Here is a 57671-nt window from a genome sequence, read left to right as displayed (position 1 = left end):
GCTCGTTGTCGTCGCATTGGCACTCGAATGGCGTGCGGGTCAGCAGGGCGAACATCGCATCGGATCGTCGTATCCCTTGGGTGCGGCCGTCTCGTTTGCAGACGGAGTCGGCGAGGATGGCGACGGCTTTGGCCGAGATCCGCACGTTCTCCGCCGACATCACCGCGGTGAGTTCGGCGGTGCCGTCGGGCAGTTCGTGGGTCCACACCCCACGCTGATCCATCGCGTCTTTGCGGCGTTGCCGTACCGCATCCGGATCGTGGCGGAAGACCAGGCGGTCGACCATGTCCCGCAACCGCGCCCGATCCCACACACCTGTGCGGCGGCGCACAGTGTCGGCGATCTCGGCATCCAACGCGGGGGTGATCGGGTCATCGGTGGGGATCAGTTCGGTGCGGGAGATGACCAACCGGATCTGCCACTGCGACAAGACCCCGTCACGCAGCGTGTCAGCAACCTCGGGGAGCCGATCCCGTAGTGCGATGGCCTCGTCTATGAGGGTTTCGGCATGCCGGCGGGACACCCCGGCTTGGCGGGCGATGCGGGCGGCGCAGTCCGCGTGGCCGTCCATGACGAACCCGGACGCGCTGGTGGTGATCAGGCGGTCGGTCATCGCCGCGATCGTCTGATACTGGTGCCAGGCAAGGTAGGACTCGCCTCGTCGGGTGGCGTCGAGGCCGGCCATCAACAACACCATGTCGGTCTCGGCGGCGTGGGCAGGATCGACCCCGGCGACGAACTCGCCCGGTAGATCGGTCCACGCCTTCACCACGCCCCCCGACGCCTGTCCGACCCACCCCTTTTCCGGGGCGTGTTCTGATACCAACCAATCTAAACCCGACCACCGACAATTCCGGATGAGCCTCCACAGCGCGTCACCGTCGTAGACGAAATAGACTCTGAGCGTTGCGGTCTGAGGTCGGCGAGGTTCGCCGATAGCTGAGTTGTGCGGGTCGCCAGGTGGTTTCGACACGGCGACTCGCCTAACGGCTCGTTGCCGGCTCAACCAGCGGGGGTGGGCGACTCGCCCAGCGGCTCGGGCCGGCTCAACCAGCGGGCCGGGGCCGCACCGTCGACGGACTTCGAGCACCGTCAACAACTTACTGCGACAACCGGATTCGGCCACCGCACCGCGTCGCCCCGGTCCTACAGCGAGTCCACCTCACTCATCGGGTCGATGAGGACCTTGGCGTGGTGTTCGGCGCGGCCGAGGGCATCGAATGCCGCTCCCACGCCTTCGAGGCCGACCGTCGCGGTGATCAGCGGTGCGACGTCGACCTTGCCGTCGGCCATCATGTGCAGCGTGTCGTGGAACTCGGCGGGGTCGTAGGCGAACACGAACCGCAACTCGTGTTCCTTGTTGAGCGCCATCGCCGGGCGGAAGGTGTCGGGTTCCATGCACACCCCGACCACGACGATCCGCGACCGGAACGGCGCCTCGGTCACGACGTGCTCGATCATCCCGGGCGTCCCCACACATTCGAAGACGACGGGGCCCTTCGGTGTGGCACCCAGGCGGTCGGCCATGCGGAAGACCGAGGACCATGGCGCCAGCGGAATCCGCCGCAGGGTCCGCATGGCATCGAACGCCGCGCCCAGCAGATCCTGGGCGCGAGTGATGTACTTGCCGACCTCGGCACATCGCTCGAACGGCAACGACACCGTCGGGTCGACGACGATGTCGGCCCCCACGCGATGAGCCAGCACCCGGCGGCCGGGTGACGGGTCGCTCGCGATGACCGTGCGAACTCCGTCGGCCTTCAGCATCGTGATGACGGCCAGCCCGATCGGGCCGCAACCCACGACGACCGCGACATCCCGGCGTCCCACCTCCCCGCGTCGGACCGCGTGATGGGCGACGGCCATCGGCTCGGTCAGCGCAGCATGCTCGGCGGGCAGGTTCTCCGGGATCTCGAAGGTCATGTCCTCCGACACCAGGACGAACTGGGCGTACCCGCCCGGCGCGGACTCCGACAGTCCGGTCAGGTGGGCGTCGGCGCCGTGCCGGATCATCGGGACCGACACCACCGGGGTCCCGGGAGACCAGCGTTTACGGCAACCGGGCCCGTAGGAGACCACCTCGCCGGCGAACTCGTGTCCCATGACCACCGACTGCCCGGATCGCATGAATGCGTCGTAGCCGACCTCGGCGGACACCTGCGCCGTGGCATCGGCATGGACCCGGGCGTGCAGGTCCGAACCACAGATGCCCGCGCGGAGAACGCGGAGCAGTACCTGACCCTTGCCGGGCTCGGGGGTGGGGATCTCCTCGACCGTCAGCTCGCCCTGCCGGCACACGACTGCACGCATGCTCCATGAGTATCAGCTGACGGACCGGAACGGGCGTCGAACGCGCGCCACGCCCCCGCGCGACACCGAGCTCAGCCGAAGTAGACGCTTCCGCGTCGGCTCAGCATCCGAAAGAGGGTCTGCTGGATCTCCTCGCGCACGTGGTCGGTGAGGTCGAAGACCACCATCGGGTCGTCGGCGGACGCCTCGTCGTAGGAGCCGGTCTCGATGGGCCGGCCGAAGTGGATGTGCCACTTCGACGGCAACGGCACCATGCCCAGCGGCCCGAGCCACGGGAACAGCGGGGTCACCGGGAAATACGGCAGACCGAGGATCTTGGCGAGCGGCTTGAGGTCGGCGAGCATCGGGTAGATCTCCTCGGAGCCGACGATCGACACCGGGATGATCGGCGCGGCGTTGCGCAGCGCGGTCGTCACGAACCCGCCGCGGCCGAACCGCTGGAGCTTGTAGCGGTCCTTGTACAGCTTGCCGATGCCCTTGTACCCCTCGGGCCAGACCGCGGTCAGCTCACCCGCGCGCAGCAGACGGTCGGCGTCGGAGTTGCACGCCAGCGTCGCACCGATCCGCCGCGCGACCTCACTGACGCCTGGCGTGTCGAAGGCCATGTCGGCGGCCAGGACCCGCAGGTACCGGCCCTCCGGGTGGTTGTCGCGCACGGCCAGCGAGGTGATCACGGCGTCGACCGGGATCGTGCCCGCGTGGTTGGCGACCAGGAGCGCCCCACCCTCGCGCGGCAGGTTCTCCACACCGGTGACCTCGACGCGGAACCACTTCTCGTAGACCTGCCGGATCGCCGGGAACCACACCGATTCGGTGAAGTGGGGATCGAATCCGAACTCGTCGACCTCGTACTCCCCCGCCATCCGTTCCCGGATGAACCCGGCGGTCGAGGTGAGGGTGTCGGCGACCGCGCCGCGCAGACCGCCCAGGCTGAACAGCGGACTCGATTTCGACGGACCGCGATGTTCGACGCCCAGCGCCTCGTCGGGAAGGGTGATCTCGTCGCTGATCGGGGTCACCTGCGCGGGCGCGCGGCCGAACCCATCGGTGTTGGGGTGTCCGAGCGTCGACGATCCCCGTTGCGCCGCTGCGCTTTTCGATCGTTCACGACCGACCTGCTGACTCGGATGGCGTCGGCGACCCGATTCCCGGACACCCCGGGCATCGGGACCCGTCGGCGATGTGTAGAGCTGAATGACTTTCGCGGTACGTGCATCTGTCGCTCCGCCACCTGCCAAAGTGCTCACCCCTAGCTGAGTCCTGGGTTCGAAATCCGGGCCGGGTCTGGGCTCGGGTTGCTGCCGGCACTCGGACCGCCGGGGCGAACGAGTCGCGGCGTAGGAGCGCTGGGCGCGATGTGGGTCTGGCGTCCAAGTCTAGAGGTTGCACCCACGTTGCGCATGCTCACGGCGACTTCACCGCCATCATGACCCTGAATTTCACTGCAACTGGTGGGCGGCCGACACGACCCGTCGCTCGAACGATCTCCACGAATCGGACCCGATCACCGGCGTCACCCCGCTGCGTTCGATGAAGTCGTCCAACGTCTCCAGCGTCGTGTACCGCGGGACGAAGCCGAGTTCGGTCCGCATGCGGGTCGTGTCGAGCACCCGGCCGTAGGTGAGGAACTCCGTCTGCGACGACCGCAGCTTCGCCGACCGCAGGTCCTGGAACACCCCCGCGATCGGCGCCAGCAGACTGCTCGGAACAGGCAGTTCGATGTGCCCGACGCGTCGGATCGCCTGCGTGAGCGTCACCACGCCCTCGCCCGAGATGTTGTAGGTGCCGACCTTCCCGGCGAGGGTGACGTGCTCCATCGCCGCGAGCGCATCCTCCTCGTGCAGGAACTGCAGGCGCGGCTGGAATCCGATCACCGTCGGCACGACCGGCAGGGAGAGGTACGAACTCATCCGGGTGGTGATGCGCGGACCCAACATGGCCTGCGGGCGGACGATGGTGATGTCGATGTCCTGACGCCGCCGACCGAGGCCGCGGACGTAACCCTCGACGTCGAGTAGATCTCGACCGTATCCCCGCTTCGGCTCCCGGGGAGCGCGCGTCTCCTCGGCGAAGTGCGACGGATCGCGGCTGCCCGCGCCGTACACCATGGCGGTGGAACGCAGCACGAGACGCTTCACCGATGGTGTGCGCTGGCAGGCCGCGCACACCTGCATCGCCCCGACGAGGTTGAACTCCTTGATCGCAGCGGAGTGCGGGGCGGTGTCGGCGATCGACGTCGCGGCGTGGACGACCGTGTCCACGTCATAGGCGGCGAGCGCCTTCGCGATCGTGGGACGCCGGATGTCCACCCGGAGGAACTCCGCTCGCCCCATCCGGCGAAGGAGATCCTTGCGCGGCACCCGCGAGTCCACGGCGAGCACCTTCTCGATGTCCGGATTGGCCGCGAGACGGGCCACCAGGTAGCCGCCGAGGAAGGTCGACGCCCCGGTGACCAGGACCACCCTGGGGGGTGCGGAGGTGGATTCGGCCATGCCCCGAGGCTATCGCCAGTCGGGCGTTCCGGCGCACCGAGGAATCCCGGAACGACAAAAGGACCCGCCGTGGCGGGTCCTGATGCCGAAGAAAAGCCTATTTACCGAGTTTGCGACGCTGCACCCGGGTCCGACGCAGCAACTTGCGGTGCTTCTTCTTCGACATGCGCTTGCGGCGCTTCTTGATCACTGAACCCATCGGGGCGCTTCCTCACGATTGACACTGATGTACTTGTTCGGCCCTGGTCAGCACTTCAGCCGGGTACGGCGCCGGGAGCGAAGCGACGAGCGGCGGTGCGTCACGTAGGGCTCACCGGCGCATCCAGGTACGCGACCACCGAGCCTACCGGGCGGCACGCCGGATCGGGAAATCGCGATGGCCGACGAGCGGTGGCCGAGGACGCCCACACGCAAAAGGCCCCGTGACCGGCGTGGGCCGGTCACGGAGACCTTTCGAAGAAACTGCTGTTCAGGCGTGGTGCGAAAGCCGGATCAGCCGGCGTCGAAGTACGACGTCTCCAGGTAGTCGTGGACCGCTTTCGCGTGCACACGGAACGAGCGTCCGACCCGAACCGCGGGCAGTTCGCCGTTGTGGACGAGACGGTAGACGGTCATCTTCGAAACGCGCATCAACGATGCAACCTCGGCGACGGTGAGGAACTGCGACGCCGAAGCCGCGTTGCTCACTGCGCCTGTCCTGTCACCAGGAGTGTCTGCAGGTGCCATGGATCACTCATACCTCCGGTGCACGCGTCGCGGCCGCAGGCTTCCCCTCCTGCGGACATCAGACACGCACGTGCTTAAAGAAGCTTAGCGTGGCAGATGTGAAAAAAGCGACGTGAGAGACCGGTATTTCTGAGATTCCTGTGACTCGACCCCAACATGCTGGGGTTTGTCGGCCGTTCGACCACAATTCATGGGGTGTCCGTGACGGCGTGTCCCTGCGCCAAACCCTCGACTTCCACTCGACGTCCGCCGCGGGCGCTGGCCGCCGCGCAGGCACGAGTCGCCTGGTAGACCGCGTGCCGCAGACCGTTGGCCTCGAACTCCCGGATCGCCTCGGCGGTGGTTCCGCCGGGCGAGGTGACGGCCGCACGCAGGTCGACCGCGGACAGCCCCGAGTCGCTCAGCAGGATGCCCGCGCCGCGAATGGTCTGCACCGCCATCTCCGAGGCCTGGGCACGGGTGAGCCCCAGGCCGACGCCGGCGTCGATCATCGCCTCGGCGAGCAGGAAGACGTAGGCCGGACCGGAACCGGACACCGCGGTGACCGCGTCCATCTGCTTCTCCGGCACAACCGTCACCCGGCCGACCGTCTGCAGGATCTTGACCACCGCCTGCAGCTGTTCGTCGCCGACGTACCGGCCGGCCGAGACCGCCGACATCGCCTCGTTGACGAGCATCGGGGTGTTGGGCATGACCCGGATGACGGGCGACCCGGCCTGCAGCGCGCTCTCGTAGCGCGACAGGGGCAGGCCGGCCACCAGGGTCACGGTCACTCGCTCGGATTCCGCGTTGTCCTCCGCCGAGGCGAGGATGCGCAGGATCGAGTCGACGTCGTCGGGCTTGATCGCCAGGAACACATACTGCGCCGACTCGGCCGCGCTCTTGACGTCGGTGACCAGCACGCCGTACTCCTCGGCGATCTCGGCGGCGCGGCTCTCCACCCGCTCGGCGACGACGAGGTCCTTGGTGGGGGTGCCTGCACCGATCAGACCGGCGAGCAGTGCCTCACCGATCTTGCCTCCGCCGATGATGGCGATGCGTTCGGACACGGATGTCTACCTTCCTGCGGGGATGAGGGCGAGCTGACGGGACTGTGCGACGACGGTCCCGGTCGAGTCCACCACGAGGTGGTCCTCCTCGAACATTCCGGGGCCGACCTCGGAACTCGTCGCGGCGAAACGCAGCCAGCCGGGCGCGGGATGGCGCCGGACGTAGGTGGTCAGCTGCACCGTGGGCGCCCATCCGAACAGCGCCAGGTTCATGACGACCGGGGGCGAGATGTCACCGACCAGGACCGTGAAGTACTCGTCGGGTTCGACGCCCTTCGGCCGGATCCACCCGCGGACGAGCGGCTCGCCGGTCTCGCCGCGGACGACGGGGAACGTCTCCGAGTCGAGGACCAGGTCGATGGCGGCGCCGAGGTGGTTGACCTCGGCGATGGGCGAACCGTCGAGCGGGATGCCGGTCGACGACGGTTCCACGGGCACGGAGTCGAGGACCGTGGGGCCGGAGTGGTGCGGCCGGCCGCTGTCGGGACGGGCCATCGTCACCGACGAGGACACCACGGTCCGACCGAGTTGCACGGCGTCGACCGACAGGACCGTGACGGTGCGCCCGCGCTTGCGCACACTGATCACCAGGTCGACGTCCGCGGCATCGGGAGCGGTGAGGTAGTCGCTGGAGATCGCCACCGGGATCATCGCGGCCGCCGACTCGGCGAGCCGGTCGCCGTCCGGCGTGAGCGCGGTCAGCGCGGTCCGGGCCGCCTTCGCGACCACCATCTGCAGCGTGCCGCCGTGCACCTTGGGGCCGATCGTGAACGTCTCGTCGATGTGCGCCCGCAGGGTGATCGAGTCCGGACCGCCACGGTCGACCTCGGTCAGCTCCTGCACCTGGGTGATCTTGCTGGTCATCGTCCCGCCTTCGTCGAGGAGACCCGTCCCCCGACGAATCAGCTGCTCAACTGGCCGGTGGGCTCGGGGTGCAGCTCCCGTTTGAGATGCCGCCGCGCAAAATCTAGCGAACGGGCCAGCAGCGCGCTGCGCTCGGGTTTGGTGCGCGCGCTCCCCGTGGTGACCTCGAGCACAACCGCCCCGGCGAAGTCGCTCGCCGCGATGCGCCGGCACACCTCGGCGCAAGGCTGCGCCCCGTCACCGGGGATCAGGTGCTCGTCGGTGGCGGCACCGTTGCCGTCGGCGAGATGCAGGTGGTTGAGGCGCGAGCCCATCCGGTCGAGAAGAGCGAGGGCGTCGACGCCGGCGGTCGCGGTGTGCGAGAGATCGAGCGTGTAGTGCGCGTAGCCGTCATCGGTCGGATCGATCGACTTGCCGAACGCCGATGCCGCCAGACCGGGACCACCGCCGCGCTTGCTGAGTCGCCGGACCGAGGGCTCCCCTGCGCCGAACAGCCGGTCGGCGCGCATGGGGAACATGTTCTCCACGGCGACCGCGACCCCGCTGTCCGCCTCGAGTTCGTCGACGAGATCGTCGAAGGCGGCGACGTAGCCACGCTGCCACCGGAACGGCGGATGCACGACGACGGTCGACGCACCGAGATCCTCGGCCGCCTCCACCGCACGGGCCAGCTTCACGACCGGGTCGCGTCCCCACACCCGCTGGGTGATGAGCAGACACGGGGCGTGGATCGACAGCACCGGAACCTGGTAGTGGTCCGACAGGTACTCGACCCGCCGGATGTCCTGGCTCAGAGCGTCACCCCACACCATCAACTCGACGCCGTCGAAGCCCAGTTCGGCGGCGTAGGCGAAGGCCGCCTCGGTGTTCTGGGGATAGACCGACGCCGTCGACAGACCGATCGGGATCTCGGCGGACGGACGCGGGAGGTCGGGTCTCATCCGGTCCGCCCGCTTCGCTCCGCTCCCGACGGGTTCATCGGTTCACACCGGCTCACGCGGCCAACAACACCAGCGGCCCGATGGTGACCAGCAGACCCACGCCGAGCGCGAGCAGCGTCGTCGGCAGGTCCTTGGTGCGCCGGACCACATGCGACAGCGTCACGATGCCGAAGATCACCAGGACCGCGAGCACCAGCGCGAAGTACGGATTCCATCGCCACAGTTCGGTGAAACCCCAGAACAGGCCGACGCCGACCGCGAGGCCGACGATCGCCTGTCCGAACAACACCAGCCAGGCCTTCACCGGCGACTCCTCGGCGTCGTCGGTCGCCCGACCGTCCGGTGCCGGTGTGTCGACGGTGCCGGTCCGCTCGGCGGACTCCGCGTCCGCGGCCGAATGCACGACGTCCTGGCCGGCGTGCTCCGCCGTGGCGGCTGCCGAGTCGGGATCGGCGTCGTCATCGGAGGTCTCGTCGATGTCCGTGGTGTCGTTCAGGGCATCGAACTCCGCCGGGCCCTCGGGCTCGGCGGGACCCTCCGGCTCGCGCTCCTTCACCAGGTCGACCCGGTCCTCGTCGCCCTCGGAAGTGGACTCGATCGGTTCGATGGCCTCGGTCGGGTGGTCGTCGGTGGGGCGGCCTGCGGTCTGGAGACTCTCGGTCTCGTCCGAGCCGGTCCACCGACCGTCGGCGTCATGGGTCTCGGGGTGCGCCGCGGCGATCGCCGCCGTCGTCCCACCCGCGGTCGCGGCGGCGGCCGCGGTGGCTGCCCAGTCGTGCGTCGACTCGTCGCCGTCGGTGTGTGCGTCCGGGTGGTCGTCGGTGTGGCGATCGGGGTCGTTCCGGTCCCGGTTCTTGCCGCCGAAGAGCTTTCGCGCGAACCCGACGACACCCGACGGCCCCGTCTTCTTCGACGCCCCGATCTTGCGGGCCGGGCCCCCGGACCGGCCCTTGCCCCCCGGCCCGTCGTTCCCACTCTCCACGTCGGCGAAGTTGCGATAGGCGTCGAAGTCCATGACCTCGGAGAACCCGCCGTCGCCGCGCTCGCGGGGGCCGTCGGTTCCCGCATCGACCTCGGTCAGGTCGTAGGTGACCACGTCGTCGGAGTCGACGACCGAAAGATCCGACCCGTTCTCACCCACCACCGGGATGATGCCGGTGACGGCGTTCGCCGACTCCTGGTCGACGGGAGCGGAATCTCGCGGCGGCGTCTGCCCGAGGCGACGTGCCACCGCCTCGGAACTGAAGTCGCGCGTCGACATCGGCGGGACGGCGCCCTGGCCGTAACCGGGCATCCCGCTGGCGGTGCGGTTACCCGGCCGTGCCTGGTGTTGCTGGTCGGCGCGCGGCCGGTCGACGACGGGCTGATCGTCGGCCGGGCGGCGCGGGACCGGGTTCGTCGAACGCGGGAACGGCGCGGCGGCCGCGGCCGGACGGTTCCGCGGGGTCGTGTCCCGCTCCGGGGCACCGTTCTCCGCAGCAGTCTTCTCCGGAGCTGCCTTCTCCGGGTCCGCCGTCTCCGGGGCCGCCGTCTTTGCAGGCGCGGTGCTCGCTGGCGGGGCAGCCGGCTCGGGCCGGGTTGCGGGTTCGGGCCGGGTTGCCGGCTCGGGCCGGGCCGCGGGCGCCGCGGAACCCTCTCCCGCGTCGGCGACCTTGGGGATCTCGCCGGTCAGCTCGGACACCGAGAACGATCCGTCCCGGCCGGCGCGTCGGCGGCCGCGGCCGTCACGGGTACGTGCCGGCGAGTCCCCCTGGGACCCCTGCGAGCGGGCGAGAAGTTCCGACACCGAGATGGGTCGGGATTCGGGCTCCGAATCCTTCGGCATGTAGTGGCTCTCCGTCCTCGTTCTCGAACGTTTGGGTCCGGGTCTACCAGGGTGTCAGCCGACGCCCTCGCGAACGCCCTGCACCGGTGTCGGCTCCAGCGCGTCGGCCTGCTCCGCGTCGAGTCGGCGCAGGATCACACCTTCCCGGAGTGCCCACGGACAGATTTCCAGTGTATCGACTTGCAACGCGCGCATCGCCGCCTCGGCGACCAGCGCCCCGGCGACCAGCTGGCCCGCCCGATCCGAGCTGACGCCCTCGAGTTCGGCGCGATCGGCCTTGGTCATGCGGGAGATGAAGGAGATGAGCTGACGAAGCCCGCTCGTCGTCAGTTCGCGGCGCACCCGCGGTCCGGCACTCGACGGCGCCGCGCCGGTCAGCCGGGCCAGGCTCCGGAAGGTCTTCGACGTGCCGACGCACAGATCCGGCGCACCGGGTGCGAGCAGTTGGGCCGCCGGTGCGCGGAGTTCGGCGTCGAGCCAGTCGCGCAGCACGCCGACCCGCCGCCGGTCCGGCGGATCGTCGGGCAGCCACTCGCGGGTGAGTCGTCCGGCCCCCAGCGGCAGTGACAGTGCGACGTCGGGTTCCTCGTCGACGCCGTTCGACATCTCCAGGGAGCCGCCGCCGATGTCGAGAGCGAGGATGCGGCCGGCGCTCCAGCCACGCCAGCGGCGCACCGCCAACGACGTCAACCGGGCCTCGTCGCGCCCCGACAGGACGAGCACGCGCACCCCGGTCCGCTGCTCGATCTCGTCGAGCAGGTCGTCGGAGTTCGTCGCATCGCGCACGGCCGACGTCGCGAACGCCATCATCTGCTCGCAACCGGACGTCCGGGCGATGTGGGTGAACTCGTCGATCGACTCGATGAGCTTGGCGACGGCGCGATCGCTCATCCGGCCGTCGGCGTCTATCTGTTCGGCCAGGCGCAGGACCGCCTTGGTCGAACTCATCGGGGTGGGGTGACCGCCACGATGGGCGTCGACCACCAGGAGGTGGACTGTGTTGCTGCCCACGTCGAGGACTCCTAAGCGCACGGGTCAACGGTAGTGCAGCCGCATGCACCGCCCGATCCCGGCTACCGTGTAAAGGTGACCGCCATTTCGCCGTCCGCGCCTCGCATCGATCCCGCGCCGGAGGTCGAACTCGACTTTCCGCGCGAATGGTACGAATTCGCCGATCCCGCCGACCCCGAGCACGTCATCCGGGCCGATCTCACCTGGCTGCTCTCGCACTGGACATGCGTGTTCGGCACACCCGCATGTCAGGGCATCCTCCCGGGCCGGGAGACCGACGGCTGCTGCAGTCACGGCGCATACCTGTCCGACAAGGACGATCGCAAAACCCTCGCCCGCGGCGTCGCGATGCTGACGCCCGAGGACTGGCAGTTCTACAAAAAGGGCTCCGGCAAGGACCCGGTCGGCCCGAAGGGGTACCTCGAGGAGAGCGACCTCGACGACGAGCCCGCCTTGAAGACGCGACTCCACAAGGGCGCGTGCATCTTTCTGAACCGACCCGGTTTCTCCGGCGGCGTCGGATGCGCGCTGCACTCGATGGCGCTGCGCAAGGGACTCGAACCGCTCACGGTCAAACCCGACGTGTGCTGGCAGCTGCCCATCCGTCGTGAGCAGGACTGGATCGAACGCCCCGACGGCACCCAGGTGCTCCAGACGACGATCACCGAATTCGACCGGCGTGGCTGGGGCGAGGGTGGCCACGATCTGAAGTGGTACTGCTCGGGTTCCCCCGACGTCCACATCGGGGCCAAGCAGGTGTGGGAGTCGTACGCACCCGAGCTCACCGCGCTGCTCGGCGAGGCCGCCTATGCGGCGCTGGCAGCCGCCTGCCGGCGCCGGAACGGGCTGGGGCTCATCGCGATCCACCCGGCGACGCAGGCCGCGACCGAGCGCCGCGAGACCGACGTCAAATACGAGCTGCAGCCCCCGGAGTAACCCCCCGGGGCGCCGCGGCCCGGCCGGCTCACGCCTCGAGCTTGTACCCGAGGCCGCGGACGGTGATGAGGTGCTTCGGATTCGCCGGGTCGGGCTCGATCTTCGAGCGCAGGCGCTTGACGTGTACGTCGAGTGTCTTGGTGTCGCCGACGTAGTCGACGCCCCACACCCGGTCGATGAGCTGACCCCGGGTCAGGACGCGGCCGGAGTTGCGCAACAGATACTCGAGGAGGTCGAACTCCTTGAGCGGCAGGGTGATCGACGTTCCGTTGACCGACACGGTGTGTCGCTCGACGTCCATCCGGACCGGCCCGGCCTCCAGGATCCCGATCTCCAGACCGTCGTCGGGCACCTCCCCGCCGCGTCGCAGCACCGCGCGGATGCGGGCGATCAGCTCACGCGCCGAATACGGCTTGGTCACATAGTCATCCGCGCCGAGTTCGAGGCCGACGACCTTGTCGATCTCACTGTCGCGCGCGGTCACCATGATCACCGGGACATTCGACCGGGTGCGCAAGGCCTTGCAGATCTCGGTTCCGGACATCCCGGGCAGCATGAGATCGAGGAGCACGATGTCGGGACTGACCCGATCGAAGGTCGGCAACGCCTGCGCGCCATCGGTGATGACGCTGGCCTCGAAGCCCTCTTTGCGCAGCAGGAAGGCCAGCGGATCCGCCAGCGATTCCTCGTCCTCGACGATCAGAACGTGGGTCAACTCTTGTTTCCTTCGGTGGGTCGGACAGATGGGTCGTCACCCTCCGCGGAGGGAAGTGCGCGGGGCGGCGCATCGGGATCCGACAGCGCCTGCTGGGCGGCCGGCGGCCAGCCGGCGTCGGACAGGTCCTCCGGGATGCACAGCGTGAAGGTCGAGCCGGTGCCGGGTTTGCTCCACAGGTTGATGGTCCCGCCGTGATTGGCGGCCACGTGCTTGACGATGGCCAGTCCGAGTCCGGTGCCGCCGGTCATCCGGGACCGGGCCTTGTCGACCCGGAAGAACCGCTCGAAGACCCGCTGCTGATCCTCCGGCTCGATCCCGATCCCCCGGTCGGTCACCGCGATGGCGACCATCGGCCGCCCGTCGATCTTGATCACGCGGCGGCTGATCGAGACCACGGTGTCCGACGCCGAGTACGAGATGGCGTTCGAGATGAGGTTGTTCAGTGCGGTGAGCAGCAGCGGACGGTCGCCGCGGATGATGACGCCGATCGGACCGTCGGCGCGCAGTTCGATGGCCGCCGCCTCGGCGGCGAGCGTCGCCGCGGTCAGCGCGTCGTCGATGAGCGAGTCTACGTCGATGCAGGTGAACTCCGGTGTGACGCCGTCCTGGAGTCGGGACAACGCCAGCAACTCGCTCACCATGTTGCCCATGCGCTTGGTCTCGCCGACGACGCGGCGACCGAAGTGCTGCACCGAATCGGTGTCGTCGGCCGACTCGAGCAACGCCTCGGCGAGCAGCCCGATCGCGCCGACGGGGGTCTTGAGTTCGTGCGAGACGTTGGCGACGAAGTCGCGCCGGGTGGCCTCCACGCGTTTGTGTTCGGTGTCGTCGAGTCCGTACGCGACGACATAGCGTTCCTCGCCCTGCGCGACGATCCGCGCGTGACAGCGCACGTGCTCGACACTGGGCCGGGGCGTCCGGCCGGTAGAGACGAAACCGAGACTCGACATCGGCGGGCTGAACTCGAAGCGCCGTTCGACGCCGGTGTCGAGCACTTCCTTCACGGCCTCCCACACCGGGTCGGCCAGCAGCATCTCGCGTACGAGCCCGAGTTCGACGGCCCGCTGGTTGTACAGCACGACGTCGCGGAACTCGTCGACCACGGCGATGGCGGTCTCGGTGTTACGCACGACCATGCTCAACAGACCGGCCTTGGTCATGCGGCCGTCGTCGGTGGTCGCCTGCACGTCGGAGTCACGGACCTCGGCCGAGGCCGGCACCTCACGGGGACCGAGGGTCGCCTCGGGAACGAATTCGGCGGCGGTGGATGCGGAACGACGCGGGATGCGATCGAGGAACGCGAACCCTCGGGACCGGTCCCGGTCCCGGGTGCGTCGACCGATCACGACACCGAGGCAGAGCGCGAGTACGAACGCGATCGTCGCGGCGAAGATTGCGGCGGTCACAGGGGCAGCTTACGGCTCGACCAACACCGAACGCACATCTGACGAAGGTGTTCGACAGTTGTTCACGCGGAGTTGGCCGGAGTCCCTGCCGACGCGGCGGCGCGCTTCCCCGGTACCGTGGCGGCCGTGTCCGGACCGGTCATTGCGGAACCGGAACCGCCATGTCCGCGAACTCGGGGTGACGTTCGATGAAGCGCTGCACGTAGGAGCAGACCGGCACGACCTGCTTGCCGCCGCGCCGGATGTCCTCGAGGACCGCCTTGACCAGTTGGCCCGCGTACCCGTGACCGCTGAACTGCTCGCGGATCACGGTGTGCGTGATGACCACCTGGTAGGGCTCGGAGACGTAGTCGAGGTAGCCGACGATCTCGTCGTCGCCCTGGGAATCGGCGACGAGGATCGCCTCGTACCGCTCCTGGGCAGGTGAGTGCTCGATTCGCAGGGTGCCCATGTCCGCCATGCCGTCTAATGTAGCGCGCGCCACACCGTCGACGCCATGGCGAAACGTGTCACGTCTGGATGTCCGAACGGACCCCGTCGGCTACTTCTGCCCCTGGGCGGCCACCGCGGCGGCACCCGCGGCTGCCGCCTCGGGGTCCAGGTAGGTACCACCCGGGTTGAGCGGTTTCAGGTCGTCGTCGAGGTCGTAACGAAGCGGGTTGCCGGTGGGAATGTTGAGTCCGGCGATGTCGTCGTCGGAGATGCCGTCGAGGTGCTTGACGAGCGCGCGCAGCGAGTTGCCGTGTGCCGCGAGCAGCACGTTCTTCCCCGCCCGGACGTCGGCGACGATCGTCTCGAGGTAGTACGGGATGAACCGCTCGACGACGTCCTTGAGGCACTCGGTCAGCGGCACCTCGGGGAGATCGGCGTACCGCGCGTCGCCCACCTGGCTGTATTCGGCATCGGGTTCGATCGCCGGCGGCGGGGTGTCGTAACTGCGACGCCACAGCATGAACTGCTCGTCGCCGAACTTCTCCTTGGTCTCGGCCTTGTTCAGGCCCTGCAGCGCGCCGTAGTGGCGCTCGTTGAGGCGCCAGTCGCGGATCACCGGGATCCAGAGCCGGTCGGCCCGGTCGAGGGCGATGTGCGCGGTCGTGATCGCGCGGCGCAGCAGCGACGTGTAGACGACGTCGGGCAGCAGGTCGTGCTCGACGAGGAGCTCGCCCCCGCGTTCGGCCTCGGCCCTGCCCTTGTCGGTGAGCGCCACATCGACCCAGCCGGTGAACTGGTTGGACGCATTCCATTCGCTCTCGCCGTGCCGCATCAGGATCAGGGTGCCGTTGCTCATGGCCGATAGTTTTCCACAGTCGGTGCGCACCCTCTCCTCACCGGCGCCGGAACCCCCGGGCGGACCCCGGCGCGCACCGGCGAACGACGAAATGGTAATGAACCGGTCGATTCGCCGCGCGAACGGCCATGGGCGGGTCTAGCGTTAGCGCATGACAGCCAGTACAGACGCCGGCGCGACCGGCCAGAATGCGGAGAAGCAGCCCGAGCTCAAACGCGTGTTGGGCTGGAAGCTGTTGTTGCTGTTCATCATCGGCGACATCCTGGGCACCGGCGTCTACGCACTCACCGGCCAGGTCGCCGGCGAGGTCGGGGGCGCGGCGTGGCTGCCGTTCCTGATCGCGTTCGCGGTGGCGACGCTGACGGCGTTCTCCTACCTGGAGCTGGTCACCAAATATCCCCAGGCCGCCGGCGCTGCCCTGTACGTGCACAAGGCTTTCGGCGTCCACTTCATCACCTTCATCGTGCTGTTCACCGTGATGTGTTCGGGTATCACCTCGGCGACCACCGCGTCCCGCGCGTTCGCGGTGAACATGCTGACCGGGATCAACGGCGGCGAGTCGCCGGACGCGACGCACCCAGCGCTGGTGTTCATCTCGATCGGCTTCCTGCTGCTGGTGATGTTCATCAATTTCCGCGGCGTCGCCGAGGGCGTCGGCACCAACGTGGTGTTGACCCTGGTGGAGCTGACGGGCCTCCTGCTGGTCATCTTCATCGCCTTGTTCTTCGTCTTCGGCGGCAACGCAGATCACTGGGATGCGGTGGTGGTTTTCGAATCGCCGGAGGAGAGGAACATCCTCATCGCGGTGTCAGCGGCGACGGCGCTGGCGTTCTTCGCACTGGTCGGATTCGAGGATTCGGTCAACATGGCCGAGGAGTGCAAGGAACCGACCAGGATCTTCCCCAAGGTTATGCTCAGTGGTCTGGGGATCACCGCGGTGGTGTACGTGCTCATCGCGATCCTCGCGGTCGCGATCGTGCCCGTGGGGGTGCTCGCCGAAAGCGAGACCCCGCTCGTGGACGTCGTGCAGACCGCCGCCCCGGATTTCCCGATGACCGAGCTGTTGCCGTGGATCTCGATGTTCGCGGTGGCGAACACGGCCCTGATCAACATGATGATGGCCAGCCGTCTGCTGTATGGCATGTCCAAGCAGGGGGTACTGCCCAAGTTCCTGTCCTACGTCCATCCCGGACGCCGCACCCCGTTCGCCGCGATCGTGTTCACCACAGCCATCGCACTGTGCCTGCTGGTCTACGTCAGCGCCGACCCGAAGGGTTCCATCGTCGGACTGCTCGGCGGCACCACCGCGCTGCTGCTGCTCGCGGTGTTCACCGTCGTCAATGTCTCGGTCTTGGTGTTGCGCAAGGATCACGTGGGGCACAACCACTTCCGCACCTATACGCCGGTTGCGGTGCTCGGCGCCGTGACCTCCGGGGCACTCACCCTCCCGTTCGCCCGCGCCGACAACCAGCAGTACGTGATCGCGGCCTGGCTACTCCTGCTCGGCGTCGTGCTGTGGGCGTTCACCTACTGGCATCAGAAGCGAACCGGCGCCGAAGCGGCCTCCTACGACGACATCCCGCCCCACGAGATCCCGTGACGCACAAAAAGCCGTATGACGTTGTGCCCGGTTTCCGGGCACAACGTCATACGGATGCCGCAGAGACTACTTGCGGAGGTCCTTGCGCAGGATCTTGCCCGAGGCCGACTTGGGGATCGTCTCGATGAACTCGACGGCCCGGACCTTCTTGTGCGGGGCCACCTTCGACGCCACGAACTCGATGACCTCGTCGGCGGTGATCTCCGCATCGGGCTGGCGCACGACGAAGGCCTTGGGGATCTCCTCGCCCGACTCCGCCTCGATCACGCCGATGACCGCGGCGTCGGCGATCTTGTCGTTGGTGAGCAGCAGCGCCTCGAGCTCGGCGGGCGGCACCTGGTAGCCCTTGTACTTGATGAGCTCCTTGAGCCGGTCGACGATGTAGACGCAGCCGGTCGGATCGACCTGCGCCATGTCGCCGGTGTGCAGGTAGCCGTCGGCGTCGATGGTGTCGGCGGTCGCCTGATCGTTGTTGAGGTAGCCCAGCATCACGTTCGGCCCCTTGACCCACAGCTCGCCCGGCTCGGACAGTCCCTCGCTCGGCAGCTCGATCTCCGCCCCCGATGCGGGGTCGACGATCTTGTTCTCGGAGTTCGGCACCGCCCACCCGGTCGAGGACAGCGGGGGGTCCTGCTGACCCAGCAGGCCGGGTGTGTCGGCCGGGATGATGTGACTCACCGGCGACAGCTCACTCATGCCGTAGCCCTGCAGCATGTGCAGGTCGAGACGTTTGGCGACGGCCTGGCCCAGCTCGTCGTCCAGCGGCGCCGCGCCCGACATCATCGTGTGCAGCGAGGACAGGTCGTAGTTGTCGATGATCGGGTGCTTGGCGAGTGCCACGGCCACCGGCGGTGCGATGTAGGCCATGGTGACCTTGTGGTTCTGGATGTTCTCGAGGAACTCGACGAGGTCGAACCGCGGCATCACGACCAGCGACGCCCGGTTGTACAGCGCCGCGTTCAGCAGCACCGTCATCCCGTAGATGTGGAAGAACGGCAGCACCGCGATCACCACGTCGTCGGCGCCCATGCCCTGCAACGGTCGGATCTGCGCGACATTGGCGACCAGGTTGCGATGCGAGAGCGCGACGCCCTTCGGATTCCCGGTGGTACCGGAGGAATACGGCAGGACCGCGACGTGCGTGGCCGGATCGAACGACACCTCCGGTGCGGCCAGTCCGGCGCCCAGGAGGTCCGCCGCATTCGGGTGGCCGGAGGCGTCCTGGCCCTCGCCGTCGAGGACGATCAGGTCGGCATCCGCCAGCCCGACCTCGTCGGCGGCGGCCTTGGCCTGCTCCAGCATCGGCGAGATGGTCACCAGCATCTTGGCGCCGGAATCCCGCAGCTGCTTGGCGATCTCGGGCCCGGTGAAGAGTGCGTTGATCGTCGTCGCGGTGCCGCCGGCCCGCAGAATCCCGTGGAACACCGTCGCGAACGCCGGGATGTTGGGCGACAGGATGCCCACCACGTCGCCCACGCCGATCCCCCGCGACGCCAACGCGCCCGCCGCCGCCTCGATCTGCGAGATCAGCTGCGCATAGGTGGTCGTCGCCCCCGACTTCGGGTCCACCAGCGCGGTACGGGCGAGGTCCTCCTCGGCCACCGCGCCGAACAGGAACTCGAACACACTCACGTCCGGGATCTCGACGTCGGGGAACGGACTCGTGAAGCTCATGACACCTCCATTGGGGAATTTCTCGACCACATCGTATCAACGCACGTTGATACGATGTGACGTGGACCTCTCTCGAGAGAGTCTACGATTCGTCCGATTCGGCGGTCGACGGATCCTCGGTGACGCTCTGCGCACCGTCGACGACCGACTCACCCGGTACGTAGCGGCCTTCGAGCGGCTTCCCCGCCTCCGGCAGGGACTCCTTGTCGATGAGGTGCTCGAAGGCGAGCAGGTTGCGCAGCGATTCGCCGCGGGACACCCGCCACGCCCACTCCCGCTGGATCGAGGTCAGGAACCCGAGTTCGAGCAGGGTGTTGAAATCCCCGTCCGCGGCCTCGAGGACCTGCCCCAGGATCCGGTCGACCTCGCCGGAACTCAACCCGTCGGCGGAGATCCGGCCGACGAGGTAGATGTCACCGGTGTTGTCGATGGTGTAGGCGACGCCGTACAGCCGGCGGTTGCGCTTCAGCAGGTACTTGTACACGCCGGCGTGGTTCTCGTCGGGCCGGCGGCACACGAAGGCCTCCACCCGGACGCCGTGCTCGCTCGCCGTCAGCAGCACGGTGGTCTTCAGTTTGCGTTCGCCGGGCAGCTCGACGACCACGTGATCGACGTCGGCCCCGCCGCCGCTCTTGCGTGCGAAGGCGATCTCGTTCTCGCCCAGCGTCTTCTCCAGCAGGTCGACGACCTCGTTGCGACTCACGGCATCCTCTCGTCGGTGGTATCGGGAACCCTTGCGCAGCGGGCGATTTCGGCGCAGCGTCAGACGGTGACCCGGTTGCGCCGACGACGCCAGCGGCGTCGAAGGCGCGCCGAGGCCGCGGCCGTAGCGGACACCTCGGGCGACGCCGGACGCTGGTGCGCGGCGAACGACCGCATCGCCCGGCCGTAACTCTCGAGGAGCTGATCGACCGTGTGTTCCCAGGAGAACTGCTCGGCGTGGGCGCGGGCGTGCTGTCCGAGCTCGACGAGTCGATCGGGTTGCGCGAGAAGCTTTTCCAGCGCATTCGTCCAGTCCCCGACCCGATGCCCGTTGACCAGCACTCCGGTCCGGCCGTCGTCGACCGCCACCCCGAGGCCACCCACATTCGCGGCGATGACGGGCGTCCCGCAGGCCTGCGCCTCGATCGCGACCAGTCCGAAACTCTCCGAATGACTGGGCACGGCAACCACATCCGACGCCCGGTAGACCTGCACCAGACGGTTCGCCGGCTGGGGCGGCAGGAACGTGACCGAATCGGCGATCCCGAGTTCGGCGACCTGATCCATCAGCGCGGTGGGCCGTTGCAGCCCCGACCCCGACGGCCCGCCCACGATGAGCACCCGCAGCCTCCGCCCGGTCGCGGCGGACTCCCCGATGAGCGGCGCGACCGCGGCGACCAGGAGGTCCGGGGCCTTCAGCGGTTGGATGCGCCCGACGAACGTCACGATCATCTCGTCGGGGTCGAGGCCGAGCTCCGCGCGGGCGGCCGCGGCGGAACCCGGTGTGTAACAGTCGAGATCGGCACCAGGGGTCACCACGTCGATACGGTCGGCGGCGGCACCGTACATCGAGAGCAATTCGGTCGCCTCGGTCTGGGTGTTCGCGACCAGGCGATCGGCCTCCCCGACCACCTGCTGCTCCCCGATGACCCGCAGCTGCGGCTCGGCGGTGTCGCCCTCGGCCAGCGATGCGTTCTTGACCGCGGCCAGGGTGTGCGCGGTGTGCACCAGCGGTACGCCCCACCGGTCGCGGGCGAGCCACCCCACCTGGCCGGAGAGCCAGTAGTGCGAGTGGATGACGTCGTAGTGACCGGGCGCCTGCGCGGCCTCGGCCCGCAGGACCCCGGCCGTGAACGCACACAGCTGGGCGGGCAGGTCGCGCTTGTCGAGGCCCTCGAACGGGCCGGCGACGACGTTGCGCACCGTCACCCCCGGCGCTGCGGCGACCGACGCCGGGTCGGCCGACGACGTCGCGCGGGTGAAGATCTCGACCTCGACTCCCCGACGGGCCAGCCGCGTCGCGGTCTGCCAGACGTAGACGTTCATCCCGCCGGCGTCGCCGGTGCCCGGTTGCGCCAGCGGCGAGGTGTGCACGGAGATCAGCGCGACACGCCGCGGGGACGGGCTCGAGGTCATGGTCTCCACCATAGAGAAACGCCGTGTCGGGCGAGGAGTCCCCCGGCCTGCGGACACCCTGCACGCCCGTCGCCGCGATCACCTAGACTGCTTTCGGTAACGATTGTCATTTGCGTGAAGGTTGTCGATGAAGAAATCCCTGCTGGCCACGGCCGGTGTGCTGTCCGCCGCCGCCCTGGTGTTGTCCGCCTGCTCCAGCGACTCCGGCGGGACCGACGGCCCCCCGACCGTGGTCGCGTCCACGAACGTCTGGGGTTCGGTGGCGGCCGCGGTCGCCGGCGACAACGCCGAGGTGACCGCGCTGTACACCAACGCCGACGGTGATCCGCACGAGTTCGAGCCCTCGGCAGCGGACACCGCGACGATCGCCGATGCCGACATCCTCGTGTTCAACGGCGGCCACTACGACTCCTACATGGAGGAGGCGGCGGCCAACTCGGACGCGACGGCGGTCGACGCCTACGCCCTGCTCGGCAGCGACGAGCATGCCGACGAGGCCGGTGGCGAGCACACCGACCACGGCGACGAGCACGCGTCCGGCGATCACTCCGACGGTGCTCACGACCACGCGCACGGCGACCAGAACGAGCACGTCTTCTACGACCTCCCCGTCGTCGCCCAGGTGGCCGACAAGGTCGCCGACGCGCTGGCCGAGAAGGACCCGGGCAACGCGGAGTCCTACCGCGCCAACGCCGAGACCTTCACCACCGGCATCGACGGTCTGCGCGCGAAGCTCAGCACCATCCGGGAACAGCACGCCGACACCGAGGTCGCCCAGACCGAGCCGCTCGCGGGCTACATGCTGACCGAGGCCGGGCTCGTCGACATCGCGCCGGCCGGTTTCACCCAGGCCGTCGAGGAGGGCCAGTCACCCGCGGCCGCCGACCGTGCGGCACTGCAGGACATCCTGGCCGACCGTCGGACGAAGGTGCTGATCTACAACACCCAGGCCGTGGACCCGGTGACACAGGCCATGCTCGACGTCGCGCGCTCCGCGGGCGTCCCGGTCGTGGAGTTCACCGAGACCCTGCCCGACGGCGTCACCGACTACGTCGTGTGGCAGGGCGCCCAGATCGACGCCCTGACCGCGGCGCTGGGTTCCGGCTCCAATTGACCGGGGCAGGCGACTCGACCGGGGTAGGCAAGGGCAGGCCGGTCGTGGACTTCACCGGCGCCCGGCTAGCGTTCGGCGACCGGGTTCTCTGGGACGACCTCGACCTGACGATCGAACCGGGTGAGTTCGTCGCGGTCCTGGGGCCCAACGGCTCCGGCAAGACGTCGTTCCTGCGGGTTCTGTTGCACCAGTACGCGCTCGACCGCGGCACCGTGACCACCACCGACGCGGTGGGCTACATCCCCCAGCAGCACGCCGAGGACGACGCCGACCCGATGGCCATCCGCGGCCGGGACCTCGTCGGGTTCGGTGTCGACGGCGGCCGCTGGGGTGTCGGACTCCGGGGCCGGGCACGACGCCGCGCACTCGTCGACACCGCGCTCGGTTCGGTGGACGCCCTGCCGTACGCCGACGCCCCGCTGGGCGTCCTGTCCGGCGGCGAGCAGCAACGGCTACGCGTCGCCCAGGCGGTGGTGAGCGATCCCGCGCTGCTGCTCTGCGACGAGCCGCTCGCCAGTCTCGATCCGACCAACCAGCAGGTGGTCGTGGACCTCATCGATCGCCGGCGCCGGGACGCCGGGACGGCCGTCGTGTTCGTGACCCACGAGATCAACCCGATCCTGCCCTTTGTCGACCGCGTCCTGTACCTCGTCGACGGCCGGTTCCGCATCGGCGAGCCGCATGAGGTGATGACGACGGAGACGCTGAGCGAGCTGTACGGCAGCGACGTCGAGGTGCTGCGCGTCAACGGCCGTCTGGTCGTGATCGGTGGCGAGGACGCGCACCACTGCGCCGCCGACAGCGAACCGGGTGTCGCGAGGCGAGGCGGTCCGGCGTGAGCGTCACCCACCTCTCCGTCGACCGTTCGTTGAGCGACCTCTGGGATTTCTCCACCACCATCGACCTGCTGGGTTATGACTTCATGCAGCAGGCACTGCTCGCGATGGTGCTGCTCGGCCTCCTGGGCGGCCTGCTGGGCCCGCTCATCGTCGCCCGGCAGATGTCCTTCGCGGTGCACGGCGCCAGCGAACTGTCGGTGACCGGTGCCGCGGCGGCCCTGCTGATCGGGTTCAGCGTGAACCTCGGCGGCGTCATCGGCGCGGTCATCGCCGCGGCGGTGTTCGGCTTCCTCGGCAACAAGGCGCGGGAGCGCGACTCGGTGATCGGCGTCGTGATGGCGTTCGGCCTCGGCATCGGCGTCCTGTTCCTGGCCTTGTACGGCCGGATCGGGACCGGCTTCGCGTTGCTGACCGGTCAGGTCGTGAGCGTCGGCATCAACGGCCTGGTCGCGATCGCCATCACCACGGGCATCGTCGTCGTCGTGCTGGCCGTCATCTACCGGCCACTGCTGTTCGCCTCCACCGATCCCCGGGTCGCGCAGGCGCGGGGGGTACCCATCCGCACCCTGTCGGTGGTGTTCGCGATCATCATGGGCCTGGCGGCCGCGCAGGGCGTGCAGATCATCGGCGCGCTGCTGGTGATGTCGCTGATGATCACCCCGGGCGCCGCCGCCGCCCGCGTCACGTCGAATCCGACGCGCACGCTGGTGTTGTCGGTCGTGTTCGCCGAGGTCGCGGCGGTCGGCGGGCTGCTGATGTCGCTCGCTCCCAAGCTGCCCGTGTCGGTCTTCGTCACGATCATCTCGTTCGCGATCTACGTCGTGTGCCGGATCATCGGCAACCGCCGCGTGCATTCCACGCGCTGATCCGACAGAACACAACCACTTCCGGGCCGCCTCGCTCACACCGCAGTACGTTTCATTCCTCGGCGAAGCCGGGGTTGCAGCCGGCGCCGACCATGTCCTCCTCGGCGACGACCGGCCGGCCGGGTTCGAGGTTCCAGCTGGGCTTCTCGGGTTCGACGATGCGGGCGAACCGCCAGTGGCAATCGAACTGGGCCTGCATTCCGGGGGTGTCGGCGGTGGGGTCGAGAGCGACGACCTCCGCCCACGCGGCGGCCATCGCGCCGGGGTCGGTGGTGTAGCGCCCGGAATTCGTGGGGAACACCGAGAGGCTCGGACCGACGTCGGTGTCGGTCCACTCGGTCCGCTCGATGTACGGCGGGCGGTAGACGATCGTCGGCGCGCTCTCGGTGGGCGAGTACGGGCCCGATGAATACGGGGTGGGCGACGGGCTCGTCGTGCTCGAGCCGATCGTGGTCGGACCCGGTGCTGCGGGCTCGACCGTGTCTGTCCCGCACGCGGACAGGACCGCGGCGACGGCCAGCGCGCCGGCCGCGGCGCGCCACCGCCGCCGCCCTCCGTCGGCCACTCCCGCACCCGCCCTGCGCAACCCCGTCGACATACCGACACCCTAGGTGACGGGTAGCCTGCACCTTGTGGTCCGCCGGCGCACGCACAAGCGGGCGGTCGGGTTGTTCGTCACCGCGATCGCCGTCGTCGTGCTGTGCCTCGCGGGGTGTGCGCGCACCCCCGATCCGGGACCTCCCCAGATCACCCAGTCGCATCGGGCCTCGACCACTCCCACCGGCCTGGTACTCGACGGAAAACCCTGGTGGCCCGCGGGTTTCAATGCGTATCAGCTCAGCACCGACTGGTCGGTCAATCGCGGCTGCGGCGCCCAGGTCGACGCCGACGGGTACTTCGACAGACTCCCGCCCCGCGCGCTGACCCGCTTCAACCTGTACTCGGTGTTCGCCGTCGACAAGCGCAGCGGGCTCATCGATTTCGGGCCGATCGACCGGGTCTTCCAGGCCGCGGCGCGGCATCACCAGATGGTCCTGCCGGTCCTCACCGGAGGCTCGGGCGACTGTGAGGACGAGCGGTTCGAGGAGCGCGACTTCTACGTCGACGGTTGGCAGACCGAGGAGATCGTCGGCGGGCTGACGTATACGGAGTGGGTCGAGATCGCGGTGACCCGCTGGCACGACGAGCAGTCGATCGCCGGCTGGGAACTCGTCGGGGAGCCCGAGGCGAGCGAATGCGGTCCGGCCTCGTGCGACTGGGAGGCGCGAACGTGTCCCGACGACGCCACGGCCGTGTTGCGCTCGTTCTTCGACCGCGCCGGCGCCCATCTCCGGGCCTACGACGCCGACCGTCCGATCTTCTCGGGAGTGGTGGGCGGCGACCAGTGCGGCCTCGCGGGCGCGGGTTATGCCGAGGTCCTGGGCTCGGCCGGCGTGGACGTGCTCGACTTCCACGACTACCGCTCCGATGTCGATCCCGAATCGGGGCCCGCGGGCAGCAATCTGCGCGCACGACTGGCGCAGGCTCGCGAGCTCGGAAAACCGCTCGTGGTCAACGAGATCGGGATACACGCCGGCTCCTGTGGCTCGATCGCGAACCGGGCCGAACAGTTCGAGACCATCATCGCGCGCCACCGCGACGCCGGGGTCGCCGGCGCGCTGCTGTGGTCCTTCGTCCCGGATCCGCGCGGCGCGCAGTGCACGTACGACATCGGGTTGCATGACCCGGCCTGGAATGTGGTGCGCGAGTACGCCTCCTGATCGCGTGCGACGGGCCGCTCGGGCTCACACCAGCTGATACAGCCGCCAGTCCGGCAGATCCGCGCCCTGGTTGCGCGCCTCGAGGACGAGAACCCCGATCTGAGCGCCGTTCTCGTAGATGGTCGGATACCGCTGGTTGACCGCGTCGGAGAGTCCCCGACCTTCCGGTGGGACGGTGAGGAAGTAGCGCACACCGCCGCCGACCGGGTCGTTGAGCAGCTGCGCGAAGTCGCGATCCGACGGGATGACGAACTGGCGCGGCCGCTCGGACTGGACCACCACCGCGAAGCCGTACACGGTGTCGCACAACACCGCGCCGTCGGGCAGGTCCAGACCGTCGAGATACTGCGCCAGCGCCCGCTCGGTGGAGAACGACCGCACGATGCGCTGCTCGCCGAGGTACTTCTGGTCCACCGAGTCCGGGCGCGGATCGACCACCGATCCGAGCGCGAACTCCTGCGGCGCGTACTTGGGTGACGTCATCCCGGCGGCGGTGACCGGGATCGCGGTGGCGACCACGACGATCACGATCGTCGCGGCGATCTTGTTACTCCAACGCGAGGCATAGGGGCGGGGCGGCAGAATGTCCGAATGCCTGCCCTCGCGACGCATCGGAACCTGCTGCCGCAGGGGCACAGACAACAGGGCGATGACCGCGGCGAGCAGGACCACGGTCATGTAGAACCGAAGAAAGCCGAACGTCGAACCGCGTGAGTAACCGAAGACCTGAAACGCCAGCACGGCCACGATCAGCAGTGCGGGCAACATCGCCGCAAGCCGATGACGTCGGGCACGGACCCCGATGACTCCGAGAATGAGTATCGGAAGCAGTGGCGCGAGGATGAAGATCTCGGTGAGGGAGAACCCGATCGCATCCCCGGTCGTCGACGACCCGCTACCGCCGGACTGCGCGATGATCGCGGCGTTGCCGTACTCAGAGGTGAACTGCGCGAACGCGTCACCCGTGATGAGCCAGCCCGCCGCCGCCCAGGCGAGAAAGGCCAGGGCGCTGGGCGCCACCACCAGGGTGATGTCGAGGAGCGTGCGCGACACCCGTTTTCGGCGGTCGCGGCGTGTGTAGGTCACCCATCCGACCACGAAGGCCGCGGCCAATGCGGCGGCACCGCCGTCGTAGCGGGTGAGATAGGACAGGCCGAGCGCGATCCCGGCCACCACGAGCTCGTGGACGTCGTCTGAGGAGACCCACCGGATCAGACGACGGGTGGCCCAGGCCAAGAAGAAGAGGTACGGCGCCTCGCTCATCCCATTCGCGGCATAGAGGACGATCATCGGATTGATCGCGTAGAAGATCGTGAAAGTGCCTGCCACGAGCGGACGCAGGCCCTGGTCGCGCGCGATCCCCGACGCCTGCACCACCGATCCGGCCATGAACGCCGACGACATGATCACCGCCGAGAGCGCCTGCGTCGTCATCTCCGGGATCCACGGGGTGAGCGCGGTCAGCGGCAGCTGGACGATGGCGGTCAGCGGGGTGAAGATGAATCCGATCGCCGCGAGATGCGGTGTCCGACTGAACAGCACGCTCTGTGCCGACTGCACCCTCGACAGCGCGTCGCCGAAGAACAGCTGCACCTCGCTGACGAGGTAGACCCCGATGACGAGGTACGGGATCCACGTCGCGAGGAAGATCAGTACCGAGGCCGGGACACGGCGGGTCACGTCGTCTCCTGCCCGTCGGGATCGGTGTCCGGCGAACTGCTCGTCGACAGACCGTGAAAGGTCTTCTCCCAGTACGACGGATTGACCAGGATCTGCCACATGCCCTTGATGGCGGCGACACTCATCATCAGCCAGTACAGCGGGATGAGAAGGGCCGAACCGAGCAGTTCGCTGCGATCGTCCTCGCGGATCGCGACGAGGTTCATGTACAGCGCCGCCCCGTTGCCCAGCAGCAGCGAGATCAGCGACAGGTAGTAGATGGGTCCGGGGAACAGCTCGGCGACGACCGGTGGCTGTCCGCCGATCCACAGCGCCAGGATCAGCCAGAACACCATGTTCAGGCAGGCGATCACCGGGGTCCCGGCGATCAGCAGCGTGAAGCGCACGAACGCGACGGGCCCGAGGATGTGCCAGAGCTTGACCGGGTGCCGCATGTGGACGAGCCACGTCTGCATATAGCCCTTGTACCAACGGGAACGCTGGCGGACCCAGTTGATGGCATCGACATTGGCCTCTTCCATCGTGACCGAGTCGAGCACCAGGGTGCGGTATCCGTGGTCGGCGATGCGGACCCCGAGGTCGGCGTCCTCGGTCACGTTGTAGGGGTCCCAGGCGCCGATCGTGTCGAGGACATCGCGCCGGAAGTGATTCGACGTGCCGCCCAACGGGATCGGCGCGCGACTGACCATCATGCCCGGCAGCAGGAAGCCGAACCAGATGCCGTAGTCGGCCGTGAACCACTCGGTCAGCATGTTGTCGCGCACGTTGTGGAAGCTGAGCTTGCCCTGCACGCAGACCACCGAGTCGTCGCCGGAGTTGTTCAGCACGTACACCGCCCGACGCAACTGCAACGGGTCGGGTTTGTCCTCGGCGTCGAAGATGGTGACGATGTCGCCGGTGGCGAAGTGCATGCCGTAGTTGCAGGCCTTCGGTTTGGTCCGCGGCTGCGCCGGGGGTGTCAGGACAACCGTGACGATCCCGTTCTCCTCCACCCCGCGCGCCGCCTCGATCGTCGGCTCGTCGTCCTCTTCCAGCAGCAGCAGGACCTGGAGCTTGTCCCGTGGGTACTCGATCGTCTCCATCGCGGCCACCAGTTGACCCACCACCTCCGGCTCCCCGTAGGCCGGGACGAACACGGTGTAGGCGGGCAACTCGTCGTCGGGGATGGACCGGGCGTCCTCGTCGGAGACGCGGATGGCACCGTTGACCAGCCCCCGCCGGAAGATCACCAGGCGGTCGGCGAGGGTCACCACGTATCCGATCGTGGCGATCGAGACCAGGGTGGCGCAGGTCCCGACCGGTTCGATCACCATCGCGACGGCGATGATGCCGAGCAGCGCGAACCCGATGATCTTCTGAATCCGGCTGAAGGCCACCGAGGCCGACATGTCCTCGTCGGCGTTGCGAAGGCGGTTCACGGCGTCTTCGAGGGCCTGCGCCCGGTAGTCCGGGTCGGCGAGCAGTTCGGCCACCGGACGCGTCGGTCTCGTACTGCGCGCGACCCCCGGCTTGTCGGCGGCTGCGGCGTGCCCGGGGCCGGCCTCGTCGATGCTCATGCACCGGCCCCCCGAGCGGCCCCGAGCTGGGCCCGGATGAGCTCCCCGGCCAAGCCGATGAGCAGGGCCTCGTCCTTGAGTTGCGGGTCGGTGTCCAGCAGGACCGAGTTGCCCCGCAGCAGGATCGTCATCAGTGAGTTCATGTTCGCCAGGATCGTGATGCGCGGCTCCGGGAAGTAGGCCTCCGGCTCGTGGTTGTCGACCGCCCACAGCATGACCTGCTGGGTGCGGTTGCCGTTGTTCCACCGCCAGGACAGCACCGTGTAGGTCAGGTAGCGCTCGTCGTCGACGACACTCCACACCCGACCCCGGACCCCGTTCGACAGGTCCACCTCGATCGGAAGGCTCGTGCGTTCGCTGGACAGGTCGTAGCGGAAGATGTCCGGGTAGACGTCGAGGACGAGTGGCCGCCTGCTGTCGACGCTGTCGACGACCACCCGCCGGGGACGCGCGAACTTGTCGTAGGCCCGGTTGCCGCGGGTCTGCACCAGGACCTGGCGGATCAGCACGGACCCCGGCCCGTAGAGGCGTGACACCCACCCGTAGACACCCAGGGACTCCTGCCGCCAGCCGACCGGGACCACGAGCGGCTCACCGATACCGAGCTGCGGATAGCGATTGCTCTGGTAGTTGCTACCCACCGGCGGGGTGGGGCACAGCGCCAGCAGAACCGCCACGAGCAGCACCACCAGACCCGGCCGGCCCACAAACGGGACTTTCGGCGGACTGATCCGGCCGGCCTCGGGCGGCGACCACTGCCGGCCGCCGCGCCGCCGATAGTCGACCAGCATGTAGGCCGACGTCGCGAGGGCCGCGATCAGGCCCGGATAGGGCACGACGATGTTCCGGGGCGCGCCGAGCGCGTCGAGCACGAACAGCGCGACCAGGCCCACCGCACCGGCCAGCAGCGCCGCGACCAGCTTCCGCCGCCAGGTCCGACCCACCGCGATCGCGGTCGCGGCGACGGCCATCAGCACCACCACGAAACCGGCGGCGAGCGACGTCCCACCCATGATCAGCACGACGGCGCGGACCGGCGGCGGGAAGATGAGCACCAACAGCAGCCACACCCACCGGTAGCGGGCGACCGGACGCAGCCCGAAGAGCAGAACCGCGGCGCCGAAGACGAACAACCACAGGGCGAGCAGATCCATGTGGGTGGTGAGGTACGCGCGCGCATAGCGCGGGTTGACCAGATACTTCATCGCCAGCGCGAGGATCAGCACCACGATGCCGACGATGACGTCGGTCTGCCGGTCGTAGATCGGCAGTTCGTCGACGGTGCGCCACGACACCCCGATGACGGCGATCAGCGCGAGGACGACCAGCACCGGGACGTAGAGGATGAGCGTCTGCGCCATCAACTCGTCGACGATCGCGACGACCGTGTTCCAGAACCCCAGGGCCGTGCACCCGATCAGGAACAGCCACCGGGCCGCCACCAGCCACTCCGGGTCATCGACGAATGCGGGGTGCGGCGTCTCGGGCTTGCGGCGCGTGACGACGCCGACGAGCGTGGCGACCGCACTCGTCGTGCCGGCCGACCCCGAATCCGGGGTCGACGGTTCCGGGTTCTGCGCCGTGGTCGTCGCGGGAGCCTCGGGCACGCCGGTCAGCTCTCGGCGGTCCGTTGCCGTCGACGGCGCAGGATGAGGGTCGCCGCGACGGCCGCCACCACCACGATGCCGACCCCGACGACCGCGAACGCCACCCACGACGTGTCGCCGGTCGACGACTCCGGCTGCTGCGCATCGTCATCGACCACGAGCACCGGCTCCTGGCCGGACACCTGCAACAAGGCGTCGCCGTTCAGCGACGGCCAGCGATCGGGATCGGCGGCCAGCCAGTCGAGCAGGGCGTCGAGATCAGCGGCGTCGTTCGTCGAGGTCGCGACCAACACCGACCGGCCGGCATCACGGGCCACCTGCAGCGAACCGAAGCGCACGGTCGGCGACAGCAGCACCTCGGCACGCCGACCGTCCGGATTGAGCAGCGAGACCGTGCCGCCGTCGGCGGTCACCGGCAGCGACAGCTCGGGCAATCCCTGGCCGTCCGCGGCGATGACGACCGCGGGGGCCGAGGCCGACATGGCGTCGTCGAGCGGTACGACGTCGACTCCGAGACGCACCGCCGACAGTCGCTGCAGGCCCGACATCAGCGCCACCGCGCGGGCGACGTCGGCGACGTCACCGCGGGTCCAGGCCAACGAGTTCCGCGGCATCAACGCCTGCGGCAACGAGGCGAACCCGGATGGTGTCGGCGGGTCGGCGACCTCGGATCGCACCTCAAAGGACGAGTCCAGGCTCAGCGAACTCCGCACTCCCGCACCGCACTGTTCACCGACGTCGCCGTGGTTGTAGGTGACGGTGACCTCGGTGAAACGCGTCAGCAGATCGCCGGGGATGTCGACCCAGGAGTTGTAGCTGCCGGAGGAGTCGGCGGGCCAGGAGGCGATGACCCGGTCCCCGACGGACACCGCGATCTGGCCGCCCATCGGGGTGTAGGTGCCCTTCAGCTGCATTCGCACGTTCTGAGACGGCCGTCCCAGGCGCGTCTGGTCGACCCCGAACGAGATGGTCGGCCAGCCGGTCGCCGAGACGCGCTGATCCCCCACGCCCAGTTCGGCGAGCGTGGTGACCTCCGGCGCGAGTTGCGGTGCGGCGAAGGGCGGTCCGGCCACGGCCGCGGAGCTGACGGCGATCGACGAGAGATCAGAGGTGAGGAACTCGACCTGGGTCTCCAGGTCGTCCTCACTGCCGCCTATCCGCAACACCGGCCAGCCTGCACCCGGCCCCAGGCTGAGTCCGTCGGGCAGAGCCGAGTTGATGACGATCTGCCGTTCGAGCGGTTCGATCTCCTCGTCGGGTGCGGCATCGCCGCGCGGCAGCGAGTCCGTCTCGATCTCCACTGTCGCCGCACCGTAATTCGCGATCACGGCGGTCGCGAGCGACACGGCCGCAGCGCCCTCGGCGGGCCGCACGTCGTCGGGGACGAAGATGGTCAGCTTGCGCAGGACCGGCGGCAGGAACTCGGCGACGCTGTTCGGCGCGGCTTCCCGGCCACCGTATGTGACGGTCGCATTCTGGATGCGCAACCCCGAATCGGGGTCGAACAGACACGATCCGGCCGTGCGCAGATAGGTCCGCAGGACGATGTCGGCGGCGTTGCGTTCGACCCGCACGCCGCGTAGCGACAGCGAGATCGGCGAATTCACAGCCGGATTGATCGGCGTCCGCGAGATCAGCCGGCCTTCCTGCAGGACGTCGATGTTGCCGCCGGTGACGAAAGCGGGATACTGCGTGACGCCGCGCAATTCGGTGGGGGCGAGATCCGGCGGTACCGCGAGGGACAGACTCACCTCGCCCTGCTGTCCCGGGAACGCGATGGTCGGCGACGAACCGAGATCGCGAAGGTTCAGCGGCGCAGGCGGATCCCCCGGCGCCGCCTGCGCGGCCGGTGTCGACGGCGCCCCGATCGAGGCGATGCCGGCCAACAGCAGGCCCACCAGCAACAACGCCGGCCCACGGCTACGTCGACAACGCGACTCGCCGCGGGTTTTCCCGGACACGTGCATTCGCCACCCTTCGAGTGACCCCCGTCCCCACCCTCAAACGCCCCGAAGAGAACCTATCCCACGACACGGCTCGGCACATATTTTCACGCGATCGGACCGGTGGGCCGCCCGGTGCGAGTCATCCGTGCCATCTCGATTCGCCAACGATGCCCCGAACCGGCACCCGACTCTGCGACCATGTCCTGCAGGTCGACACGTCCGGCGAGATTCGAGGGAGCGCGATGCGACAGGTTCACGCCGGCGAACGCGTCGACGGCGGCGTCTACGTGGACATCGCCGACGCGACGATCTGGCACTTCACCGCCGGCGAGTCATACGGCCCGCCGATGGTCCTGCTCCACGGGCTGTTCGCGTCGGCGTCGACGTGGGGAACGCAGATCCCCGCCTTCCTCGACGCCGGTCAGCAGGTGTTCGTACCCGAACGGCCCGGTCACGGCCACAGTCCCGACCTCCCCGGCGAGTTCCACCTCGACCGGATCGTGGCACGCACGATCGTCTATCTCGAGACCGTCGTGCGCCGGCCGGCCAATCTGGTGGGATGGGCCGACGGCGGCACCGTCGCCCTGCTCGTCGCCCGGGACCGCCCGGACCTCGTCCATCGGCTGGTGTTCGTCGGCGGATACCTGAACCGTGCCGGCCGGATGGCCGACGAGTTCATCTCCCGGGTGTCCCGCCGCGACCCGGTGACGATGGACTACCTGCGCATCTACTACGACACCACGTCACCGGACGGGCCCGAGCATTTCGAGACGGTCTTCGACAAGGCGGTCCGGATGCTCGCCGCCGAACCGGAATGCGAGGTCGCCGAATTCACCCACGTCGAGGTACCGACGCTGGTGGTGGTCGGCGATCGCGGGCTCGTCCGCCTCGAGCACGCGCTCGAGCTGTCGCGGACGCTGCCGGCGGCCCGGCTGGCCGTGATCCCGGGCACCCACATCCTGCCGGTCGAATCGCCCGAGCTGTTCAACCCGCTCGTCCTGTCGTTCCTGGCCGCCGACCCCCCGTCGGTCTGGGAGTTCGGCTGACCCGCTCCCCGACCGAAAGCACGACCTGCCCCTGCTCCCTGATCCGAGAGAACGACATACCCATTGCCCCCTGAGGTGTGAGGAGCGTCAGCGATTGCCCCTTTGATCCTTGAGGTGTGAGGAGCGATAGCGACGAGCCTCGAAGGGCCTGGTGAGACGCGTCTCGGAGCCCTTCGTGGCTCGCTGCGCTCGCACCTCAGGGAGCATAGATGTGGACGCTCACTGTTCTTTCGTGGTCCACGACGGCCGCCAGGCCGCAGTTACTGAGGTGCGAGGAGCGTCAGCGACTGCCCCTTTGCTCCCTGAGGTGTGAGGAGCGTAAGCGACGAGCCACGAAGGGCCTGGTGAGACACGTTGCGAAGCCCTTCGTGGCTCGCTTCGCTCGCACCTCAGGGAGCAGAGATGTGGATGCTGAGGAGTGTTCTCTCGTTGTGCACGACGGCCGCCTAGGCCGGCGAATGCACCCGGTACCACGCCTGGCGCCGCAGGGTGTCCGGGTCGGCCTCGACGTGGTCGGGGTCGTCGAGGACGAGGACCTTGCGGTCGGCGGTGGTGTAGGCGGGCCAGCCGAAACCGGGGTCGCCGGTGCGGGCGAACCCGCCCCAGCGGGTCTGGACGTTCTTGGTGACCCGGCCGGTGGCGGGCCAGTCGGCAAGGGCGAGACCGGCACCCATCGGGGCCCGGTAGGCACCGAACACGCTGAACAGCTCGGTGGCGTGCGTGGCCCCGAAGCCCGTGGCCTCGAGCACCTTCGTCTGGTAGTCGTAGCGGTACACGTAGGTCGGGGCGACGGCGCTGTGCCCGTCGGCGAAGGCGCTCATCGGTGCCCAGAAGATCGAGTCGCCGGCCAGCCGGATGCGGTCGCGGTCCCCGTCCTCGTAGTGCGAGGCGATCTCGCGCCGGACCTCCTCGTCCTCGACGCGCATCAGGGTGCGTTCGGCGTCGGGCAGGACGTTCCAGAGTTTGGCGAACAGCTTGCCCTCGTCGCGGTTGCTGCCGATCACGAGCGGCACCGGCTGCGTGAGCCCACCCGCGGCGGCGGCGAGCGGCGACCGCGGCAGCAGATCGCCGTCGACGACGGGCGCGAACGGGATCGCACCACCGGCGGTCTTGGTGGCGAATCGCATCAGCCGGTTCCCCGCCGCCAGCAGCAACGCCGGGTTGGGCGAGGTGAGCAGACGCTGGGCGTGGACCGTGTCGACGGGCGGCTCGTCCCGTTCGAGGGAGGTCGCCCGACGTTGCGGGTCGCGCAACAGCCGGACGAACTCGTCCGCGTAGATCTTCGCCGCGTCCTGCTCGACGATCAGTTCCGGGGCGGGACTCTGCGCGATGGCCTGGTGATAGAGACCGGTCGTCGACGGGGCGGACAGCAGCGAGAGCACCGACGACCCGCCGGCGCTCTCGCCGAAGATCGTGACGTTCTCCGCGTCACCGCCGAACGCCTCGATGTTGTCCTGGACCCACTGCAGGGCCGCGATCTGGTCACGCAGGCCGACGTTGGAGTCGAACGGACGGTCCTCGGTGGCGAACTGACCGAGGTCGAGGAAGCCGAACGGACCGAACCGGTACTGGATGGTGACGACGACGACGTCCTGGGCACGCGCGAGGAAGGCGCCGTCGTAGAGCGGGGTGGCGGCCGTGCCGAGGATGAACGCACCGCCGTGGATGAACACCATCACCGGTCGCGGCGTCGAGGACACCACATCCGGCGAGTAGACGTTCAGCGTGAGGCAGTCCTCGGCCATCGGCGCGAACTTGCCCGGTGCGATGGCCGTGAACCGCTTCTCCTGGATGGCCGCCTTGGCCACCTTGGTGCAGTCGCGGACGCCGGGCCAGTCGTGGGCGGGCTCCGGTGCACGGAACCGGCGATGGGCCACCGGCGGTGCCGCGAACGGGATGCCTCGCCAGCTGATGGTCCCCTTGCGCAGCCGCTTCCCCCGGGCGCCCTCGACCACGCCGTTACGGGTGGTCACCTTACTGTCGAGTAATGCCATACCCACCACCGTAGACGAAACGACGAGTTCGTCTACCCGCCGCCGCACACTTTAATCGGGCGGTCCCCGCTGGTCGGCCACCACTACGATGCGCTCATGGGTTCCGGCGCGGCACGCATCGACCTCAACGCCGACCTCGGTGAGGGCATCGGCGACGACGCGGCGATGCTGGGGATCGTCACCAGCGCCAACGTGGCGTGCGGCTTTCACGCCGGCACCCCCGCGCAGTTGCTCGCCACCTGCCGGGCCGCGGTCGACGCCGGGGTCCGGATCGGCGCCCAGGTGTCCTACCCCGATCGCAGCGGCTTCGGGCGCCGGTTCATGGAGATGACGACTTCGGACCTCGTCGCCGACCTGGTGTACCAGATCGGCGCGCTCGACGCCCTTGCCCGATCGGTCGGCGGTGCCGTCACCTACGTGAAACCGCATGGCGCGCTGTACAACACCGTCGTCCATCACGAGCAGCAGGCCGAGGCCGTGGTCACCGCGGTCCACGATGTCGACGCCGGATTGGCGGTCATGGGGCTACCGGGGTCGGAGGTGCTGTCGCGCGCCCGACGCGCGGGACTCGACACCATCTCCGAGGCGTTCGCCGACCGCGCCTACACCCCGGAGGGCACCCTCGTGCCGCGCGGAACCGACGGCGCGGTGTTGTCGGACAGCGCCGAGATCGCGCGACGGGTGGTCGAACTCGTCACGACGGGCCGGATCGGCGCGATCGACGGAACCCTGATCGACGTCGACGCCGGATCGGTCTGCCTCCATGGCGACACCCCGGGCGCGGTCGGACACGCGCAGGCCGTGCGCGACGCACTCACCGCCGCCGGAATCGTCATCGGCGCGCCACCGGCCTGACCGGCCGGGAGGGATGCTGCCTAGCCGCGTCGCTGGCGGGCGAACTCGGCGAGGACCACACCCGCGGCGACCGAGGCGTTGAGGCTCTCGACGTCGCCGGCCATCGGGATGGACAGGATCGAGTCGCAGCTCTCGCGGACGAGGCGGGAGAGCCCCTTGCCCTCCGAACCGACCACGATCACGGTGGGGCCGCTGCCGTCGTAGTCGTCGAGGGTGACGTCACCGTCTGCATCGAGACCGACCAGTTGCGCCCCGGCGTCGGCCCAATCCTTCAATGTGCGAGTCAGATTGGTCGCGCGGGCGACCGGCAGGCGCGCCGCGGCACCGGCGCTGGTCCGCCAGGCGACGGCCGTCACGCTCGCGCTGCGTCGTGCGGGGATGACCACGCCGTGCCCGCCGAAGGCCGCGACCGAGCGGATCACCGCGCCCAGGTTGCGCGGATCGGTGATGTTGTCGAGGGCGACGAGCAGCGGCGGGGTGCCGCTGGCCTTGGCCTCCGCCATCAGGTCGTCCGGGTGGGTGTACTCGAACTCCGGCACCTGCAGCGCGATGCCCTGGTGCATTCCGTTGGTGGACAGGCGATCGAGTTCGGGTTTGCCGACCTCGAGGATGGAGATCGCCGAGTCGCCGGCGATCTTCACCGCCTCGGCGACCCGCTCGTCGGGCTCGGAGTTGGTGGCGATGTACAGCGCGGTGGCCGGCACGCCGGCGCGCAGGCATTCCACAACCGGATTGCGGCCGAGGACATACTCGGGGCCTTCGTCCCGGGCCCGCGCCCCGCCGCGGCCGGCCGCCGACTTCGACGCCGCCTTGGCTCGCTTGTGGGCCGGATGATACGGCCGGTCAACCGCTTTCGGTGTCGCGCCACGGGCCTCGAGGCCGCGGCGACGCTGACCACCCGACCCGACGGTCTGTCCTTTCTTGGTGCCGTCCTTGCGAATCGCGCCTCTGCGCTTGGAATTCCCTGCCATCACGCCTCACCCTTCAATGCCCATTGCGCACCGTCGGGGGTGTCGGTGACCTCGATACCGGCCTGCGCCAGCCGATCCCGCACCGCGTCCGCGGTCGCCCAGTCCTTGGCGACGCGCGCGTCGGCGCGTCGCTGCAATTCCGCCTGCACCAGCACGTCGAGTGCGGAGGTGGTGGCCGACTCGTCGGCGGCACCCGCCCACCGGTCGTCCAGCGGGTCGACGCCCAGAATCCCCATCATCGCGCGGACCGTGGATGCCGCCGCCAGCGCGGCGGCTCCGTCACCGGACTCCAACGCGGTGTTGCCCTGCCGAACCACGTTGTGCACGACCGCGAGTGCGGCCGGGACGCCGAGGTCGTCGTCGAGCGCGGCGGCGAACTCGGGGTCGACATCCCCGACGACCACCTCGCCCACGCGCGCGCCGACCCGGGCCACGAACGACTCGACGCGCCGATAGCCGGCGGCGGCCTCGGTGAGCGCGCCAGACGAGTACTCCAGCATCGATCGGTAGTGCGCGCTGCCGAGGTAGTAGCGGAGCTCGACCGCCCGGACCCGTTGCAGCATCGCGGGGATCGACACCACGTTGCCCAGCGACTTGCTCATCTTCTCGCCACCCATGGTGACCCAGCCGTTGTGTAACCAGTAGCGCGCGAACGCATCTCCCGCACCGTGTGCCTGCGCGATCTCGTTCTCGTGGTGCGGGAAGATGAGATCCATTCCGCCGCAGTGGATGTCGAACTCAGCGCCGAGCAGCGAGGTGGCCATCGCCGAGCACTCGAGGTGCCAGCCGGGACGGCCGGGGCCCCAGGGCGTCGGCCAGGACGGCTCGTCGGGCTTGGCCGCCTTCCACAGGGTGAAGTCGCGGGGATCGCGTTTGCCGGTCCCCGCGCTCTCGCCCTGATGCACGTCGTCGAGCCGGTGTCCGGACAGCGACCCGTACTCCGGCAGGCTCAGGACGTCGAAGTACACGTTGCCGTCGGCGACGTAGGCGTGTCCGCGGTCGATCAGTCGCTCCATGTATTCGATCATCTGGGTGACGAACCCCGTGGCCCGCGGCTCGGCCGACGGCGGCAGGACCCCCAGCGCGCGGTAGGCGTCGTCGAACGCACGCTCGTGGGTGGCCGCCCATTCCCACCACGGCCGTCCCGCGTCCGCGGCCTTCCGCAGGATCTTGTCGTCGATGTCGGTCACGTTGCGCACGAACAGCACGTCGAGGCCCTGGTGGGTCAGCCAGCGCCGCAGGATGTCGAAGGCGATACCGCTGCGGACGTGCCCGATGTGCGGAACTCCCTGGACCGTCGCCCCGCACAGGTACACCGACGCCTGGCCTGGGTGCAGCGGCACGAAGTCGCGCACCTCTCGGGAGTCGGTGTCATACAGGCGCAGGGTCACGACCGGCAATCCTACCGGACCCTGACCTGGCCACCGACGGCCCGAGCCGCAGGTGCGCGCACCTCACGCACCCTCACCGGGGACGCCGACCGGGCCGGCCGGCTCCGCGGCGACGGCGGCGGCGGTCGCCCTCATCTCCGCGATGGTCGCGGACAGGACTGCGACCGCCCGCTCGGTGGCGGGATGCCGCACGCGGACGTGGATCCCGTCCGCATCGCGCCAGAACCACCATTGCGCGGTGTCGGTCGGTTTGGCACTGGAGACCTGTTCGGCCCGTACCCCCCGATGCGGACCCGGCAGTCGCGTGTAGTCGACGTAGGACATCATGAAGACGTCCGACCGGCGCTGACGGAGCCGGTTGCCGAAGGCGAGGTAGACCGGGGTCAGCCCGATCTCGGCCAGCGGCAGGGCGGCGGCGAGCCGGACCGTGTTGATCTCCGCCGCCCCGAACAGATCGTCGCCGCCGGTGATCCGCAGGGGCGCGTTGCCCACCGACCAGCCCACACAGCCGGGGCCCGCGCCGGTGCCGGTGGGCACCACGGTGGCGAGCTCATCGGGCCCGCCGAGCGACTTGACGGCCATTGCCGCGCAGGTGAGCACCGCGGGGTACGTCCGCCCGCCGTGTCGGTGGACCGCCGAACTGAATGCCCGCGCCGTATCGCCCGGCAGGAGGGTCTCGACGATCGTGCGCATCTCCACGGATTCGCCCGCCGGGACACCGAGGTCGACGGGGAACTCCGGGACCTGCCAGTCGGTCGCGGCCAGGAATCGTCCCCACTCGCCCAGTCGCGGGTCGTCGGGGGTCACCGCCGCCTCGTCGCCCGCGACCCGACGCAGCGCGTCCAGCCCGGACTCCGCGGGAGCGAGGGCCGCTCCGGCGAGCAGATCGCAGATCTCGGAGGACAGCAGCGCCATCGAGCGCGCGTCGACGTAGCAGTGGTCGAACCCGCAGACGAGGGTCGTGCTCGACCGTCTGCGGACGGCGGCCAGGAAGTGCGGCACCGGCTCGAACGGGTTACACGTGGCGGTGATCCGTCCGGACAGGTCGGCCGCGAATCCCGCGGGCCCGAGCCCGGCGTCGGGTTCGGGCGAGTCCTCTTTGACGTCGACGCCGCCGTGCAGCACTCGCTGGTATCCGGTGTCGGTCGCCACGTAGTGGCTGCGCAGGACGTCGTGCCGCGCGATGACGGTGGACACCACCTCGCCCAGACGCGCGAGCTCGAGCCGCTCGGGGAAGTCGAGCGTGAGCGCGATCCAGCCGGGCTGCCCCTGCGCGATCGAGTCCAGGTGGAATCGCTCGTTCTCCGACACCGGCGCGCTCGACGACGCCGCGCAGCCGCCGGGTATCGGGAGCCATCGGATCAGCTCCCCCGGCTCGACCTCCCAGGTCTCTGAACTCGAGAGCTTCACCGCTGCGGCCTCCCGCTCGCGTAGTCGTCGAGGATGCCGCCGACACGTGCGAGGTGGTCGGCGACCGATGTGCGTGCCGCCTCGTTGTCGGGGAGATGACACCGGACGACGAGGCCCGCGGGGGTCCGCGTGAACCACAGGTTGGCGTTGCGCGTGGGGCCGACGCCACTCGAGGTCTGCATCGTCGTCAGAGCCGGGTCGTCGCCGATCGGTAGTCGCGCCAGATCGGTATAGGACACCATGTACGGGCTGCCGTCCAGGCCCCGGAAGACGCCTTCGGCGGCCAGCAACGCCAGGACCCCGTGTGCGGGCGCCGAACTCGCGCGGCGCGCGGCGCGCACGCTGCGCCCGGCCGCGCGCACCACGTCGTCGAAGGGCACCGGCTCGGCGGGGAGCTCCACGGCGATCGGGGCGAAGTTGCACAGCCAGCCCTGGGTCCACGCGGTCCCGGCGTCGCGGGTGGCGAGCACCGTGGAGACGAAGAACCGCGACTCACCGGTGATCTCGCGGTGACGCACCGCCAGGGCGGCGTACAGGAGACCGGCGAATCCCCCGCCGGTCCGGTCCAGTCGGGCGTCGCAGCGCGCGAGCGCATCCGGATCGAGCAACCACTGCTCCACCGCGACCGCCGGGGCCGGGGCGTCGTCGGTGAGGCCCAGGTCGAGCGGGCACCGCGGTGCGCGACCGTCGTTGGCCAGCAACACCTCTCGCCACATCGCCACCCGCTCGTCGTCGGGCGGGAGCGCGGCCGCCGCGGACCGTTCGGCGAGCACGGCTTTGCCGAACGCGCCCGGCGCCGGCGGTGTGGGTGTCCTCCCCGCGCAGTGTGCACGGTAGAGCGCGGTGATCTCGGTCAGTGCGAGCACCGACGAATATCCGTCGCCGTGTGCGTGATCCGTGGCCACGAAGAACGTGAAACCGCCGTCGCCGACGGTCGCCGCCCACCAGGACCCCGGAACCAGTTCCGCGCGAGCCTTTTCCGATGCCCGACGCCCGACCCAGGTGCCGAGATCGGCCCCGTCCACGACGACGGATTCGGAGTCGGCGACCTCGATCACGTACTCCTCGGGCGGCGCCACCCACCGCTGGGGACCGTCCGGTCCGGGGCGGTAGTGCGCGCGCAGTTCTTCGTGCCGACGCACGAAGTCGGTGAGCGCCGCGGCCATCGCGCCCTCGTCGAGGRCGGTGTCGAAACGCATGGCGGCGAGCAGGAATCCGGTGTGCACCTCGCCGCGACGCCGCTTGTCGCCCATCGTCGCCAGGTGGTCGGACTGCAGGAACGAGACCCCGCTCCCCCACTGCTGCGCGGCACGGCCCACTCGATCGGCTTCGCGCAGTTCCCATTCGACGGTCCGACCGCCGATCAGGTGGTCGCGCAGCGGGACCACCACCGAGCCCGGCGCACCGAACCGGGGCGTGGCGAAGACGGTCCGCACGGCGCCGGTCATCAGCTGCCGAGTGCGGCCGTCGACCCTCCGGTGTGCGCTCCGGCCGGCACGGATTCGACCGCACGGTAGGTGTACTCGCAGTCACCGTCGGCGACGATCGTCGTCAGGATCTCACGGAACGTGGAGAGGAAGACCTCGACGGCGGCGGCGTTCTCGTCGGCGGGGAATCGCGCGGACACGTTGAGCCCGGTCGGAATCCGGTTGATCCAGAAGTAGACCTCGTCGGCGTCGCGCGTCGCGCTGCGCAGCACCCGCGCCTGGCGAGGTGTCCAGTCGGCCGCACCCTCGGCATGACGGAGGTCGATGTAGGACACCGCGAAGCCGGGCGGGGTCACGTCGCCGCCGATGAGTTCGGCCACCGGCGCGAACGGGGCCGCACCCACGCTCTTGTACTGCGTGGAGGTCGCCGCCACGGCCGTCAGCGCGTCGGTGAACTTCGCCGGCCGGCCGGGCCGGACCGCGACGGGGATGATGCCGACGAACCAGCCGACGGCTTCGCCCCACTCGATGGCGTTACGGGTGTGCACCGGGCCGATGAATCGCAGATCCGCACTGCCCGACAGCGCGGCCGAGGTCATGGACAGCGCGGTGTAGATCCCCGCCGTCATCGACGATCCGGCACCCTTGCACACCGCGTCGAAGCGCTTGGTGTCCGCGGCGTCGAGCAGCCAGTGCGACAAGGTCGCCTGGAACCCGTTGTCCGGCAAGCGTTCCGACACGATGGTGCGCGGCGAACCGGCCGGCACCTCGAACCGCGGGAAACGTGGGACGGGTTCGGGCTGCACGGCGGTCGGGGTGTCGTCGAAGAAGTCCCGCCACTGACTGACCGCGACGTTGTTCGCGTCGATCTGCTCACCGAGTCGACGCTCGGCGTCGCTGAAGTCGAGGTAGCTGCCGAACTGGTTCAGCGCGTGGGGTTCACCGGTCACCTCGGCGGCGTAGAGCGCGGTGAGCTCGCGGATGGCGAACACCTGGGTGTAGGCGTCCATCACGGTGTGGTCGGCCGCGAACACGAGCAGGAATCCGGTGTCGTCACCGGTCGGCTCCACGGTCACGGCGATGCAGTGCGGCCAGCTCAACGGCGTGACCGTGCGATTGAAGTAGTCGGTGACCAGGCCGGAGACCTCATCGGCAGCCAGGTCCGACCCGAAGTCGCGCTGGCGGACGGTGATCGAATCGGCCGAGATGGTGATCCGGGTCAGGTCGCCCTGCGGATGCTCCGGTTCGTGGACGCGTACCGAGGTCCGAAAGGCCTCGTGCCGGCGATACCACGCGATGATGGTGCGGGAGAGAGCTTCCCGGTCGAGCGGATGCTCGATCCGGAAGGCGGTGCCGATCCACTGGCTGTACCACTCCGACCCCTCGCGGACCGCCCGGCGGGCGTGTTCGAGGTGCATGTAGGACAGCTGTCGGGAGTCCGTCTGCCACTCGGTGGCGTCGACCTGCGGCTCCCAGGCGGTGACGGTGCCGCCGGGCATCGAATAGTCGGTCAGCTCGGTGTATTCCACAACTTCCTCCGTGTTCGACACGCGTTCGAGCACCTCGGTGGACGTCCTCAACGACACCACCGCAGACCCCGACACCACAGCCGATCGCACCAACGTGGTTAGGACGCCCTTATCAACGGTCAAGACAGTAACCCGGATCCGCCTTGATTGATAGTTTGGCGAGCAAAATGAATGCGAGGCTATGCGGTGGCAAGCGTCGGCCGACAACCTGAACTCGAACGTCCGTAGGTCCGACTAACGTGCTCGTATGGCTCTGACCCTTAGTTTTGAGGTCGCCGGAGCGCTTTTCTGCCGTAGCAATGACCGCTGGGCGCGCGGGAGTCGCCCGTTGGTCCCTGACTCGGTGTGAAAGATCTCATCGTCAGAACCCCTACCGAACCGCGGTTTCCCTCTCGTGTCTCCCGGAGAGGCGTCCGGTAGTGTGCGCGTCCTGCGGTGAAGAGTGCGGAGTCCGTACCGGCAATCACCTGACCCGATCAACCAACGGCAAGGCAAGCATGAATTTTGCATCCCTGGTCCGCCCCGACCGCACGTCGGCACCGGAGTCCGTCGACCGCCTGACCGCCGATGACGACCTGTTCGTCCGGATGGACGTCGTCCTCGGCCTCCCCGTCGTGAACCAGACGCTCTGGCGGTTCCCGGGCACGGTCGACGTCGACACCATCACCGCACTCGGCCAGAAGTTGCGTTACGGGCGCCTGAGCAGGCTCGTCACCCGACACCGTGGACCCGGCCGCGCGTACTGGCGCTACACCCCGGAGGCGGGCGCGGTCTCGGTGCAGACCGAACCGGTACCGGCCGGCGACGAGGAGGCCTGGGGGCGGGCACAGGCGGACGCCCCACTCGACTTCGAGAACGGGCCGGCGTGGCGGCTCGTCGTCGCCCGCGCGGCCGCCGACGACTCGGTGCTGGTCTCGCTGGTCATCTCCCATGTCATCGCCGACGGCGGCACCGGAGCGGTCGCGGTCATCGAGGCCATCCACGGCCTCGACTACGTGCCCGGCGCCGAACCCGGCCTCGTCTCCGACGTCCGCGATGCGGCGGACCTGCTGTGGACCGCKGGCACGACCGCGGCGCGGATCTGGCGGGCGAGCCGGTCCACCCCGCCGCCCTCCCCCGTGCGGGTGACCGGCCGGCCCACACCCGACACCGACGTCTCGAGCGCCGAGACCGCGCCGAATGTCACGGTCCTGATCCCGCAGGCGGACTACACCGGGGCGGCGGAGTCCCGCGGGGGCACCGACAACAGTCTCTTCGCCGCCCTGATGGTCGGCATCCTCGAGCGCAGCGGCCGCGTGTCGGAAGGGGACGTCGTCCCGGTCTCGCTGCCGGTCTCCTCCCGCACGCTCGACGACCGGCGGGCCAACGCCAGCTCGGGCGCAACGGCTTTCGTGGAGGTCGTCCCCGGGCGCTACGACGACCTCACCGCGGTGCGCACCGCATGCAAGGACGCCTACGGCAGACTCGCCGCGAACTCGGGCGCCGTCGCGCAACGAGCCGTCGTGTTGCAGGCGCTGAGCCCGTCGATCACGCGGCGCCTGGCGTCCAAGGTGACCACACCGCTGTGCCTGGCGTCGAACGTCGGCCAGGCCCCCGACGAGTTCGCGACGCTCGGCACCGGAACCGCTGGTGCACTGTCGATCCGGGCCATCACCGCGACCGGCGACCCGGTGCGGTTGCGCGACCGCAAAGGCGGTGTCAGCGGCTGGCTCGCGATCAACGACGGCCACGTGATGTTCAGCGTCAGTTCCCTCGACCCGGTCCGCATCCCCGACGCCGCGTCCCTGCGGTCCCTCGTCGACGACGAGCTCGCCGCCTGGGGGATCTCGGGAAAGCCCTGGGGCGCATGAGGTTCGCATTCGCGGTCCACGGCAGCCGGGGTGACATCCAGCCGGCGATCGCGCTCGGCGCCGAGCTCACCCGGCGCGGACACGGGGTACGTCTGGCCGTACCGGAGGATCTGGTCGACATGACCGCCGCGACGGGTCTGCCGACCGAGGTGCTGGCACCGTCGACCGCCGAGCTCCTCGCGAGCCCTCTGGTGAAAGAACGCCTCAAATCGAAGAACCCGCGCGTACGTCTGCGTGCACTCGGCGAGGTCGCCGAACACGGGCGCGCGACCTCCGAGCGCGTGATGCGCGAGCTCGCCGACTCCTCGGATCTGCTCGTGACCGGTCCGCTCGCCCAGGACCGCGGCGAGGCGATCGCACAGAGTCGTGGAATCCCGTTCGTGCCGTTGCACTTCTGTCCGCTGCGGCCCAACGCGAGCCTCGACGTCCGCTACCGCCGCTACCCCCGGCCCGTCTCGCGAGCGATGTGGCTGCTCGCCGACCGCACCTATTGGCTGACGGTGCGCGGGGCGGACCGTCGACTCCGCCACGAACTCGACCTACCGGCCGCGAAAGGCCCACTCGGGAGCCGACTCCGGGCGCGGGGCGTGCCGGAGATCCAGGCCTACGACGCCGCGCTCTTCCCCGGTCTCGACGAGGAGTGGGGCGCGCAGCGTCCGCTGGTCGGATTCCTGTTGCCCGACAAAGCGTCCCGGAGTGCGATGGCGACCGGGAACGACGCGACGGCCGCCGCGCTGGACTGGATCGGCGGGGGCGAACCACCCGTCTATGTCGGTTTCGGCAGCATGAAGATCAGCAGCGAGCAGATCACCGCCATCGTGTCCACTCTGCTCGCCCGCGGCCTGCGCGTCATCGGGCACACCGAACACCCGCTGCCACACCACGACCGGCTGCTGCACATCGATGGGCCCGTCGACCACGAGCTCCTGTTGCCGCAGTGCGGCGGTGCCGTTCACCACGGTGGCGCCGGCACCACGGCGGCCGTGGCGCGCGCCGGGATCCCGTCGGTGGTCGCGTGGTTGAGCGCCGATCAGCCGATGTGGGCGGCCGCCCTGCGCAGAGCCGGCGCCGGAGCGGGCAACCGTCTCGCCCGGTTCGGCCCGGACGATCTGGCCCCCCTCACCGATCCCGCGGTGGCGGCGGGCGCGGCCGGTCTCGCCGCGCGTCTCACCCCGCCGGCCGAGGCCACCGGCCGGGCCTGCGACATCCTGCTGAGCTCGGGGAATTAGCCCGCGGCGTCCAGCAGCGCGGTGGCCACCGCGGCGATCCCCTCGCCGCGGCCGGTCATGCCCAGGCCGTCGGTCGTTGTCGCCGACACCGACACCGGGCCGCCCAGCACGTCGGACAGCACCTGCTGCGCCTCCGCACGGCGCGGTCCGATCTTGGGCCGATTGCCCACCACCTGTACGGCCGCGTTCACCACGCGGAGCCCGTCGGCCTCGATGAGAGTCCGTACGTGCGAGAGCATCTGGACTCCCGAGACACCCTCCCACTCCGGGCGACCGGTGCCGAACACGGAACCCACGTCACCCAGACCCGCCGCCGACAGCACCGCATCGCACAGCGCGTGGGCGCCGACGTCGCCGTCGGAGTGGCCTTCACACCCCGGTTCGTCGGGAAAATACAGACCGACCATCCAGCACTCGGCGGACGCGTCGACGCGATGGGCATCGGTACCGATGCCGACCCTCATCGACCACCGACCATGTCGCGCACGATACGCAGGTCCCAGGGCGTGGTGATCTTCATGGCAAGCGGGTCTCCGGGGACGAGGTGGACATCGATTCCGCATCTCTCGACGAGGCCGGCGTCGTCGGTCGCGATACCGGCGTCATCGGCGTGCGCGCGGAGGAGGGCGTCACGGGCGAAACCCTGGGGGGTCTGCACGGCGCGCAACTCCTCGCGGTCGACGGTCCGCGTCACGCGCTCGAGACCGGCCGGGCCGGGCTCGACCTGTTTGAGGGTGTCGACGACGGGAACGGCGGGGACGACCGCCTGATGCCCGGCGCGGATCGCGGCGACGACGTCGGTGAACACCCGCGCGGGGGTGAGTGGTCGCGCGGCGTCGTGCACGAGCAGGATGCCGGCGTGGCCGGCGGCGGCGATGCCGGCGCGCACCGAATCCGACCGGTGAGCGCCACCGGCGACGACGCGCACGCCGGTCAGCAACGCCGATGCCCGCTCGACGAGGTCGGCGGGCACCACGACGACCACGGTCGCCCCCAGCGAGGCGGGGATGTTGTCGACGCATCGCTCGAGGATCGTCCGTCCACCCACGTCCACGAAGGCCTTGGGCACCGGCTCACCGAGCCGGGTTCCCGACCCGGCGGCCGGGATGATGACACAGACTTCTGCGCCGGAAAGCTCCGGCGTAGGGGTCACGAAGAGTCCTGAACCWGGTACGACCGGCGGTCAGGAAGCGGCGGCGAGGACCTCGTCCAGCATGCTGGTGGCCTTCTCGTCGTCGGTGTTCTGGGCGAGTGACAACTCSTCGACCAGAACGCGACGGGCTCGGGTCAGCATCCGCTTCTCACCGGCCGACAACCCACGATCCTGTTCGCGACGCCAGAGGTCGCGGACGATCTCGGCGACCTTGATGATGTCGCCCGAGATCAGCTTCTCCTGGTTCGCCTTGAACCGGCGCGCCCAGTTGGTCGGCTCCTCGGTGTGCGGGGCCCGCAGAACCTGGAAGACCTGATCGAGACCTTCCTGCCCGACGACGTCGCGAACGCCCACGTACTCGAGCTTCGTCGAGGGAATCTGAACGGTCATGTCACCGTCGGCAACCTTGAGAACAAGGTATTCGATCTGCTCACCCTTGATGGTCCGGGTCACGATGTCTTCGACCCGGGCAGCACCGTGATGGGGGTAAACGACGGTGTCGCCAACTTTGAAATTCAATGTTCCTTGCCCCTTTCGAGTGAAGCCAGTCTAGCACGGGCGTTCCGAGGCACCCACCCAACGGTGCAGGTCAACGCGGTGAACAGGTTTCATGACAGGCTCTTGCGAGGTCGCGAGGGGTGCGCGGTGAGGGTGGGCTACCCCACCGGAGCTCCCCGTCGGCCTGGCGCGGGGTACGCCCCACCACGGTGTCGACCGGGCTCCCCGGCACCGCCCGCCGACCCCTGGGACGACGTGGGCTCGACCACCCGGCGACCGCTGCGGGGCCGTGGCGCCGGCGACGGCGACAGACCAATCGGGTACCCGGCCGGACTTTTCCGCACCGCGCCCACTACGCTGCGTAGTGCAGGGTTTCGCGCGCTGCATGTCGGCTTCGTTTGACCTGGGAGGATCGGGTGTCAGTGCTATCACTTTCCGCGCGGCGGTCGGCGGTTCGGCCATCTCGCATGGTGACCGCGGTTGCCGCGATCGGCATCGCCGTCGCCCTCGGCACCACCGGCTGCGGTGCGGGTCAGATCTCGCAGACCGCCAATCAGCTGCCCGCGATCAACGGCGCGAACGTCAACTACGACGAACTCGAGCTCCGCGACGTGCAGATCCTCTACCCCGAGAACGACGCATCGACGGTCTTCGGCGACGGCGGACCGTTCGAGCTGGCGTTCGTCATCGCCAATTCCGATCCGCTGGTCTACTACCGCCTCAAGGGGATCAACCCCGAGGAGGGGCAGGTCACCTTCATCGAGGGCGCCGAGGCCGATGACCGCGTCATTCCGCCCAACGGCGCGCTGCGCGGCGGCACCCCGGTCGGCGCCAACCCCGAGTTCGAGAAGCGCCTCAGCGTCGAGCTCGACAACACCGGTGACACGGTCGCGGCGGGTCTGACGACCGAGCTGACGTTCGTGTTCGAGAAGCGCGAGGCCGACGGCCGCTGGGTCGATGCCGGCCAGACCACCGTCGACGCCCCGGTCGACGGCGGCGCCGAGCTCGAGCGCCAGGACGTGGCACGTAACGCCGAGCCGACGTTCTACAACCAGCATCACGGCGACGAGGGCCACGGCGAAGAGGGCTCCGGGGCCGGCACCGGCGAACACGGCGCCGACGGCGAGGGTCACGGCGAAGGCGGCCACTGACCACCGGTCGAACCACTTCCACGAGCGAGGCCCGGCACACGCCGGGCCTCGCTCGTTCTGTCGGCCCCGCCCCCTAGGCTGACCGGGTGGCCAGAACCAAGACGTCCTTCCGCTGCACCGCGTGTGGCCATCAGGTGCCCAAGTGGGTGGGCCGCTGCCCCGAGTGCGGCGAATGGGGCACGATCGGCGAGGTGGCCGGGCCGGCACCGTCGGCGCGCTCGACCGCGGCGGTCGCACCGTCGAGCCCCGCTCTGCGCATCACCGAGGTCGACGCCGAATCGTCCGCCGCGATCCCCACGGGCATCGGCGAGCTCGACCGGGTGCTGGGCCGCGGCGTCGTCCCGGGCTCGGTCATCCTGCTGGCCGGTGAGCCCGGCGTCGGCAAGTCGACGCTGCTGCTCGAAGCCGTCAAACACTGGGCGGCACAGGACCGCACGGCGCTCTACATCACCGGCGAGGAATCTGCCGGGCAGGTCCGCATGCGGGCCGAGCGCACCGGCGCGGTGCACCCGAACGTCTACCTGGCCGCCGAGACCGACCTCGCGACGATCCTCGGCCACGTCGACTCCGTCGCGCCGTCACTCATGATCGTCGACTCGGTCCAGACCCTCGTCGCCTCCGGGGCCGACGGCGTCACCGGCGGCGTGACCCAGATCCGGGCGGTCACGACCGCACTGGTCTCGCTCGCCAAGAACCGCGGGGTCGCGGTCATCCTCGTCGGCCACGTCACCAAGGAGGGCGCGGTCGCCGGGCCGCGGTCGCTGGAGCACCTCGTCGACGTCGTACTCGCGTTCGAGGGTGACCGGCACTCGACGCTACGCATGGTCCGCGGTGTCAAGAACCGGTTCGGGGCGGCCGACGAGGTGGGGTGTTTCGAACAGCGCGACGACGGCATCCATCAGGTCCCGGATCCCTCCGGAATCTTTCTGCATCAACGTGATTCGGATGTGAGCGGCAGCGCGACCCTGGTGACCATGGACGGCAAACGCGCACTGGTGGGCGAGGTCCAGGCGCTGGCGAACGGCACCGAGATGAACATTCCGCGCCGGGCGGTCTCCGGCCTGGACATGAACCGCGTCTCGATGGTGCTCGCGGTACTGCAGGCACGCGGGGGTCTGAAACAGATCGCGAAGAGCGAGGTGTATCTCTCCACGGTGGGCGGCATGCGCGTGACCGAGCCGGCCGCCGATCTCGCGATCGCGCTCGCCGTGTACTCCACGGTGAAGAACCAGCCGATCCCGCAGTCGACGGTGGTCGTCGGCGAGGTCGGGCTCGGCGGTGAGGTCCGTCGTGTCTCGGCCGTCGCGCGCCGACTCGCAGAGGCGAAGCGACTCGGCTTCCGGGAGGCGATCATCCCCGCGGCCACCGACGAGGAACTGCCGACGGGCATCCGGATCCTGCGTGTGGCGAACCTCGGCGACGCCGTCGGTCTCCGCGACGCCGATCCGGTGGACGCGCCCTTCTGACCCGTCCCCCTGGCCGCTGCGCCTAGGGGTACATCCGGCGTTTGTACTCCTCCGCCCGGGCGCTCTTCTCGACATGGGCGGCGAAGTGCTTCCGCACATCGATCGTCACGAAGATCGCGTGTGCGCTGGCCACCGGCTCGTCCGGATTACCGATGTGGGCGACCGCCTCGGTGAAGATCTTGCGGCGCTGTCGGCCCAGCAAGGTGCCGGTGAACTGCAGCGTCGAGCCCACCGGGATGGGCCGGATGTAATCAACCTCGAGATGCACCGTCACCCCGGAGGGCCCGATCAGGAGCGGGATCGTGCCCATCACCTCGTCGAACGCGGTGCTCAGGATGCCGCCGTGGATGACGCCGGGGCCGCCCTCCATCCGGGTCTCGACCTCCATCGACGCGTCGACGGTGAACCCCTCACCCGCATGCACCACCAGATGCAGGCCCTGCGGGGAGTCCGGTCCACAGCCATAGCAGGTCGGGTTGTGCATGCGGACGGGTTCGCCCGGCTTGGCCGCCTTCGGGTGGCGTTCCACCTCGTCCAGGTCGTCGGGCACCACGAAACTGCTGCTCTTCACACCCCGGTACCCTAGTCACCATCAGAACGGCCGATGTCGCTGGCATCCGGCCTTGCGCGGGTGGGCGCCGTCCCCGCGGGGACGGACGGGTCACTGGAGGGAAGTCATGGTTGCCGAGGTGGTCAGATCCGAGCTGACGCGCGACACGGTGGCGCGCGTCGCGCCCGGCACGCCGCTTCGTGACGGCCTCGAACGCATCCTGCGCGGCGGCACCGGCGCCCTCATCGTGCTGGGGCACGACTCCGACGTCGAGAAGATCTGCGACGGCGGTTTCCACCTCGACGTGGAGTTCGCGCCGACGCGACTGCGCGAACTCGCCAAGATGGACGGCGCAGTCGTGCTCTCCACCGACGGCAAGCGCATCGTGCGGGCCAACGTCCAGCTGGTCCCCGATCCCTCCATCCCGACCGAGGAGTCGGGCACCCGTCACCGCGCGGCGGAGCGGACCGCCATCCAGACCGGGCATCCGGTGATCTCGGTGAGCGCGTCGATGTCGATCGTGAGCGTCTACGTCGACGGCGCCCGCCGGGTCGTCGAGAGCCCGGACCCGATCCTGTCCCGCGCCAACGTCGCGCTGGCCACCCTCGAGCGGTACAAGGCCCGGCTCGACGAGGTGATCTCGGCGCTGTCGCGCGCGGAGATCGAGGACTACGTGCTGCTGCGCGACGCGATGTCGACCGCCCAGCGCATGGAGATGGTCCGTCGTGTGTCGGCCGAGATCGAGGAGTACGTCCTCGAACTCGGTGTGAACGGCCGGCAGGTCAGCCTGCAGCTCGAGGAGCTGATCAGCGACAACGACACCATGCGCGAACTGCTCGTCCGCGACTACTACGCCAGCCCCGAACCGGCGACCGCCGAGGATGTCCGCCAGGCGCTCGAGGTCGTCGAGAACCTCAGCGACGCAGACCTTCTCGACCTCACCCTGCTCGCCGGGGCCTTCGGGTACCCGACGACGATCGAGGCCCAGGACACGGCGATGAGTCCCCGCGGTTACCGTCTGCTCGCCCGGATCTCGCGGCTGCAGTTCGCCCACGTGGACCGGCTCGTGCGCAGCTTCGGGACCCTACAGGCGCTGCTCGCGAGCTCGTCGGCCGATCTGCAGGCGGTCGAGGGTATCGGCAGCATCTGGGCCCGCCACATCCGTGAGGGACTGTCCCGCCTGGCCGAGACCAGCATCGAGCGCTACGACTGATCGCGCGTATTCGGGCGACTGGTACCTCGATCACGGCAACGGCCGCGAGGCCGCTAGTTGGACAGCAGTGCTCGTTCGATCATCTGCGCGTCATCGTTCGCGTCCGCCGACCACGCATACCAGTTGTGTCCGCCGTTCCGATAGTTGAACGAGATCGGCAGTCCGAGACGTGCCGATACGGCCTGGAGGGCCACCGTCGAGAACATAGCGCCAGACTCCAGCGCAACTCCCAGAGCTAGCGCGGTTGCCGCCTGCTGCACGAGCTTCGGACCCGATCCGGGATCAGCAGCCAATCGTTCCTGAAGGACCTGGTTGGCTTCGCGGAGTTCATTGCTGGTCGGAATTCCGTTCCCGGAGGAAACAATCACGGTCTGGCGAGTTCGCGCGACTTCGCCGATACGGGACAGGACGTCGTTCTGTGCCCAGCGGTTACCCGGCGCCTCAGGGTCTCCCCACATCGCGGTGCGTCCGTTCTCGATGTCGGCACGCTCACGCTGGATGGCAGGTATTCCCAACCACCCGAGCGGGTTGTCAGTCGGATAGTAGCCGGAGTAGGAACGGGCCACTTTGAACACCGTTGGATGGTCCAGCGCAAGGACGATCGCCGGACCCGCGGACATCGATACCCCGACGATGCCGTTGCCCGATCTCGGCACATCGAAGTTCCGCTGCAGATACTTCGGCAGTTCGACCCCGATGAACGAGCTCCATTGCGGCGGAATCGACTGACCGGTGGGCGCTTTCTCCCAGTCTGTCATCCACTCACCTGCACCACCGGCCGGAAAGACGAGAGTGTTGACGGAATCGTAGGCAGCGACGGTTTCAGGCTCCGCTGTCCACGTACTGAACTCCGGATTCGACCCCAATCCGTCCAGGAAGTAGATTCCGCGCCCTGCCTGGCGCTCTCGTGTGTCTGCGGCTCGGATCTGGACCGTGGCCTCTCGCCCGAGCGCAGTCGAGTCGAAGGTACATGTCTGTAGGTTCTGAGCGCGCTCGGCCGGCGTTCTCCAGACGCAACCCGCGTCAGCCCTGAGCATCTCCGGGTCGGATGCCACTGCGGGCCCGCTGCCCCACACCAGCGTTGATGATGCGCACGTCACCGCAACGCCCGCGGCAACCACACAGCGACGCATGAACGCCTTGAATCCGACTCGGATGAGAGACCTCCCCGCCAGACGAGACCGAGGTAGGAGATCTCATCATTGATACTCAACGAGTCGGTACTTTACCTAGCGAACGAATAGTTCGCGGTACCCGCCTGGCCGAGACCAGCATCGAGCGCTACGACTAGTCGCCTGGCCCGGCGAACGTGACCGTCGCTCAGGGCTGTTGGGCCGGGGCGACCATGTTGAACGTGATCGGGAACGATTCGCGTTCGCCGATCTTGCCGATGGCGGAGTAGGAGCCGGCGGGCACCTGGGTCCGCGGGCGCTCGCAACCGGGGCTGCTGGTGGTGCCCGACCAGGTGATCGTGTCCTTGACCTGCTGCGCAGGCTTGAGCACCACGTTGTTGACGGTGTTCAGCGGCGAGCAGTCGCGCGCCGACCACAGCGTCCGGGTGCCGTCCAGGGTGCGGACGATGACGTTCTGCACGGCCTTCCCGACGTCGCGGGTGCACTCGGACAGTCCGGCGTTGGTGGTCACGATGGTGAACACCGGGTTCTGCCCGATCGTGTAGGTGGGCTTGTCGGTGTAGAGGACCACCGAGATCGCCTGATCCGGGCACAGGGCCGGCCCGCCTGCCGCTCCGGGAACGCCTGCTGGACTTGCCGATTCGACCGGGGTCGCGGACCCCGCGGGCGGCCCCGCCGGAGCACCCGCCCCGCCGCCGGCGCCGCCCCCCGCATCCGGTTCACCCGAGGCGCCACCCGCCTGCGGTTCCGACGCGGCTGGCGCGGATGCCGTCGACGACGCCGACGAGCTCGACGGCACGCTCGCGGAGGCTGCGGTGTTCTGCGGATCCCCGCTTCCCGACGTCATCCACACGATCAGTGCGACGACCAGACCGACCACGACCAGCGCACCACCCGCGGCGACGACGCGGCGTCGCCAGTAGATCTCGGGTGGCAGCGGGCCCTGGGGTTCGATCACGACCACAACGCTAACGGCCGGGTCTTGACTTCTGGTTCATCAGGTGCGGCGTGTCGCAGCGGGAAAGCGGTCCCGAGCAGGCAAAGTCTAGAGTTCGCCTTCAGGTCCACCGCATGCGGAGACGAATACGACGTCAGGCAGACTCGGCCGCCACCGCGGTGGGCGCCGGGCGTTCACCGATGTCCCCGTACACGCCCTGGACGTTCACCTGACCCTCGCTGAGCTGGTAGGTCAGGCCGACGATCGCCAGGCGGCCGGTACTGATCCGGTCGGCGATGATCCGGCTGCGCTGCATGAGCAGCTGCCCGGTCTCCACCACATGGCGGGCCTCGAACTCGTCGACTCGTGTCAGGCCCTCGCTACGGCCGGCGAGGATGCTGGGGGTGACCCGTTCCACGACGTCGCGGATGTAACCGCCGGGGATCTGGTTGTCGTCGAGCGCGTCGAGGGTGGCCTTCACCGCCCCGCAGCTGTCGTGTCCGAGGATCACGATGAGCGGCACCTGCAACACCTCGACGGCGTACTCGAGCGAACCGAGGACCGCCGAGTCGATGACCTGACCGGCCGTGCGGACGACGAACATGTCGCCGAGACCCTGGTCGAAGATGATCTCGGCCGCCAGCCGCGAGTCGGCGCAACCGAAGAGCGCGACGTGCGGATGCTGGCCCCCGGCGAGTCGCGCCCGGTCCTCGATACCCTGGCTGGGATGCCGAGATTCACCTGTCACAAATCGGTTGTTGCCGTCGCGCAGGATGCGCCAGGCCTGCCGTGGTGTCGTTGCGGTCATGCCCAATAGTGTGCCATCGGGCCATCTGCTCGGTTGGTTCGATATGCATGAACGGGATCTTCCGTGGCGTGACCCGTCGTGTAGCGGCTGGCAGATCCTCATCAGCGAGATCATGTTGCAGCAGACGCCGGTGTCCCGGGTGGTCGAACCCTGGCGGGAGTGGGTCCGGCGGTGGCCGGTCCCCTCGGCGATGGCGGTCGAACCGGCCGGGGAGGTCCTGCGGGCGTGGGGCAAGCTCGGCTACCCCCGACGCGCGCTCCGCCTTCACGAGTGCGCCAAGGTGCTGGCCGCCGACCACGGCGATCGGGTTCCCGAGGATGTCGAGACCATGCTGGGACTGCCCGGTATCGGGGACTACACCGCACGGGCGGTCGCCTGCTTCGCCTATGGACAGGCCGTGCCGGTGGTCGACACCAACGTCCGGCGGGTCATCGTCCGCGCGGTTCACGGGCGCGAACAACCGGCGAATCCGTCGCGGCGGGATCTCGCCGACGCGCAGGCGCTGCTCCCCCGGTCCGTCGACGGCACCTACGCCGCGTCGGCACCACGCTTCTCGGCGGCGCTGATGGAACTCGGCGCGCTCGTCTGCACGGCTCGAAACCCCAAGTGCGACAAGTGCCCTCTCGTCGACGGTTGCACCTGGGTCGGCCGCGGCCGGCCGGCGCACGCCGGACCGCCGCGCCGGGTGCAGAAGTTCGCCGGCACCGATCGTCAGGTGCGCGGGCTGCTCCTCGATGTCCTGCGCAACACGAGCGGCGCCGTCGACCGCGCCGCACTCGACGTCGTGTGGACCTCCGACACCGCCCAGCGTGACCGGGCCCTGGATTCGCTGCTCGTCGACGGACTCGTGGAGATCACCGCGAGCGGACGCTACTGCCTCGCCGGCGAGGCATAGTCCGCCGGGACTCCGCCGAACGGCACCGAGACGGCTGTACCGGAACTCCGCTCGAGCCGGCGATGACAGACCTCATAATCCGTGCCGGGTTCATTGACCAGTCGTTTGATCGTTCGGAGATAGTCTCCCACCACGCCCGGATCGTTGCTAATGTCCCGATCCATGAGTCAGCCGCCGTATCCCCCTGTCCCGCCGCCGGACCCGCAGCAACCGGGCGGCTTCCCCGGGCAGCAGCCGCCCCAATACGGGCAGCAGCCGCCGCAGTACGGGCAGCAGCCTCCTCAGCAACCGCCGTACGGCCAGCAGCCGCCGCCGCAGCCGCAGTACGGCCAGGCCCCGCCTCCGCCGCCTCCGGGCGGGCCGCAGTACGGTGACGCCGGGGCCTATCCCGGAGCCCCGGATCCCTACGGCGCGCCGGGAGATTCGGGCAAGATCGACGTGGGCACCGCGTTCTCGTGGGCCTTCGGCAAGTTCAAGAACAACGTCGGCGCGATGATCCTGCCGGGCCTCGCGGTGTTCCTGTTGGGCGCAGCACTCATCGCGGTGGGGTTCTCCGCGGTGTCGATCTTCGGCACCACCGAGACCGTCGACTACGGCAATGGCTTCTACTACGAGGAGACGTCGCTCGGCCTCGGCGGCGGCATCCTCCTCGGCCTGGTGTACCTCGTTTTCATCCTGGGCCTCCTCTACATCCAGGCGAGCATCATCTCGGGCGCGGTCCGGGTGGCCAACGGCGAACCGGTGACGGCGAAGTCGTTCCTGACCCCGATCCGCTTCGGGCCGGTCATCGGAACCGCGATCCTCGTCGGCCTCATCACGGGTATCGGCTACGCGCTGTGCATCATCCCGGGCATCATCGCGATGTTCTTCCTGATGTTCTCGGTGGTCGCGACCATCGACAAGAGTCTGTCGCCGATCAACGCGATGAAGGCGTCCTTCGAGTTGACCAAGTCGAAGGTCGGCGACTCGATCCTGACCCTGCTGGTCACCTACGCCATCAACCTCGTCGGTGTGCTCCTCTGCTACGTGGGACTCATCGTCGCGGCTCCGGTGGCCCAGTTGTTCCTAGTGCACTGCTGGCGCCGGCTCAACGGCGCGCCCATCGCGCCGGCCGACCCGGCCTGACGCCACCCGTTCCTTCTCGGGGCGTACACGATTCGTCGTGTACGCCCCGAATTACGTTGCGCAGCAGCCTCAGCGGTCGAGGCCGGACAGAAATGCCTCCACCGCACCGCGATAGACATGCGGCGCGTCGTCGTGGATCAGATGTCCGGCACCCGGCACGCGGAGGTATCGGGCGTGGTCGTTGACCGCGCACATCGTCCGCATCTGCCCCGGCGGGGTGACCCCGTGCTCGGCCTCGATCAGCAGCGCCGGCACGTCGACCGAACGCCATTGCGTCCAGAAGTCGCGTCGGCCCCATTCCTCGGCGATCGCGGTCCACAACGGAATCCGGCCGTGTAACCGGCCGTCGTCGAAGGCCTCGAAGAAGTAGCGGCCGGCCACCGGCCCGAACATCTCGACGGCTTCGGCCTCGGAGGCGAATCGGTCCGGCCAGGACTCGAACCACGGGGTCCAGCTCGTGGTGGTCCGGCCGCGGAAGTCGGGGGCCATGTCCTCGACGACCAGTGCCGCGACGAGTTCGGGGTACTCCGCCGCCGCGCACCAGGCGTGCAGGGCTCCCATCGAATGCCCGATGAGGACCGCAGGCCCGCGGTCGATCCAGGTGAGGACCTCGGCGAGGTCGGCGACGAACCGCTCCGTCGCGAGTTCGCCGCCGTCGCAGGGTTCTTCGGCGTCGGCGCCGGTGTGGAACGCGGCGTCGTAGGTGAACACCCG

At 69.1% G+C, this 57671-nt stretch carries 52 protein-coding genes (2 of these 52 only partly in view); 15 read left to right on the top strand and 37 right to left on the bottom strand.

The annotated features are described in order from the left end of the window. The 11 genes from A9310_RS02285 to A9310_RS02240 form a co-directional block, all read right to left on the bottom strand. Positions 1–772 carry the beginning of an HNH endonuclease signature motif containing protein gene (locus A9310_RS02285; protein WP_065629201.1) on the bottom strand. 923 nt of this gene lie to the left of the window's left edge, so 772 of the gene's 1695 nt are visible here — the first part of the coding sequence; it begins with the start codon at positions 770–772; its stop codon lies off the left edge, out of view. A 374-nt stretch (positions 773–1146) separates the two neighbouring features. After that, positions 1147–2310, bottom strand: coding sequence for a zinc-binding dehydrogenase (locus A9310_RS02280; RefSeq protein ID WP_065629200.1), 1164 nt, complete (start codon positions 2308–2310; stop codon positions 1147–1149). A 71-nt stretch (positions 2311–2381) separates the two neighbouring features. After that, positions 2382–3557 (bottom strand): lysophospholipid acyltransferase family protein, encoded by a 1176-nt coding sequence (locus A9310_RS02275; protein ID WP_171011610.1) that lies wholly within the window; start codon positions 3555–3557, stop codon positions 2382–2384. A gap of 192 nt (positions 3558–3749) precedes the next feature. Continuing rightward, positions 3750–4802: an NAD-dependent epimerase/dehydratase family protein gene (locus tag A9310_RS02270; RefSeq protein WP_065629199.1), complete on the bottom strand. Its 1053-nt coding sequence runs from the start codon at positions 4800–4802 to the stop codon at positions 3750–3752. 97 nt (positions 4803–4899) lie between these two features. Beyond that, positions 4900–5001 (bottom strand): AURKAIP1/COX24 domain-containing protein, encoded by a 102-nt coding sequence (locus A9310_RS24945; RefSeq protein WP_003402602.1) that lies wholly within the window; start codon positions 4999–5001, stop codon positions 4900–4902. A 293-nt stretch (positions 5002–5294) separates the two neighbouring features. Further along, complete coding sequence (locus A9310_RS02265) at positions 5295–5528, bottom strand: helix-turn-helix domain-containing protein (protein ID WP_004019963.1); 234 nt, start codon at positions 5526–5528, stop codon at positions 5295–5297. Between the two features lie 188 nt (positions 5529–5716). After that, positions 5717–6577, bottom strand: a complete 861-nt coding sequence (gene proC / locus A9310_RS02260) for a pyrroline-5-carboxylate reductase (protein WP_065629198.1) — start codon at positions 6575–6577, stop codon at positions 5717–5719. A 6-nt stretch (positions 6578–6583) separates the two neighbouring features. Beyond that, on the bottom strand, positions 6584–7441 hold the full coding sequence (locus A9310_RS02255; RefSeq protein ID WP_058252638.1) for a thioesterase family protein: 858 nt from the start codon (positions 7439–7441) through the stop codon (positions 6584–6586). A gap of 38 nt (positions 7442–7479) precedes the next feature. Continuing rightward, the gene (locus tag A9310_RS02250) at positions 7480–8382 is read right to left on the bottom strand and encodes a sugar phosphate isomerase/epimerase (protein ID WP_058252637.1); all 903 of its coding nucleotides are present in this window, start codon (positions 8380–8382) and stop codon (positions 7480–7482) included. Between the two features lie 52 nt (positions 8383–8434). Continuing rightward, positions 8435–10207, bottom strand: a complete 1773-nt coding sequence (locus A9310_RS02245) for a hypothetical protein (RefSeq protein WP_065629197.1) — start codon at positions 10205–10207, stop codon at positions 8435–8437. A gap of 54 nt (positions 10208–10261) precedes the next feature. Further along, on the bottom strand, positions 10262–11239 hold the full coding sequence (locus A9310_RS02240; protein WP_171011611.1) for a Ppx/GppA phosphatase family protein: 978 nt from the start codon (positions 11237–11239) through the stop codon (positions 10262–10264). A gap of 54 nt (positions 11240–11293) precedes the next feature. On the opposite strand from A9310_RS02240, the gene A9310_RS02235 reads away from it, so the two are divergent. Continuing rightward, positions 11294–12154 carry a hypothetical protein gene (locus A9310_RS02235; protein ID WP_058252634.1) on the top strand — a complete coding sequence of 287 codons (861 nt, stop codon included), beginning with the start codon at positions 11294–11296 and terminating at the stop codon, positions 12152–12154. A gap of 28 nt (positions 12155–12182) precedes the next feature. On the opposite strand, the gene A9310_RS02230 is transcribed toward A9310_RS02235, so the two are convergent. The 4 genes from A9310_RS02230 to A9310_RS02215 form a co-directional block, all read right to left on the bottom strand. Further along, on the bottom strand, positions 12183–12869 hold the full coding sequence (locus tag A9310_RS02230; RefSeq protein ID WP_058252633.1) for a response regulator transcription factor: 687 nt from the start codon (positions 12867–12869) through the stop codon (positions 12183–12185). Further along, the gene (locus tag A9310_RS02225) at positions 12866–14278 is read right to left on the bottom strand and encodes a cell wall metabolism sensor histidine kinase WalK (protein ID WP_065629195.1); all 1413 of its coding nucleotides are present in this window, start codon (positions 14276–14278) and stop codon (positions 12866–12868) included. The genes A9310_RS02230 and A9310_RS02225 overlap by 4 nt, the downstream gene beginning before the upstream one ends. A 139-nt stretch (positions 14279–14417) precedes the next feature. After that, the gene (locus tag A9310_RS02220) at positions 14418–14738 is read right to left on the bottom strand and encodes a GNAT family N-acetyltransferase (RefSeq protein WP_065629194.1); all 321 of its coding nucleotides are present in this window, start codon (positions 14736–14738) and stop codon (positions 14418–14420) included. A gap of 81 nt (positions 14739–14819) precedes the next feature. Beyond that, complete coding sequence (locus tag A9310_RS02215; protein WP_058252630.1) at positions 14820–15566, bottom strand: phosphoglyceromutase; 747 nt, start codon at positions 15564–15566, stop codon at positions 14820–14822. 151 nt (positions 15567–15717) lie between these two features. Between A9310_RS02215 and A9310_RS02210 the strand changes: the two genes are divergently transcribed. Then, positions 15718–17166: an APC family permease gene (locus tag A9310_RS02210; protein ID WP_065629193.1), complete on the top strand. Its 1449-nt coding sequence runs from the start codon at positions 15718–15720 to the stop codon at positions 17164–17166. Positions 17167–17232: 66 nt separating this feature from the next. On the opposite strand, the gene A9310_RS02205 is transcribed toward A9310_RS02210, so the two are convergent. From A9310_RS02205 to mshA, 3 genes are all read right to left on the bottom strand, one after another. After that, positions 17233–18840, bottom strand: coding sequence for a 4-coumarate--CoA ligase family protein (locus A9310_RS02205; RefSeq protein WP_065629304.1), 1608 nt, complete (start codon positions 18838–18840; stop codon positions 17233–17235). Positions 18841–18922: 82 nt separating this feature from the next. Then, complete coding sequence (locus tag A9310_RS02200) at positions 18923–19543, bottom strand: YbjN domain-containing protein (RefSeq protein WP_065629192.1); 621 nt, start codon at positions 19541–19543, stop codon at positions 18923–18925. A gap of 59 nt (positions 19544–19602) precedes the next feature. Continuing rightward, the gene (mshA, locus tag A9310_RS02195) at positions 19603–20958 is read right to left on the bottom strand and encodes a D-inositol-3-phosphate glycosyltransferase (protein WP_058252682.1); all 1356 of its coding nucleotides are present in this window, start codon (positions 20956–20958) and stop codon (positions 19603–19605) included. 127 nt (positions 20959–21085) lie between these two features. Between mshA and A9310_RS02190 the strand changes: the two genes are divergently transcribed. Genes A9310_RS02190 through A9310_RS02180 form a run of 3 tightly spaced genes read left to right on the top strand, consistent with a single transcriptional unit; the run spans position 21086 to position 23777 of the window. Further along, positions 21086–22072, top strand: coding sequence for a metal ABC transporter solute-binding protein, Zn/Mn family (locus A9310_RS02190; protein ID WP_065629191.1), 987 nt, complete (start codon positions 21086–21088; stop codon positions 22070–22072). Beyond that, positions 22069–22911: a metal ABC transporter ATP-binding protein gene (locus tag A9310_RS02185; protein ID WP_065629190.1), complete on the top strand. Its 843-nt coding sequence runs from the start codon at positions 22069–22071 to the stop codon at positions 22909–22911. Before A9310_RS02190 ends, A9310_RS02185 begins: the two co-directional genes overlap by 4 nt. Beyond that, entirely contained in the window at positions 22908–23777 is an 870-nt protein-coding gene (locus A9310_RS02180) for a metal ABC transporter permease (protein ID WP_065629189.1), read from the top strand. The genes A9310_RS02185 and A9310_RS02180 overlap by 4 nt, the downstream gene beginning before the upstream one ends. A 52-nt stretch (positions 23778–23829) precedes the next feature. Here the strand turns inward: A9310_RS02180 and A9310_RS02175 are convergent, their stop codons facing one another. Next, positions 23830–24375, bottom strand: a complete 546-nt coding sequence (locus A9310_RS02175) for a DUF2599 domain-containing protein (protein WP_065629188.1) — start codon at positions 24373–24375, stop codon at positions 23830–23832. 13 nt (positions 24376–24388) lie between these two features. On the opposite strand from A9310_RS02175, the gene A9310_RS02170 reads away from it, so the two are divergent. Beyond that, entirely contained in the window at positions 24389–25537 is a 1149-nt protein-coding gene (locus tag A9310_RS02170; RefSeq protein ID WP_083207226.1) for a beta-mannosidase, read from the top strand. Between the two features lie 24 nt (positions 25538–25561). Here A9310_RS02170 and A9310_RS02165 read toward each other — a convergent pair whose 3' ends face one another. From A9310_RS02165 to A9310_RS02150, 4 genes are read right to left on the bottom strand one after another with little or no spacing between them, the layout of a single operon-like run. Continuing rightward, positions 25562–27217: a glycosyltransferase family 39 protein gene (locus A9310_RS02165; protein ID WP_065629187.1), complete on the bottom strand. Its 1656-nt coding sequence runs from the start codon at positions 27215–27217 to the stop codon at positions 25562–25564. After that, a complete protein-coding gene (locus A9310_RS02160; RefSeq protein ID WP_065629186.1) occupies positions 27214–28773 on the bottom strand; it encodes a glycosyltransferase in 1560 nt (519 codons plus the stop codon). The genes A9310_RS02165 and A9310_RS02160 overlap by 4 nt, the downstream gene beginning before the upstream one ends. Beyond that, positions 28770–30380: a hypothetical protein gene (locus A9310_RS02155; RefSeq protein ID WP_065629185.1), complete on the bottom strand. Its 1611-nt coding sequence runs from the start codon at positions 30378–30380 to the stop codon at positions 28770–28772. The genes A9310_RS02160 and A9310_RS02155 overlap by 4 nt, the downstream gene beginning before the upstream one ends. A gap of 5 nt (positions 30381–30385) precedes the next feature. After that, positions 30386–32347 carry an LPXTG cell wall anchor domain-containing protein gene (locus A9310_RS02150; protein ID WP_065629184.1) on the bottom strand — a complete coding sequence of 654 codons (1962 nt, stop codon included), beginning with the start codon at positions 32345–32347 and terminating at the stop codon, positions 30386–30388. Between the two features lie 221 nt (positions 32348–32568). Here A9310_RS02150 and A9310_RS02145 point away from each other — a divergent pair, with 221 nt between their 5' ends. Then, entirely contained in the window at positions 32569–33372 is an 804-nt protein-coding gene (locus A9310_RS02145) for an alpha/beta fold hydrolase (protein WP_065629183.1), read from the top strand. Between the two features lie 446 nt (positions 33373–33818). On the opposite strand, the gene A9310_RS02140 is transcribed toward A9310_RS02145, so the two are convergent. Then, entirely contained in the window at positions 33819–35366 is a 1548-nt protein-coding gene (locus tag A9310_RS02140; protein ID WP_065629182.1) for a carboxylesterase/lipase family protein, read from the bottom strand. Positions 35367–35462: 96 nt separating this feature from the next. On the opposite strand from A9310_RS02140, the gene A9310_RS02135 reads away from it, so the two are divergent. Further along, on the top strand, positions 35463–36221 hold the full coding sequence (locus A9310_RS02135; protein WP_065629181.1) for a LamB/YcsF family protein: 759 nt from the start codon (positions 35463–35465) through the stop codon (positions 36219–36221). A gap of 20 nt (positions 36222–36241) precedes the next feature. Here the strand turns inward: A9310_RS02135 and rlmB are convergent, their stop codons facing one another. From rlmB to A9310_RS02110, 5 genes are all read right to left on the bottom strand, one after another. After that, positions 36242–37192, bottom strand: coding sequence for a 23S rRNA (guanosine(2251)-2'-O)-methyltransferase RlmB (rlmB, locus tag A9310_RS02130; protein ID WP_065629180.1), 951 nt, complete (start codon positions 37190–37192; stop codon positions 36242–36244). After that, positions 37192–38583 (bottom strand): cysteine--tRNA ligase, encoded by a 1392-nt coding sequence (gene cysS, locus A9310_RS02125; RefSeq protein ID WP_065629179.1) that lies wholly within the window; start codon positions 38581–38583, stop codon positions 37192–37194. The genes rlmB and cysS overlap by 1 nt, the downstream gene beginning before the upstream one ends. 63 nt (positions 38584–38646) lie before the next feature. After that, positions 38647–39993, bottom strand: a complete 1347-nt coding sequence (locus A9310_RS02120) for a condensation protein (protein WP_065629178.1) — start codon at positions 39991–39993, stop codon at positions 38647–38649. After that, on the bottom strand, positions 39990–41441 hold the full coding sequence (locus tag A9310_RS02115) for an acyltransferase (protein ID WP_065629177.1): 1452 nt from the start codon (positions 41439–41441) through the stop codon (positions 39990–39992). The genes A9310_RS02120 and A9310_RS02115 overlap by 4 nt, the downstream gene beginning before the upstream one ends. Continuing rightward, positions 41441–42949: a condensation domain-containing protein gene (locus tag A9310_RS02110; RefSeq protein WP_065629302.1), complete on the bottom strand. Its 1509-nt coding sequence runs from the start codon at positions 42947–42949 to the stop codon at positions 41441–41443. Before A9310_RS02110 ends, A9310_RS02115 begins: the two co-directional genes overlap by 1 nt. Before the next feature lie 497 nt (positions 42950–43446). On the opposite strand from A9310_RS02110, the gene A9310_RS02105 reads away from it, so the two are divergent. Both A9310_RS02105 and A9310_RS02100 read left to right on the top strand, forming a co-directional pair. Then, positions 43447–44799 (top strand): hypothetical protein, encoded by a 1353-nt coding sequence (locus A9310_RS02105; protein WP_065629176.1) that lies wholly within the window; start codon positions 43447–43449, stop codon positions 44797–44799. Then, positions 44796–46028: a nucleotide disphospho-sugar-binding domain-containing protein gene (locus A9310_RS02100; protein WP_065629175.1), complete on the top strand. Its 1233-nt coding sequence runs from the start codon at positions 44796–44798 to the stop codon at positions 46026–46028. The genes A9310_RS02105 and A9310_RS02100 overlap by 4 nt, the downstream gene beginning before the upstream one ends. Here the strand turns inward: A9310_RS02100 and ispF are convergent. Genes ispF through A9310_RS02085 form a run of 3 tightly spaced genes read right to left on the bottom strand, consistent with a single transcriptional unit; the run spans position 46025 to position 47700 of the window. Beyond that, the gene (ispF, locus tag A9310_RS02095) at positions 46025–46492 is read right to left on the bottom strand and encodes a 2-C-methyl-D-erythritol 2,4-cyclodiphosphate synthase (protein WP_055475225.1); all 468 of its coding nucleotides are present in this window, start codon (positions 46490–46492) and stop codon (positions 46025–46027) included. The two genes, A9310_RS02100 and ispF, sit on opposite strands and share 4 nt — an antisense overlap. Then, entirely contained in the window at positions 46489–47181 is a 693-nt protein-coding gene (gene ispD / locus A9310_RS02090) for a 2-C-methyl-D-erythritol 4-phosphate cytidylyltransferase (protein ID WP_065629174.1), read from the bottom strand. Before ispD ends, ispF begins: the two co-directional genes overlap by 4 nt. A gap of 30 nt (positions 47182–47211) precedes the next feature. Further along, positions 47212–47700 (bottom strand): CarD family transcriptional regulator, encoded by a 489-nt coding sequence (locus A9310_RS02085; protein WP_065629173.1) that lies wholly within the window; start codon positions 47698–47700, stop codon positions 47212–47214. Between the two features lie 446 nt (positions 47701–48146). Between A9310_RS02085 and A9310_RS02080 the strand changes: the two genes are divergently transcribed. Continuing rightward, a complete protein-coding gene (locus A9310_RS02080; RefSeq protein ID WP_065629172.1) occupies positions 48147–48830 on the top strand; it encodes a hypothetical protein in 684 nt (227 codons plus the stop codon). Positions 48831–48916: 86 nt separating this feature from the next. Then, the gene (radA, locus tag A9310_RS02075; protein ID WP_055475228.1) at positions 48917–50296 is read left to right on the top strand and encodes a DNA repair protein RadA; all 1380 of its coding nucleotides are present in this window, start codon (positions 48917–48919) and stop codon (positions 50294–50296) included. A gap of 22 nt (positions 50297–50318) precedes the next feature. Here the strand turns inward: radA and A9310_RS02070 are convergent, their stop codons facing one another. Beyond that, positions 50319–50846 (bottom strand): PaaI family thioesterase, encoded by a 528-nt coding sequence (locus tag A9310_RS02070; RefSeq protein ID WP_171011614.1) that lies wholly within the window; start codon positions 50844–50846, stop codon positions 50319–50321. 127 nt (positions 50847–50973) lie between these two features. Here A9310_RS02070 and disA point away from each other — a divergent pair, with 127 nt between their 5' ends. After that, complete coding sequence (disA, locus tag A9310_RS02065; RefSeq protein WP_055475230.1) at positions 50974–52059, top strand: DNA integrity scanning diadenylate cyclase DisA; 1086 nt, start codon at positions 50974–50976, stop codon at positions 52057–52059. Positions 52060–52112: 53 nt separating this feature from the next. Here disA and A9310_RS02060 read toward each other — a convergent pair whose 3' ends face one another. The 3 genes from A9310_RS02060 to A9310_RS02050 all read right to left on the bottom strand — a co-directional run bounded on the left by A9310_RS02060 (position 52113) and on the right by A9310_RS02050 (position 54937). Continuing rightward, complete coding sequence (locus A9310_RS02060) at positions 52113–53114, bottom strand: alpha/beta hydrolase family protein (RefSeq protein WP_254661150.1); 1002 nt, start codon at positions 53112–53114, stop codon at positions 52113–52115. 265 nt (positions 53115–53379) lie between these two features. Then, positions 53380–54150 (bottom strand): hypothetical protein, encoded by a 771-nt coding sequence (locus A9310_RS02055; RefSeq protein WP_065629301.1) that lies wholly within the window; start codon positions 54148–54150, stop codon positions 53380–53382. Between the two features lie 133 nt (positions 54151–54283). Then, positions 54284–54937: a carbonic anhydrase gene (locus tag A9310_RS02050; protein ID WP_065629170.1), complete on the bottom strand. Its 654-nt coding sequence runs from the start codon at positions 54935–54937 to the stop codon at positions 54284–54286. Here A9310_RS02050 and A9310_RS02045 point away from each other — a divergent pair. After that, positions 54936–55832 carry an A/G-specific adenine glycosylase gene (locus A9310_RS02045; RefSeq protein WP_065629169.1) on the top strand — a complete coding sequence of 299 codons (897 nt, stop codon included), beginning with the start codon at positions 54936–54938 and terminating at the stop codon, positions 55830–55832. The genes A9310_RS02050 and A9310_RS02045 overlap by 2 nt on opposite strands. A 162-nt stretch (positions 55833–55994) precedes the next feature. Further along, complete coding sequence (locus A9310_RS02040; protein ID WP_065629168.1) at positions 55995–56957, top strand: hypothetical protein; 963 nt, start codon at positions 55995–55997, stop codon at positions 56955–56957. Between the two features lie 69 nt (positions 56958–57026). On the opposite strand, the gene A9310_RS02035 is transcribed toward A9310_RS02040, so the two are convergent. Further along, on the bottom strand, positions 57027–57671 hold the 3' portion of the coding sequence (locus A9310_RS02035) for an alpha/beta fold hydrolase (RefSeq protein WP_065629300.1). 186 nt of this gene lie beyond the right edge of the window; the window shows 645 of its 831 coding nt (coding positions 187–831); the start codon falls outside the window, past its right edge — the gene reads right to left on this strand; the stop codon is at positions 57027–57029.

Source organism: Gordonia sp. UCD-TK1 (genome assembly GCF_001691435.1).
GTDB lineage: Bacteria > Actinomycetota > Actinomycetes > Mycobacteriales > Mycobacteriaceae > Gordonia > Gordonia hongkongensis.
The sequence above is the reverse complement of the archived record's forward strand: the minus strand, read 5'-3'. Positions and strand labels throughout refer to the sequence as shown.

Excerpts from the sequence above, each read along its gene's own strand:
- A9310_RS02080 (WP_065629172.1), top strand. The coding sequence starts at position 48,147 with ATGGTGACCGCGGTTGCCGCGATCGGCATCGCCGTCGCCCTCGGCACC.
- A9310_RS02270 (WP_065629199.1), bottom strand. The coding sequence starts at position 4,802 with ATGGCCGAATCCACCTCCGCACCCCCCAGGGTGGTCCTGGTCACCGGG.
- A9310_RS02045 (WP_065629169.1), top strand. The coding sequence starts at position 54,936 with ATGCCCAATAGTGTGCCATCGGGCCATCTGCTCGGTTGGTTCGATATG.
- mshA (WP_058252682.1), bottom strand. The coding sequence starts at position 20,958 with ATGACCTCGAGCCCGTCCCCGCGGCGTGTCGCGCTGATCTCCGTGCAC.
- A9310_RS02205 (WP_065629304.1), bottom strand. The coding sequence starts at position 18,840 with ATGAGCTTCACGAGTCCGTTCCCCGACGTCGAGATCCCGGACGTGAGT.
- A9310_RS02135 (WP_065629181.1), top strand. The coding sequence starts at position 35,463 with ATGGGTTCCGGCGCGGCACGCATCGACCTCAACGCCGACCTCGGTGAG.
- A9310_RS02150 (WP_065629184.1), bottom strand. The coding sequence starts at position 32,347 with ATGCACGTGTCCGGGAAAACCCGCGGCGAGTCGCGTTGTCGACGTAGC.
- A9310_RS02040 (WP_065629168.1), top strand. The coding sequence starts at position 55,995 with ATGAGTCAGCCGCCGTATCCCCCTGTCCCGCCGCCGGACCCGCAGCAA.
- A9310_RS02280 (WP_065629200.1), bottom strand. The coding sequence starts at position 2,310 with ATGCGTGCAGTCGTGTGCCGGCAGGGCGAGCTGACGGTCGAGGAGATC.
- A9310_RS02050 (WP_065629170.1), bottom strand. The coding sequence starts at position 54,937 with ATGACCGCAACGACACCACGGCAGGCCTGGCGCATCCTGCGCGACGGC.
- A9310_RS02100 (WP_065629175.1), top strand. The coding sequence starts at position 44,796 with ATGAGGTTCGCATTCGCGGTCCACGGCAGCCGGGGTGACATCCAGCCG.
- disA (WP_055475230.1), top strand. The coding sequence starts at position 50,974 with ATGGTTGCCGAGGTGGTCAGATCCGAGCTGACGCGCGACACGGTGGCG.
- rlmB (WP_065629180.1), bottom strand. The coding sequence starts at position 37,192 with ATGGCAGGGAATTCCAAGCGCAGAGGCGCGATTCGCAAGGACGGCACC.
- A9310_RS02160 (WP_065629186.1), bottom strand. The coding sequence starts at position 28,773 with ATGAGCATCGACGAGGCCGGCCCCGGGCACGCCGCAGCCGCCGACAAG.
- A9310_RS02250 (WP_058252637.1), bottom strand. The coding sequence starts at position 8,382 with ATGAGACCCGACCTCCCGCGTCCGTCCGCCGAGATCCCGATCGGTCTG.
- A9310_RS02140 (WP_065629182.1), bottom strand. The coding sequence starts at position 35,366 with ATGGCATTACTCGACAGTAAGGTGACCACCCGTAACGGCGTGGTCGAG.
- A9310_RS02245 (WP_065629197.1), bottom strand. The coding sequence starts at position 10,207 with ATGCCGAAGGATTCGGAGCCCGAATCCCGACCCATCTCGGTGTCGGAA.
- A9310_RS02265 (WP_004019963.1), bottom strand. The coding sequence starts at position 5,528 with ATGGCACCTGCAGACACTCCTGGTGACAGGACAGGCGCAGTGAGCAAC.
- A9310_RS02145 (WP_065629183.1), top strand. The coding sequence starts at position 32,569 with ATGCGACAGGTTCACGCCGGCGAACGCGTCGACGGCGGCGTCTACGTG.
- A9310_RS02255 (WP_058252638.1), bottom strand. The coding sequence starts at position 7,441 with ATGACCAGCAAGATCACCCAGGTGCAGGAGCTGACCGAGGTCGACCGT.
- A9310_RS02190 (WP_065629191.1), top strand. The coding sequence starts at position 21,086 with ATGAAGAAATCCCTGCTGGCCACGGCCGGTGTGCTGTCCGCCGCCGCC.
- A9310_RS24945 (WP_003402602.1), bottom strand. The coding sequence starts at position 5,001 with ATGGGTTCAGTGATCAAGAAGCGCCGCAAGCGCATGTCGAAGAAGAAG.
- ispF (WP_055475225.1), bottom strand. The coding sequence starts at position 46,492 with ATGAGGGTCGGCATCGGTACCGATGCCCATCGCGTCGACGCGTCCGCC.
- A9310_RS02175 (WP_065629188.1), bottom strand. The coding sequence starts at position 24,375 with ATGTCGACGGGGTTGCGCAGGGCGGGTGCGGGAGTGGCCGACGGAGGG.
- A9310_RS02215 (WP_058252630.1), bottom strand. The coding sequence starts at position 15,566 with ATGAGCAACGGCACCCTGATCCTGATGCGGCACGGCGAGAGCGAATGG.
- A9310_RS02220 (WP_065629194.1), bottom strand. The coding sequence starts at position 14,738 with ATGGCGGACATGGGCACCCTGCGAATCGAGCACTCACCTGCCCAGGAG.
- A9310_RS02210 (WP_065629193.1), top strand. The coding sequence starts at position 15,718 with ATGACAGCCAGTACAGACGCCGGCGCGACCGGCCAGAATGCGGAGAAG.